Annotated in this window: 36 protein-coding genes (1 of these 36 only partly in view); 17 read left to right on the forward strand and 19 right to left on the reverse strand. The window is 54.0% G+C overall.

What is annotated here, in order from left to right:
* The 3 genes from uxaC to OGV77_RS05880 all read left to right on the forward strand — a co-directional run.
* Positions 1 to 1,102 carry the 3' portion of a glucuronate isomerase gene (gene uxaC / locus OGV77_RS05870; RefSeq protein ID WP_047408441.1) on the forward strand. The gene continues 311 nt to the left of window position 1, outside the view, so only the last 1,102 of its 1,413 coding nucleotides appear in the window; its start codon lies off the left edge, out of view; its stop codon occupies positions 1,100 to 1,102.
* Positions 1,103 to 1,263: 161 nt separating this feature from the next.
* Positions 1,264 to 2,751: a UxaA family hydrolase gene (locus tag OGV77_RS05875; RefSeq protein WP_087051143.1), complete on the forward strand. Its 1,488-nt coding sequence runs from the start codon at positions 1,264 to 1,266 to the stop codon at positions 2,749 to 2,751.
* 108 nt (positions 2,752 to 2,859) lie between these two features.
* The gene (locus OGV77_RS05880; protein ID WP_043017735.1) at positions 2,860 to 3,414 is read left to right on the forward strand and encodes a YgjV family protein; all 555 of its coding nucleotides are present in this window, start codon (positions 2,860 to 2,862) and stop codon (positions 3,412 to 3,414) included.
* A gap of 15 nt (positions 3,415 to 3,429) precedes the next feature.
* Here OGV77_RS05880 and sstT read toward each other — a convergent pair whose 3' ends face one another.
* The 4 genes from sstT to OGV77_RS05900 form a co-directional block, all read right to left on the reverse strand.
* Positions 3,430 to 4,674 (reverse strand): serine/threonine transporter SstT, encoded by a 1,245-nt coding sequence (gene sstT / locus OGV77_RS05885; RefSeq protein ID WP_043017734.1) that lies wholly within the window; start codon positions 4,672 to 4,674, stop codon positions 3,430 to 3,432.
* 240 nt (positions 4,675 to 4,914) lie between these two features.
* Complete coding sequence (locus OGV77_RS05890; RefSeq protein ID WP_043018010.1) at positions 4,915 to 5,883, reverse strand: TerC family protein; 969 nt, start codon at positions 5,881 to 5,883, stop codon at positions 4,915 to 4,917.
* Between the two features lie 271 nt (positions 5,884 to 6,154).
* On the reverse strand, positions 6,155 to 7,153 hold the full coding sequence (locus OGV77_RS05895; protein ID WP_087051144.1) for a Gfo/Idh/MocA family protein: 999 nt from the start codon (positions 7,151 to 7,153) through the stop codon (positions 6,155 to 6,157).
* A 72-nt stretch (positions 7,154 to 7,225) separates the two neighbouring features.
* Positions 7,226 to 7,726: a M48 metallopeptidase family protein gene (locus tag OGV77_RS05900; RefSeq protein WP_286502627.1), complete on the reverse strand. Its 501-nt coding sequence runs from the start codon at positions 7,724 to 7,726 to the stop codon at positions 7,226 to 7,228.
* 202 nt (positions 7,727 to 7,928) lie between these two features.
* Here OGV77_RS05900 and rlmG point away from each other — a divergent pair, with 202 nt between their 5' ends.
* On the forward strand, positions 7,929 to 9,065 hold the full coding sequence (gene rlmG / locus OGV77_RS05905) for a 23S rRNA (guanine(1835)-N(2))-methyltransferase RlmG (RefSeq protein WP_043017732.1): 1,137 nt from the start codon (positions 7,929 to 7,931) through the stop codon (positions 9,063 to 9,065).
* 53 nt (positions 9,066 to 9,118) lie between these two features.
* Here the strand turns inward: rlmG and OGV77_RS05910 are convergent, their stop codons facing one another.
* The 7 genes from OGV77_RS05910 to ebgR all read right to left on the reverse strand — a co-directional run bounded on the left by OGV77_RS05910 (position 9,119) and on the right by ebgR (position 21,233).
* A complete protein-coding gene (locus tag OGV77_RS05910) occupies positions 9,119 to 11,137 on the reverse strand; it encodes an oxidoreductase (protein WP_043017731.1) in 2,019 nt (672 codons plus the stop codon).
* A gap of 229 nt (positions 11,138 to 11,366) precedes the next feature.
* On the reverse strand, positions 11,367 to 13,718 hold the full coding sequence (gene ygjK, locus OGV77_RS05915; RefSeq protein WP_087051145.1) for an alpha-glucosidase: 2,352 nt from the start codon (positions 13,716 to 13,718) through the stop codon (positions 11,367 to 11,369).
* A gap of 16 nt (positions 13,719 to 13,734) precedes the next feature.
* Entirely contained in the window at positions 13,735 to 14,796 is a 1,062-nt protein-coding gene (gene ygjJ, locus OGV77_RS05920) for a protein YgjJ (RefSeq protein ID WP_087051146.1), read from the reverse strand.
* Positions 14,797 to 15,004: 208 nt separating this feature from the next.
* Complete coding sequence (locus OGV77_RS05925) at positions 15,005 to 16,438, reverse strand: amino acid permease (protein ID WP_043017728.1); 1,434 nt, start codon at positions 16,436 to 16,438, stop codon at positions 15,005 to 15,007.
* Positions 16,439 to 16,503: 65 nt separating this feature from the next.
* Positions 16,504 to 16,953: a beta-galactosidase subunit beta gene (locus tag OGV77_RS05930; protein ID WP_047408466.1), complete on the reverse strand. Its 450-nt coding sequence runs from the start codon at positions 16,951 to 16,953 to the stop codon at positions 16,504 to 16,506.
* Positions 16,950 to 20,042, reverse strand: coding sequence for a beta-galactosidase subunit alpha (gene ebgA, locus OGV77_RS05935; RefSeq protein ID WP_087051147.1), 3,093 nt, complete (start codon positions 20,040 to 20,042; stop codon positions 16,950 to 16,952). Before ebgA ends, OGV77_RS05930 begins: the two co-directional genes overlap by 4 nt.
* Positions 20,043 to 20,249: 207 nt before the next feature.
* Positions 20,250 to 21,233, reverse strand: a complete 984-nt coding sequence (ebgR, locus tag OGV77_RS05940) for a transcriptional regulator EbgR (protein WP_087051148.1) — start codon at positions 21,231 to 21,233, stop codon at positions 20,250 to 20,252.
* 209 nt (positions 21,234 to 21,442) lie between these two features.
* Here ebgR and OGV77_RS05945 point away from each other — a divergent pair, with 209 nt between their 5' ends.
* Positions 21,443 to 21,775 carry a tRNA-binding protein gene (locus OGV77_RS05945; protein WP_087051149.1) on the forward strand — a complete coding sequence of 111 codons (333 nt, stop codon included), beginning with the start codon at positions 21,443 to 21,445 and terminating at the stop codon, positions 21,773 to 21,775.
* Positions 21,776 to 21,852: 77 nt separating this feature from the next.
* Here OGV77_RS05945 and ygjG read toward each other — a convergent pair whose 3' ends face one another.
* Positions 21,853 to 23,232, reverse strand: a complete 1,380-nt coding sequence (gene ygjG, locus OGV77_RS05950) for a putrescine aminotransferase (protein WP_167373420.1) — start codon at positions 23,230 to 23,232, stop codon at positions 21,853 to 21,855.
* A 430-nt stretch (positions 23,233 to 23,662) separates the two neighbouring features.
* On the opposite strand from ygjG, the gene OGV77_RS05955 reads away from it, so the two are divergent.
* Positions 23,663 to 25,183: a methyl-accepting chemotaxis protein gene (locus tag OGV77_RS05955; protein ID WP_075145602.1), complete on the forward strand. Its 1,521-nt coding sequence runs from the start codon at positions 23,663 to 23,665 to the stop codon at positions 25,181 to 25,183.
* A gap of 53 nt (positions 25,184 to 25,236) precedes the next feature.
* On the opposite strand, the gene OGV77_RS05960 is transcribed toward OGV77_RS05955, so the two are convergent.
* Positions 25,237 to 25,908 carry a PadR family transcriptional regulator gene (locus OGV77_RS05960; protein ID WP_167373421.1) on the reverse strand — a complete coding sequence of 224 codons (672 nt, stop codon included), beginning with the start codon at positions 25,906 to 25,908 and terminating at the stop codon, positions 25,237 to 25,239.
* Between the two features lie 236 nt (positions 25,909 to 26,144).
* Between OGV77_RS05960 and OGV77_RS05965 the strand changes: the two genes are divergently transcribed.
* A complete protein-coding gene (locus OGV77_RS05965) occupies positions 26,145 to 26,918 on the forward strand; it encodes a siderophore-interacting protein (RefSeq protein WP_043017721.1) in 774 nt (257 codons plus the stop codon).
* Here OGV77_RS05965 and OGV77_RS05970 read toward each other — a convergent pair whose 3' ends face one another.
* Positions 26,919 to 27,767, reverse strand: a complete 849-nt coding sequence (locus tag OGV77_RS05970) for a helix-turn-helix domain-containing protein (RefSeq protein WP_043017720.1) — start codon at positions 27,765 to 27,767, stop codon at positions 26,919 to 26,921.
* A 67-nt stretch (positions 27,768 to 27,834) separates the two neighbouring features.
* Between OGV77_RS05970 and cfa the strand changes: the two genes are divergently transcribed.
* On the forward strand, positions 27,835 to 28,989 hold the full coding sequence (cfa, locus tag OGV77_RS05975; protein WP_087051150.1) for a cyclopropane fatty acyl phospholipid synthase: 1,155 nt from the start codon (positions 27,835 to 27,837) through the stop codon (positions 28,987 to 28,989).
* Between the two features lie 93 nt (positions 28,990 to 29,082).
* On the opposite strand, the gene OGV77_RS05980 is transcribed toward cfa, so the two are convergent.
* The gene (locus tag OGV77_RS05980) at positions 29,083 to 30,741 is read right to left on the reverse strand and encodes a glycerone kinase (protein ID WP_087051151.1); all 1,659 of its coding nucleotides are present in this window, start codon (positions 30,739 to 30,741) and stop codon (positions 29,083 to 29,085) included.
* Positions 30,742 to 31,303: 562 nt separating this feature from the next.
* Between OGV77_RS05980 and OGV77_RS05985 the strand changes: the two genes are divergently transcribed.
* Complete coding sequence (locus tag OGV77_RS05985) at positions 31,304 to 32,401, forward strand: glycerol dehydrogenase (protein ID WP_080626071.1); 1,098 nt, start codon at positions 31,304 to 31,306, stop codon at positions 32,399 to 32,401.
* Between the two features lie 91 nt (positions 32,402 to 32,492).
* A complete protein-coding gene (gene dhaR, locus OGV77_RS05990) occupies positions 32,493 to 34,418 on the forward strand; it encodes a dihydroxyacetone kinase operon transcriptional regulator DhaR (protein ID WP_043017717.1) in 1,926 nt (641 codons plus the stop codon).
* On the opposite strand, the gene OGV77_RS05995 is transcribed toward dhaR, so the two are convergent.
* From OGV77_RS05995 to OGV77_RS06010, 4 genes are read right to left on the reverse strand one after another with little or no spacing between them, the layout of a single operon-like run.
* Positions 34,396 to 34,926, reverse strand: a complete 531-nt coding sequence (locus tag OGV77_RS05995) for a cob(I)yrinic acid a,c-diamide adenosyltransferase (RefSeq protein ID WP_047408490.1) — start codon at positions 34,924 to 34,926, stop codon at positions 34,396 to 34,398. The two genes, dhaR and OGV77_RS05995, sit on opposite strands and share 23 nt — an antisense overlap.
* Complete coding sequence (locus OGV77_RS06000) at positions 34,927 to 35,280, reverse strand: glycerol dehydratase reactivase beta/small subunit family protein (protein WP_047408493.1); 354 nt, start codon at positions 35,278 to 35,280, stop codon at positions 34,927 to 34,929.
* A 16-nt stretch (positions 35,281 to 35,296) separates the two neighbouring features.
* The gene (gene dhaT, locus OGV77_RS06005) at positions 35,297 to 36,460 is read right to left on the reverse strand and encodes a 1,3-propanediol dehydrogenase (RefSeq protein WP_043017714.1); all 1,164 of its coding nucleotides are present in this window, start codon (positions 36,458 to 36,460) and stop codon (positions 35,297 to 35,299) included.
* Between the two features lie 22 nt (positions 36,461 to 36,482).
* Positions 36,483 to 36,911 carry a GlcG/HbpS family heme-binding protein gene (locus OGV77_RS06010; protein WP_075145607.1) on the reverse strand — a complete coding sequence of 143 codons (429 nt, stop codon included), beginning with the start codon at positions 36,909 to 36,911 and terminating at the stop codon, positions 36,483 to 36,485.
* A 392-nt stretch (positions 36,912 to 37,303) separates the two neighbouring features.
* Between OGV77_RS06010 and OGV77_RS06015 the strand changes: the two genes are divergently transcribed.
* From OGV77_RS06015 to OGV77_RS06045, 7 genes are all read left to right on the forward strand, one after another.
* Positions 37,304 to 38,971, forward strand: a complete 1,668-nt coding sequence (locus tag OGV77_RS06015) for a propanediol/glycerol family dehydratase large subunit (protein ID WP_286502628.1) — start codon at positions 37,304 to 37,306, stop codon at positions 38,969 to 38,971.
* 11 nt (positions 38,972 to 38,982) lie between these two features.
* A complete protein-coding gene (locus OGV77_RS06020; protein WP_043017711.1) occupies positions 38,983 to 39,567 on the forward strand; it encodes a propanediol/glycerol family dehydratase medium subunit in 585 nt (194 codons plus the stop codon).
* Positions 39,568 to 39,569: 2 nt separating this feature from the next.
* Positions 39,570 to 39,998 carry a diol dehydratase small subunit gene (locus tag OGV77_RS06025; RefSeq protein WP_043017710.1) on the forward strand — a complete coding sequence of 143 codons (429 nt, stop codon included), beginning with the start codon at positions 39,570 to 39,572 and terminating at the stop codon, positions 39,996 to 39,998.
* Between the two features lie 10 nt (positions 39,999 to 40,008).
* Complete coding sequence (locus OGV77_RS06030) at positions 40,009 to 41,820, forward strand: diol dehydratase reactivase subunit alpha (RefSeq protein WP_047408499.1); 1,812 nt, start codon at positions 40,009 to 40,011, stop codon at positions 41,818 to 41,820.
* Positions 41,821 to 41,933: 113 nt separating this feature from the next.
* Entirely contained in the window at positions 41,934 to 42,257 is a 324-nt protein-coding gene (locus OGV77_RS06035) for a DUF1889 family protein (RefSeq protein ID WP_071524484.1), read from the forward strand.
* 940 nt (positions 42,258 to 43,197) lie between these two features.
* Positions 43,198 to 44,478 (forward strand): TolC family outer membrane protein, encoded by a 1,281-nt coding sequence (locus OGV77_RS06040; RefSeq protein WP_051642772.1) that lies wholly within the window; start codon positions 43,198 to 43,200, stop codon positions 44,476 to 44,478.
* Positions 44,479 to 44,606: 128 nt separating this feature from the next.
* The coding region (locus OGV77_RS06045; RefSeq protein ID WP_286502629.1) for an Ig-like domain-containing protein at positions 44,607 to 53,683 on the forward strand (9,077 nt) is incomplete at its 3' end.

The raw sequence follows: 53,683 nt of genomic DNA on the forward strand, positions 1-53,683 counted from the left end.
CCACCTCGAACTACGTCGTCCGTTTGGTATTACAGGTAAGCTGCTGTCTCCTGCGACTGCCGACGAAATCTGGAACCAATGCAACGAACTGCTGGCGCAGGATAAATTCTCCGCGCGCGGCATCATGCAGCAGATGAACGTGAAAATGGTTGGTACCACCGATGACCCGATCGACTCTCTGGAGCATCACGCGGCCGTTGCTAAAGACGGAAGCTTTGATGTGAAAGTGCTGCCGAGCTGGCGTCCGGATAAAGCTTTCAACATCGAACTGGCAACCTTTAATGACTATATGGCGAAGCTGGGCGAAGTATCCGACACCGACATTCGTCGCTTCGTAGACCTGCAGACCGCGCTGACCAAACGTCTGGATCACTTCGCGGCTCACGGCTGTAAAGTCTCTGACCACGCGCTGGACGTGGTGCTGTTTGCTGAATCTAACGAATCTGAACTGGATAGTATTCTGGCGCGCCGCCTGGCGGGTGAAACCCTGAGCGAGCATGAAGTTGCCCAGTTTAAAACTGCCGTACTGGTGTTCCTCGGCGCAGAATACGCGCGTCGCGAATGGGTACAGCAGTACCACATCGGCGCGCTGCGTAATAACAACCTGCGTCAGTTCAAACTGCTGGGCGCGGATGTTGGCTTTGACTCCATCAACGACCGTCCGATGGCCGAAGAGCTGTCCAAACTGCTGAGCAAGCAGAACGAACAGAACCTGCTGCCGAAAACCATTCTGTACTGCCTGAACCCGCGCGATAACGAAGTGCTGGGCACCATGATCGGCAACTTCCAGGGCGAAGGTATGCCGGGCAAAATGCAGTTCGGTTCCGGCTGGTGGTTCAACGATCAGAAAGATGGGATGGAACGTCAGATGACGCAACTGGCCCAGCTTGGCCTGCTGAGCCGTTTCGTCGGCATGCTGACCGATAGCCGTAGCTTCCTGTCATACACGCGCCATGAATACTTCCGTCGTATCCTGTGCCAGATGATTGGCCGTTGGGTTGCTGCAGGTGAAGCACCGGCAGATATCCAGTTGCTGGGCGAAATGGTCAGAAATATTTGCTTTAACAATGCGCGTGATTATTTCGCCATTGAACTGAACTAAGAGCCTATCCATTAGGCTATTTTACTTGCCAGTTTGAACCTGGGCAGTGCTCAAAATCCTCACGTACTGCGTGTACGCTCCGGTTTTTGCGCGCTGTCCGTGTCCAAACGGGCTGCGACAATATACGCCTACTGAAATAGGCTCTAAGGTCCGGGATTGATATGCAATACATCAAGATCCATGCGCTGGATAACGTCGTGGTAGCGCTCGCTGATTTGGCTGAAGGAACCGAAGTCACCGTTGATGGGCAGGCGGTAACCCTGCGTCAGGCGGTCTCTCGTGGCCATAAATTCGCTTTGCGCGATATTGCAAAAGGCGAAAACGTCATTAAATACGGTTTGCCAATTGGCCATACGCTGGTGGACGTTGCGGCAGGTGAGCATATTCATGCCCACAACACGCGCACGAATCTGAGCGACCTGGACACGTATAGCTACCACCCTGATTTTCAGGCGGAAGTTGCCCAACCGGCGGATCGCGATGTACAGATTTATCGCCGCGCGAACGGTGATGTCGGGGTACGTAACGAACTGTGGATCCTACCGACGGTAGGCTGCGTCAACGCCATGGCGCGTCAGATGCAGAACCGTTTTCTGAAAGAGACCAACGACGCCGAAGGTATCGATGGCGTACATCTTTTCAGTCACACCTACGGCTGTTCGCAACTGGGCGACGACCACATTAACACCCGCACCATGCTGCAAAACATGGTGCGTCACCCGAATGCGGGTGCGGTGCTGGTGGTGGGCCTTGGTTGTGAAAATAACCAGGTTGATGCCTTCCGTGAAACCTTAGGTGAGTACGATCCTGAGCGCGTTCACTTCATGGTCTGCCAACATCAGGAAGACGAAGTGGAAGCGGGGATTGAACATCTTCATCAGTTGTACAACGTGATGCGTAACGACAAGCGTGAGCCAGGTAAACTGGGCGAGCTGAAGTTTGGTCTGGAATGCGGCGGCTCTGACGGCCTGTCCGGTATTACCGCCAACCCGATGCTGGGCCGTTTTTCGGACTACGTGATTGCCAACGGCGGTACCACCGTGCTGACCGAAGTGCCGGAAATGTTCGGCGCCGAGCAGTTGCTGATGGACCACTGCCGTGACGAAGAAACGTTTGGCAAGCTGGTTACCATGGTCAATGACTTCAAGCAGTACTTCATTGCCCACGACCAACCGATTTACGAGAATCCATCCCCGGGCAACAAAGCGGGCGGTATCACCACGCTGGAAGACAAATCTCTGGGCTGCACGCAAAAAGCGGGATCCAGCCAGGTGGTGGACGTACTGCGCTATGGCGAACGCCTGAAGACGCACGGCCTGAACCTGCTGAGCGCGCCGGGCAACGATGCTGTCGCGACCAGTGCCCTCGCGGGCGCGGGATGTCATATGGTGCTGTTCAGTACCGGTCGCGGTACGCCGTACGGCGGTTTTGTGCCGACGGTGAAAATTGCCACCAACAGCGAACTGGCAGCGAAGAAAAAGCACTGGATCGATTTTGACGCCGGACAACTGATCCACGGCAAAGCGATGCCTCAGTTGCTGAACGAGTTTGTCGATACGATCGTCGATTTCGCTAACGGCAAGCAAACCTGCAACGAGCGGAATGATTTTAGAGAGTTAGCGATATTTAAAAGCGGCGTAACTCTTTAATTGTAAAGACGTAGGCCTGATAAGCGCAGCGCCATCAGGCACAAACCGTTGCCGGATGGTGGCGAACTCGCCTTATCCGGCCTACGAGATAGAATTGGGGTTGCTTGCATGACCGCGTATTGGCTGGCCCAGGGCGTAGGTGTCATCGCCTTTCTGATCGGCATTACCACCTTTTTCAATCGCGATGAGCGCCGGTTCCGGCTGCAACTCGCCGTCTATAGCGCCACCATTGGCGTGCATTTTTTCCTGATGGGCGCCTGGCCTGCAGGAATGAGTGCCGAGCTTAACACCATCCGCACACTCGTCTCGATGCATACCCGCAAACTGTGGGTAATGACCGTTTTTATTATCCTCACCCTGGTTCTCGGGCTGGCGAAATTACAGCATGCGATGGAACTGTTGCCGATAATCGGCACGCTGGCCAGCACCTGGGCGCTGTTTCGCTGCCAGGGGTTAACTGTGCGCTGCGTAATGTGGTGCGCAACCGCCTGCTGGGTTATCCATAATTTTTGGTTAGGGTCGATTGGCGGGACGATGATCGAAGGTAGCTTTCTGGTGATGAACGGCCTGAACATTATTCGCTTCCGGCGGATGCAAAAACGCGGCATTGATCCATTCAAAATAGAAAAAAGCGTACAAGAAGAGAACCCCTCCGCCCGATGACGGAGGGTGCGGAGATTAGCCGCGCAGGGCGTTATTTGCCAGGCGCTCGTCTTCAGCCTGGCAGGCCGCAGCGGTAAACAGGACGTCTGTCGAAGAGTTCAGCGCCGTTTCACAGGAATCCTGCAATACGCCGATGATAAAGCCAACGGCAACAACCTGCATGGCGATGTCGTTCGGGATACCGAACATATTACACGCCAGTGGGATCAGCAGCAGAGAACCCCCCGCCACGCCCGATGCGCCACAGGCGCACAGCGAAGCCACCACGCTCAGTAACAGCGCCGTCGGTAAATCGACCGGAATACCCAGCGTATTCACCGCCGCCAGCGTCAGCACGGTAATGGTGATCGCCGCGCCTGCCATATTGATGGTGGCGCCCAACGGGATAGAGACCGAATAGGTATCACGATCCAGATTCAGCTTCTCACACAGCGCCATATTCACCGGAATATTTGCCGCGGAACTGCGGGTAAAGAAAGCGTACACGCCGCTTTCGCGCAGACAAGCCAGCACCAGCGGATACGGGTTACGGCGAATTTTCCAGAATACCAGCAGCGGGTTGATTACCAACGCCACCAGCAGCATACAACCTACCAGCACGGCCAGCAGTTGAGCGTAGCCCCAAAGCGTGGCAAAACCGGTGGTTGCCAGCGTGGAGGAGACCAGGCCGAAGATCCCGATCGGCGCGAAACGAATCACCAGCCTCACCATAAAGGTGACGGCGTTGGACATATCATTAACCAGGTTTTTGGTCGTTTCATTGCCGTGGCGCAGCGCAAAGCCCAAACCGACGGCCCATACCAGAATACCGATATAGTTGGCGTTAAGCAGGGCATCAATTGGGTTAGAAACCATGCTCATCAGCAGGCTGCGCATCACTTCGACGATACCAGACGGCGGCACAATATCACCGGCGCTGCTGGAAAGATGCAGTGTGGATGGGAAGGCGAAACTGAAGACAACGGCTGCTAACGCTGCGGAAAATGTTCCGAGCAGATAGAGGAACAGGATTGGGCGGATATTGGTTTTTTGCCCGTGCTGGTGGTTGGCGATAGAAGCCATCACCAGCATCAAAACCAGAATTGGCGCGACAGCTTTTAATGCGCCGACGAACAGCGTACCCAGCAGACCAACGGCTTCTGCCGCTGGTTTTGACACCAGTGCCAGTAAAATTCCCAGTACCAAACCGATCAGAATTTGTTTAACCAGGCTCCCTTGCGCCAAACGCGAGAATAGCCCCGATGAACGTTGCGTAGTCATGTAGTCATCCTTTGATTGTGTTGTTGCCTTACCTTTGTGCGTTCTGTTGACGCATCTTTCAGGGGGGCAAATGTTTGCATGGCTGAGTATAAGGAAAGAACGGGGGTCGGGAAGATAAATATCCTGGATTCCGCGTTGAGATCATATTTTATAACTTTGAATTAACATTATTTTGACATGATAAACAAAAAGCCCGACGCACGCAGTGTGCTGTCGGGCTTTTCAGCTAGCAGATGAAACTTACTGAATTTGCTGCTTTTTATCGTGCTGGTGGTTGACCCACGCGTTCACAATCAGCGTCACAAACAGAATGCCAAATACCACGCCTAACGAGATAGCGATCGGGATATGGTAGAAATCGACGATCAGCATCTTAATACCGATAAACACCAGAATGACCGACAAACCGTACTTCAGCATGGAGAAACGCTCCGCCACGCCTGCCAGCAGGAAGTACATCGCGCGCAGACCCAAAATAGCAAACAGGTTCGAGGTCAACACGATGAACGGGTCGGTGGTGACGGCAAAGATAGCCGGGATACTGTCGACGGCAAAAATAACGTCGCTCAGTTCAACCAGAATCAACACCAGCATCAGCGGCGTGACAAACAGCAGGCCGTTTTTACGCACAAAGAATTTTTCATCTTCGATGGTATCGGTCATGCGTAAATGGCCGCGCAGCCAGCGTACTAACGGTCTGTCGCCAATACCGGAGGCATCTTCTTTCGCCAGCGCCATCTTCACGCCGGTAAACAACAGGAATGCGCCGAACACGTACAACAACCACTCAAACTGGGTGATAAGCCAACTGCCGGCGAAGATCATGATCGTACGCAGAACAATCGCGCCCAACACGCCATACACCAGCACCCGACGCTGCAACGCAGGCGGTACGGAGAAGTAGCTGAACAGCATTAACCAGACAAAGACGTTATCTACCGCCAGCGATTTTTCGATCAAATAGCCGGTAAGGAATGCCAGCGCCTGCGGGTCGGCAACGGCGCGGCCCTGGGTTTGGGCCAGGTACCACCAGAAGGCGGCGTTAAACAGTAACGACAGCGTTACCCAGACGATTGACCAGGCCGCAGCCTGCTTCATCGACATCGTATGCGCGCCGCGACGACCCTGTAACAGCAGGTCGATGGCCAGCATAATAACCACCACGACAGCGAAGCCACCCCATAACAACGGTGTGCCGACAGTATTCATTGTATTTCCCCATGCATAAAAAAAACGGCCAACGCCGAATGGCATTAGCCGCTGCTTTTTATGCATAGACCTTGCCATTCGGCAAGGTCTCACTTACAACAACAAAGGAATACGATGGCGTATTCCTTTGTTATCGCCCGGCGACCGGATGTGGTTTTTCACACATCGTAATGACGATCAACCGACAACGAAGTTACTCCCCTTTGCGGGTTACAAAATATTACAGGCCATGCATTCAGTCAATGGCCTGCAACATTCGTTTTACATACCTTTACGCAGTCAGCGATGTTTCCGCTTCGTCTGCCGGGAAAACCACGCCGGTCTGGCGGCGAATCTCCGTTTGCAGTTTGGCGGTGATACGGCTGACGGCCAGTGCCGGGTGATCTACTTCGCCGGATTCAACCAAATGGGCAAAAGCCTCTGCCTCATACAGCATAGTATTGATGTGTTGAGGCGTCGTCAGATCCTGCGTTTTCCCCCCGCGAGGAACGAAGCACACTTTCTGACACTCGGAGATATGCTCGATGACCAACGATCCCGACTCGCCCTGAATTTCACTGGCTAATACCGAGTCGCTTACTTTTGAGTGCTGGAGCGTAACGCTGAAATCACCGTAATTCAGCACCACCACGCCGTGAGCGTCCACGCCGCTTTCCAGCAGGCTGGCGCTGGCCTGAACGCTCTGCGGCTCGCCCCATAGCGCAACCGCCGAGGCCAGGCAGTAAAAACCGATATCCATAATCGAGCCGTTGGAGAATGCCGGATTAAACGTGTTCGGATTTTCACCGTCCAGATAGCGCTGGTAACGCGAGGAGTACTGGCAGTAATTGATAAACGCTTTCCTGATTCTTCCAACTTTGGGGAGCGATTGCTGCAACAGCAGGAAGTTAGGCAGGCTGGCGGTCTTAAACGCTTCAAATAGTACAACCTGATTTTCGCGCGCGCAGGCGATAGCGGCTTCGGCTTGCGCCAGGTTTGAGGCCAGCGGCTTTTCGCAAATAACATGCTTTTTATGCCGCAAAAACAGTTCGGTCTGCGGGAAGTGCAGGGAGTTTGGGCTGGCGATGTAGACAGCGTCGATTGCCTCGCTTTGCGCCATCGCTTCCAGCGAAGTAAACAGATGTTCGACGGGGTAATCGTTGGCGAAGGTCTGCGCCTGCTCAAGGCTACGGGAATAAACTGCGGTTAACTTATATTTGCCGGTTTCATGGGCGGCATCGACAAACTGGCGAGTGATCCAGTTTGTGCCAATTACTGCAAAACGTATCATAAAGGCCTTCAGGCTGCGAAAAGGGATTCTTTCGTCAATTTAGCATGCCCTGAAGACAAAGCCAGTGCGCGACTACGCAGTTTGCTTTAACGATTGTTGCGTTAACCACAGGCGGGTATCGAACTCCAGTTGATGGTACTGAGGTTCCATATGACAGCACAGCTGGTAAAACGCTTTGTCGTGCTCTTTTTCTTTCAGATGCGCCAGTTCATGAACGACGATCATACGCAAAAAGGGTTCCGGGGCATTGCGAAAGACGGTGGCGACGCGGATCTCCGCTTTAGCTTTGAGTTTGCCGCCCTGCACGCGAGAAACGGCAGTGTGCAGTCCCAGCGCATTCTTCAGAACGTGGATTTTGCTGTCATACATGACTTTATTCAGCGGCGGGGCATTGCGCAGAAACTGATTTTTCAGATCCTGCGTATATTGCCAGAGCGCTTTGTCGGTGGCGAAATCGTGGGTGCCCGGATAGCGTTTTTCCTGCACTGCGCCCAGGCGCTGTTCAGCTATCAGCGTTCTCACCTGAGAAAGCAAATGTTCCGGATAGCCCTGGAGGTAAGTTAGTTGGTTCATTCATGTCCCATCCACTTCATCCTTCAAGCTGCCTCTGTGTTGGCTGCGTTCGCGCACCCCAGTCACGTACTAAATGTACGCTCCCGGGGATTCACTCACTTGCCGCCTTGATGCAACTTGAATGATTTTGTGTATTCAAAATGTTGTATACTCACGCACCCTTTTCAGGGATACGCCGAAATTTTACCATTCAGGAGGGCCGATGAGCCACACAGACAACGGTTTCCGTTCACTGACACTTAAACGTTTCCCGGAAACGGACGACGTTAACCCGCTGCTGGCGTGGGAAGCAGCCGATGAATATCTGCTGCAACAGCTGGACGATACCGAGATTAGCGGCCCGGTGCTGATCCTGAATGATACCTTCGGCGCGCTGGGCTGTGCGCTGGCGGAACATACGCCGTACAGCATTGGCGACTCCTATCTCAGCGAGCTTGCCACACGCGAGAACCTGCGCCACAACGATATTGCCGAGTCGAGCGTCAAATTCCTCGACAGCACCGCGGAGTATCCGCAGGCGCCGGGCGTGGTGCTGATAAAGCTGCCAAAAACCATGGCGCTGCTGGAGCAGCAGCTGCGCGCGCTGCGCGAAGTGGTAACGCCGCAAACGCGCATCATCGCTGGGGCAAAAGCGCGTGATGTGCATACCTCGACGCTGGAACTGTTTGAAAAAGTGCTGGGTCCAACCACCACGACGCTGGCGTGGAAAAAAGCGCGTCTAATCAACTGTACGTTTAGCAAACCTGAGCTGGCCGCAGCCTCGCAAACGCTGAGCTGGAAGCTGGAAGGTACCGACTGGACTATCCATAACCACGCTAACGTCTTCTCCCGTACCGGGCTGGATATCGGCGCGCGCTTTTTTATCGAGCATCTGCCGGAAAACCTCGAGGGGGAGATTGTGGATCTCGGCTGCGGTAACGGCGTTATCGGTATGACGCTGCTGGCGAAGAACCCGGAAGCCAGCGTGGTATTTGTTGATGAATCGCCGATGGCGGTGGCTTCAAGCCGTTTGAACGTGGAAAGTAACATGCCTGAAGCGCTGGATCGCTGCGAGTTTATGATCAACAACGCGCTGTCTGGCGTCGAACCGTTCCGCTTTAACGCCGTGCTGTGCAACCCTCCGTTCCATCAAAAGCACGCGCTGACGGATAACATTGCCTGGGAGATGTTCCACCACGCCCGCCGCTGCCTGAAAATCAACGGTGAGCTGTACATTGTGGCTAACCGTCACCTCGACTACTTCCACAAGCTGAAGAAGATTTTCGGCAACTGCGTAACCATTGCCACCAATAATAAATTTGTGGTGCTGAAGGCGGTTAAAACCGGTCGTCGTCGCTAACAGGGATGCCGGATGGCGGCTAACGCCTTATCCGGCCTACGAATTACATCCTGTTAAATTTCCAGCGCCAGTCGGGTGCCTTGCGCAATAGCACGTCGGGCATCCAGTTCCATCGCCACATCGCAGCCGCCGATCAGATGCACCGTTTTACCTGCCGCATGGAGCGGATCGACCAGCTCACGGCGCGGCTCTTGTCCGGCGCAAATCACCACGTTATCCACGTTAAAGATCACCGGTTCACCGTTCAGCACGACGTGTAACCCATCATCATCAATCTTCTGATAACTGACTGCAGGGATCATTTTTACGCCGCGTGAGAGCAGGGTGGTGCGATGGATCCACCCCGTCGTTTTACCTAAACCTTGTCCCGGTTTGCTGGCTTTGCGCTGCAGCATCACTATCTGGCGCGGGCTGCGGGATAAGTGCGGACCTTCCGGGCGTAAACCGCCAGGCTGTTGCAGGCTGGTGTCGATCCCCCATTCCACGCAGAACTCCGCAATGTTCTGGCTGGTGGGATCGCCGGGCTGGCTCAGATACATGGCAGTATCGAAACCGATCCCGCCGCAGCCAACGATTGCCACGCGTTTGCCCACTGGCGTTTTATCGCGCAGGACGTCGAGATAGCTCAGCACTTTAGGATGTTCGATCCCCTCGATCGGCGGCATGCGCGGCTCGATCCCGCTGGCAAGGATCACTTCGTCGAAGGTGTGCAGATCGCGTGCGCTGACAAAGTGATTCAGCTTTAGCGTCACGCCAGTCACGTCGATCATCCGGCGGTAGTAGCGCAGGGTTTCATAGAATTCTTCTTTGCCGGGGATCTGTTTGGCGATATTAAACTGCCCGCCAATCTCGCCATGCGCGTCAAACAGCGTGACGTGATGTCCGCGTGCAGCAGCATTAATAGCGAAGGCGAGGCCGGCAGGGCCTGCGCCGACAACCGCCAGATTTTTCTGCACAGTTGCCGCAACGATCGGCATTTTGGTTTCATGGCAGGCTCGCGGATTCACCAGACAAGAGGTGACTTTGCCAACGAAGATCTGATCGAGACAGGCCTGGTTACAGCCGATACAGGTGTTGATCTCATCTGCTCGTCCGGTCTGCGCTTTTGACAGCAGTTCGGCATCGGCGAGGAACGGACGGGCCATCGACACCATATCGGCGTCGCCACGGGCCAGAATGTCATCGGCGACCTGGGGGTCGTTAATGCGGTTGGTGGTGACCAGTGGGATCGTCACATGCCCTTTCAGCTTACGCGTCACCCAGCTAAACGCGCCGCGCGGTACCGGGGTAGCGATAGTGGGAATACGCGCCTCATGCCAGCCAATACCGGTGTTAATAATGGTGGCCCCGGCGGCTTCTATAGCCTGCGCCAACTGGACGGTTTCGTCGAAGGTTCCACCGTTTTCCACCAGATCGAGCATCGACAGGCGGAAGATAATAATAAAGTCATTCCCGGCACGCTGGCGTACCGCTCGCACCACCTCAACGGCAAAACGCATGCGGTTGGCATACTCACCGCCCCATTGGTCATCGCGCTGGTTGGTACGCAGAGTCAGGAATTCGTTGATGAGATACCCTTCCGAACCCATCACTTCTACGCCATCGTAGCCCGCTTCCCGTGCCAGCTGTGCGCAGTGGGCAAAATCTTCAATCAACTGCAGCACTTCATCGTGCGTCAGTTCATGCGGCGTAAAGCGGTTGATTGGCGCCTGAATGGCAGAAGGCGCCACCAGATGCGGCTGGTAGCTGTAACGCCCGGTATGCAGAATTTGCAGGGCGATTTTGCCGCCTTCATCATGCACGGCGTCGGTAATGACACGATGGTGTGCAAGCTGGCTGGTGTCGTTGAGCATCGCGCCACCTTCCATCCCTACGCCGGAAAGCGCAGGCGCAATACCTCCGCTCACAATCAGAGCCACACCGTGACGGGCGCGTTCGGCGTAGAACGCGGCCAGCCGTTGGGCACCGTCGGGATACTCCTCCAGCCCGGTATGCATTGAACCCATCAGCACGCGGTTTTTAAGCGTGGTGAAGCCTAAATCGAGCGGGGCGAACAGCGACGGATAGCTCATAAAGGTGTCCAGTATGTAAAATTATTGTTATGTGGTCGGATGAGTTAATAATTTAGCCGTCGCCGCGTAAAAGGGAAAAGGGGAATGCCGTGATTGTGATGGGATTCAAAAAAGGAGTGGGAGCAGAGAATGAATTTTCCGAATGTCGGTGCAAGCACCTAACCCGGCCGGTGAAAATGTGTCTTTGTGGGCCGGATGAGCGAAACGTCATCCGGCAAAATGCTACCGATTACTGTTTTTTAAGAAAATCGTTATACAGCATATAGAGATGCGCCGCGCTCCAGGAGAAGTTCGGTGCGCCCTGTTGGGCGCCGGTCAATGGGTTATAGTTTTCCTGAATCGGACCGTCTGCGGTCAGGCCTTTGGCGTGGCTGAAGAAGGTATCCGCCAGTTTTAACGCTTCATCGCGATAGCCGTAACGCTCCATCCCTTTTAGCCCGAACCAGAACTGATCCACCCAGACGCGCCCGCGCCAGTATATATCCGCGCCGAAAGCCGGGTTGGTCAACGCCGCCGTGCCAAGCGGGACAAAGGTGTTGAACTCTTTGGGGTCGAGCATCACCTTAACCACCGCGTCCGCATGGGTCTGCGTCGCCGCACCGTTAAACAGCGGCGACCAGCCTTCCGGCCCTTTGCCGCGTTCGACGATCGGTTTACCCGCACAGCCGTTTGCCAGCGGGGTATCTTCGATCCTGACGTCATAGAAGAATTGGGTGTCAGGGTCGAACATACAGGTATTGATGTAATCCGCGAGATTTTGCGCCAACTGGCGGTAGCGCTGCGCCTCCTGGTGTTTACCGAGCAGGGTCGCCATCTGCGCCAGATAATGGTTGTCGCTGTACATGTAGCTGGCCTGATCCACCGACTCCTGCATTAGCGAGTAACCCAGCAACTTACCGTCTTTACTGCGGTTTTCGGCAAATTTCACCACCCAGTCGCTGCGTTTTCCACCGCTCGCGACGTATTTATCCAGTTGATCTTTATCGATAAAACCGAATACTGCCGCATCATCACGACCGGACTCCCACGAGGCGGCAATCTGTGCCGGGATCTCCAGGCTGTCATACTGGCCTTTATCGATCACGGCGGCGTAGTTGTTCAGTCCAAAGAGGGTTTCTTCCTTGTCGCCTTTTTTCACCGTAAACAGCATTTCACCGCTGTCGGTATTGTGGGCTTTATCGCGCGTAGCGCCGTATTCCGGCACGCCGTTGCCGTTGTGATCGCGGTTACGCAGCCACCAGTCGTGATACGCCACCAGCTTTGGATACATCTCTTCGAGCCAGGCCTTGTCTTTGGTGACGTTGTAAACCTCCATCACCGACCAGGCCGCCAGGCTGGGTTTGGTGTTGCGCTCGTTCCAGTTACCGCCGTCGCCGCCGCGTTCCGGGCTGAGATTCCAGGCAATCAGGTCGGGAAGGAATCCGGCATCCTGCGCACGAACCGGATCGCCAGGTTTAACCTGCCATGAAAAGACGGCGCGAATGTTCTCTTTGGCGATATCCGGGTTAAAGTGCGCCATGGCGAAGGCCTGCTTCCAGGTGTCCCACGGCCAGGTTTGGTTGCCGGAGAACCAGCGGCCGGTGACCGAAGGCGTCACGGTATTGTGTTTTACCGCCCCGCCTGGCGAGCGCCAGTTGCCGTTCAGCGTTTCAATAGCTTTAACCGCGACCCGGGTTTGTTCCGTTGTGGCATCCGGGTTGGTTAAGCCTTTTTGCAGATAATCTGCCCAGCGCTTTTGCGATGCCGCAAGATACCAGGCCGGGCGCGCCAGAATATCGCGGATCTGCGGCTGCTCTTTCGCCACATCCTCGGCGGTAAGCAGATGAGAATAGGTGGTGTAGAAAGTGGTTGAACCTTTGATATGGGCCTTCCCCATGAAGCGATGACCGTTAACCGTCGTTTTCATGGCGACAGATTTATGCACCTGATACTCCGACTCACCGGAGGTGAGCAGATCCCAGGTTGAGCGCACTTTGCCGAAGGTGACTTTCAGGCCATCGTGTGTGGCGGTGATTTTGCGCTGATAGCCAGGGAATTCGCCATCAATGGTTTTATCTGACAGCGCTTTTCCCTCTTTGGCTTCCAGCTTCGATAGCAGGTCGCCGTCCCACACCAGATCCAGCGGCGTGTCGCTGGTGATTTTGGTTTCCAGCAGCGAGGTGCGGGGACTGGCAAAACGCAGCGTCATCTCTATTTGCACATGCTTAGATGACAGCTTTTGCACTAGCGCGCCCGGAATGCTGTAGGCCTCAAGTGCGAAATCGACCTTTTTACCGTGCTGGTACACCGTCAGACGGTCAAAATTATTGGCCATAAAATTGATGTATTCTTCGGTCAGCAATGCCACGCCCGGAAAGCCGCCCATCGTGGCGGGACCGTCCGGCAGCAAATGACCGTGCCAGGCGCCAAGATCGAAAAAGGGATTAAAGCGCTGGTGGTCGTCGTGATCGTAGTCATGCATGTAGCCCGGCGCACCGGTGCGATTAATGATGTTTTTAAAGTCGTCAGCACTGGCGGCATGCGCGGAGACGTTCATCAGCAGGATGCAGGCCAGCGGCGTAAGAAGAGGTTTCATGTTCATGGTGTTCCGGTCCTTGTTACCAATAGAAATATTGCATCAGGAAGATTTGGTCGCTCGGGTCGCCAGATGCATTCTGCATATAGAACCGGCTGTCGAAGGCGGTAGCGAAACGCCCGCCGCCGTATTCATACCAGATACCGAACTGCATAAAGGAAGTGGTTTCGTCCTCATAGCTATCCGGTCGGTGTTTGGCGTAACTATAAGCGGTGGAGAGGTAAACGCCTTTTAGTGCTTCATACATCGCGCTGACCATAAAGCCGGTCTCGGTGCCGGGCACATCCAGCCCGTCGGCGCGGCCCGTGTGGTGCCAGGCGCGGGCGGCGAAGTTGGGCGAGAGGATACCGGTCAGGAACAACTGTCCGGTACCATCCGTTATCTCCAGGCCGTTCATCCAGGTTACGCTTTCGATCAGATCGTACTGGATGTAGCCGTTCATCATGGCCGGATAGGTATATTTATCGTCGTAGCGATCGTATTTACCAAAGTGCAGCCAGGCTTTGCTCTCGTCGTGGTGTCCGGCGGGCGTCGCGGTCACGCTGTAGCGCAAAGGACCGGTCAGGTTTTGCACCTTAATGGCGGTCATGATGTCGCGGGTATTAGGAATGACGTAGCCCAGGTCTGGAGTGAAATCCCCCCACCATTGCAGGTCATCCAGCGAAGAGTCCTGGCGCAGGCTGAGCATCAGCTCCGTGCCATCATCGGTGCGGTAACCACCGTAAAAGCGGTTGATCCCGCCTTCGAATCCGCCCCAGCTATGGTCAGGAACCCAGGCATTGCCCTGATGGTCCGCTTGTACGGTCCAGCCCTCGCCGTAGATCAGACCAAACCACGAGCCGTGTTTTATCTCCAGGCCACCTTCTATATAGGTACCATCGCTGTATTTATGTTTGTCTTTTCCTTCTAAATCCATATATCCACCCATGCCCAATTCGCCATAAAAACGAAATGACGGGGAAGATATTTCGGGCGTTTTCGTGTCGTCGTGTTCTGCAGGGCGAACTTCTTCTGCACCCAGAGAGGAGACGCAGAAAAAGGGCAGGGCAAGAATTGCCCTGCAACAGAGGCTAATGTTTTTCATGCTTCGATCCTAAGCCAAATAAAAGATAATTTTTATTGTTATATACCCGTCATACTTCAAGCTGCATGTGCGTTAGCTACGTTCGTTCACCCCAGTCACATAGTTATCTATGCTCCTGGGAATTCACTCACTTGCCGCCTTCATGCAACTCGAATTATTTTGGTTATAGCCTTGGCGAATATTGTTTATTGTTATTCTGTTTTAGTCATTAATTGATATCTGAAGCAGGGGCCGCCTCAATAGCTTTTTCTTCTTTGGTCAGCCCTTTGATGTATTTACTGTATTTCCACCAGGCGAAGCCGAGGAAAATAACAATGCCACCAACGTTATAGAAAATAATGGTTATGATGTTACCGCCGGTCGGGAAGGTAGAGGCGATAAATCCGATGGTGAAAAGGACAATCAGCATCGAGACCACAATAATGCCGGTTTTTTGCGAACCCATACGGAAGTCACGCGGTAAGTGATCCAGTTTTGCGCGCAGATTCAGGTAAGCCAGCATAATAAACAGCGGCGGCAGCATCGATGCGGCGGCGGTCATGTTGATGATGGTGTTCATTAAATCCTGCACGGTATTGGAGCCGAGGGTTGGGATAATCATCAGCGGGATAACGATCAGGAACTGGATCCACGCTGCGCGGGCCGGAACGCCATTTTCATTCAGTTCGACGGTTTTTTTACCGAAAATACCCGCCGGAATTTCAGAGAAGAAGATCTTCACCGGCGTGGCGGTCCACATCAGCAGAGAGCCGAACATCGCGGTAAAGGAGACCAGGCCGACAAAGCGGTTCACGACCAGTTCCGGCAGGCCGAAATATGCCGCCAGGCCGTGGAATACCTGCACCGAACCACCGGTAAACTTCAGCTCTTTGCTGCTGACAAAGACGTTGATCAGCACCGAGGAGATGGAATAGAGCACGCCGATAAAAATCCCGGCAATGATTATGACCTTCACGAATGATTTGGAACCACCCTTGACGTCGTTGACGTACACCGCCACCGACTCTGCGCCGCCTGCCGCCATAAAGATCCAGGTGGTGATACCCAGGAAGGCCCAGTTAAAATTCGGGATCATTGCGTCTACGGTGATAGGGTCAGCAGGCTGTACGCCGCCAACCAGCGCAGTACCCGCCAGTAAGATATAGGATAGCGTCAGCAGCAGCATCAACGTGGAGGTGACTGAGGTAATTGGTCCTAACATTTTTGCGCCGTTGGTCGAAACCCAGGTGGAGAAGGCAAACAGCACCATACTTAACACGGTAGTCGCGAACGGCGTCAGAATGTATTCGTAGCCTAAAAAAGCATATGAGGCGTAGGCGATAACGCGGGGCAAAAGCGAGGTAAAAAAGAACAGATTAACGAACCAGTAGGTGTAGGCGGTAATAAATGCCCAACGTCCGCCCAGCGAACTTTTTACCCATGCGTAGACACCGGCTTCGGAGTTTTTATTCAGCGAAACAAATTCGGCGATGATTAAACAGAATGGAATAAAGTAGAAAATCGTCGCGAGGAAAAACATCGGTGCGGATGCCAGACCAAGCTCAATATTATTATTGATTACGTTATTAAAACTATAAACCGCGGCAAAAGTGAGTGAAAGTAAGCCGAACTTGCCGATGGTATTGCGTTTGGTATCAGACATAGCACATCTCCGATTCCTGATTATTATAGGGTACTGGCGGCGCAACGTCGGCGCCGCCTGTGTTTTTATTTATTATGAAAATAACCATCTTCGATGGTGACTTTGAGTACGACTTTTTTCACTGCGTTATTACAAATAAAACGATAGGCCTCATGGTTGTCACAAATAACCATTTGTCCTTCGTGCACTTCTACGGTTTTTCCACAACCTTTCAGATATTCGCGATCGGTTTCATCGCGATAGAATTCAACCACCTGGAGATCCTCTTTGGCGGCATACTCTATTTTTTGCTGTCCTTGCAGGTAGTAATGGATCTCAAAATAACGACGATGGCCGGTAAACAGCGCATCGGTCGCGGAGTCTGTTTCCACGCGGTAGCTCAGGGAATCACCGATCGAGTGGGCGACGCCTGGCTGAATATTGTCAATATTTTCAATAGCCTCGACGCAGCGTTGCCATTTCCGACCCGAAGCATAGCGTTGCTGGAACTGCTCTAAGTTGTCGATGATCCTCATTTTGTATTCTCGCTGTGCAAATTCGTGGAAAAGAATCCGGTGCCAAAGGCGCGGTTGGCGGTGGTTTGAGCGCCAGACTCGCTGCCGGAAAACGGCAACAACGTGAAGCCGTAGCTGAATGATGTAAACCAGACGCGCCAGGAATCGAGCACCTCACTTCCCCACGAATTGGAACCTAATCCCAACAACTGGTGGTCCAGATTCAGGGTGATGTCATCGCTACGCTGTAGCGCGTTGCAGTGCTGTGCGGCGAAGATATTTTCTGGCGTATAGCGCCAGGCGCTCAGGTTGACAGGGCGCTGCCCAACCACCAGAAGACCGTTGCCGTGGCGGTTGGTTAGCGTTGCCCAGCGCACGTCCTGACGATTGCCGTTGTTTTGCGGGAACGGATAATTTTCGAACATCTCATCCACGCTGCTGCGCCAGATGTCGATGATGTTGGCCTGCTGGCTATCGGCATAGTTTTCACCGGGACCACGTCCGTAATATGCCACCTGGCCCAAATCACCGTTGATGCCCATCGTGAAGCCGATGCAAGGAATGATGTCCCGGTACTCTCCGTAAGGCTGGCCGGAAAGCTCTACGTTCAACTGACCGTCCGCGGCAATGCGCCAGCGATAGGTGCAGCGCATACCGAAATCGAATACCGGCGGGGCGATAATGGTCTGGCTGGTTATCAGCAGCGCATCATCGGTTTGCTCAAGGGTAAACTCGCGCAGATGCTCCTGCATAATCTGTAAATGATTCGGCTGCCAGAGGCCTTCGAACTCTTGCTTGTGGTTATCAATGGTCGGTTTGAAGAAATTAATCTTCGGCTCGCGGGTAATCAGCTCTTCGCCATTGACGTTCCAGGCGATCGGCTTACCGGTCAGCTTTGAGAAGGTCAGATGGAAGTTATAACCGCGAACGGTGCAGCTCTGGCGGCTGTCTTCCAGCGTCAGAGGGGTGGAATTTTGCAGACTAAACGGTACGGTAGCCGCCGTTCTGGCTTTCAGTGGAAACTGATACGTCGCGATGTGATGCCCGGCTTCGCTGTATAGCGTGCGGGAATCTTTCGTCACACTGACGTTAAGGAACGCTTCGCGCGCATCCAGCTCCGGCAGTGCGCATTGCAGGAGCGCATCGCTGTTGGGAGGAACGTCACGTAGTTTTATCTGCTGAACAGAGAGCGTATCTCCTTCGGCGCGAACCTCAATATGCAAGGTGTAGTCGTCAAGCGTGGTGAACCACAGTTTGTTTTCTACCCGCAGTTCGCCGCGAGCCAGATCCTGTGCGCGTACTTTCACTGGCGCAATTACCTGCTTGTACTCTTGCAGTCCTGGTCCTGGGGTTTGATCGGAATAAATCAGGCCATCAAGGCAGAAGTTGTAGTTGTTCGGATAGTCGCCGTAGTCGCCGCCATAGTTGTACCAGACGTTGCCGTCGTCATCTTTGGCCTGAATCCCGTGATCGCACCACTCCCAGACATAGTGCCCCTGAATGCAATCATGCTGATAGAAGACGTTCTGATATTCCGTTAGCCCGCCGGGACCGTTACCCATGGCGTGCGCATACTCGCAGATGATGCGTGGCTTAGGATGCGGATATTCACCAAACTCATTCATCAGCGGCACGCGGGTGTACATGGTGGAGATGATATCCACCACTTCGGCGTCACGATCTTCTTCGTAATGGATCAAACGCGTGTCATCCAGCGCTTTTGCAGCGTGATACATGGCGCGGATGTTACAGCCGTATCCGGATTCGTTGCCGAGTGACCAGATGACGATCGACGGGTGGTTTTTCTGCGCATGGACGTGGCGCACGATGCGCTCAACGTAGACATTTTCCCATAGCGGATCGTCGGTTATCCGGCTGATATCGCCGATATTAGCGAAGCCGTGAGATTCAACGTCGGTTTCGGCCATCACGAACAGACCGTAGATATCGCACAATTCATAGAAGCGCGGATCGTTCGGGTAATGGGCGGTGCGTACGGAGTTGATATTGTGCTGCTTCATTAACAGCAGATCTTTTTCAACGCGATCCATACCGACCGCGCGACCCTTAAGATGATCGTTATCGTGGCGGTTAACGCCATGCAGCATCACGTAGCGATTATTGATGTAAAACAGACCGTCGCGAACTTTAATATCGCGGAATCCGACGCGCTGTGGCACGACTTCAAGGATGTTGCCGCTGGCATCTTTCAGCGTCATCACCAGATGGTAGAGATACGGCGATTCCGCCGACCACTGCTGCGGCGCGCTGACCTTGAAATTAAACGCGGTCTGCGTTTGTTTATCCACCTTCAGGGTATTAATCACGCCGCTATGCAGCGCCTGCTCAGCGTCAAACAAGGTGTATTCGAGCGACGCTATCGCCGGCGTGGCGGCCTGGTTTTCCAGCGCAATGTCGCAAGAGAGGGTGGCGTCGCGATAGTCATCATCGAACTCGGTGCGAACGGTAAAATCCTGAATATGGGTCGCCTGTTTGCCTACCAGATAGACGTCGCGGAAAATTCCCGCCGACCACCACATGTCCTGGTCTTCAACGTAGGTGGAATCAGCCCATTGCATTACGCGAACGCACAGCAGGTTGTCACCGGTGCGCACCATTGCGCTGATATCAAATTCGGCCGTCAGGCGGCTGCCTTTGCTGAAGCCAACGTACTGACCATTCACGTAAACTTCGAAGTAGGTTTCTACGCCATCAAACTTTATCAGCGTCTGTTTGCCCTGCCAGCCTTCGCTGAGGGAGAAAATGCGCTGGTAGGCTCCGGTGGGGTTATTGGTCGGAACGTAGGGGACATCAATCGGGAAAGGAAAACCTTCGTCGGTATACTGCAGCTTACCGTGTCCTTCCATCTGCCACATGCCTGGGACGGTGATGCTACCCCAGTCGTTCATAAACTGCGACGTAAAGGCTTCCGGCACCTGTAGCGGATGCTCAAAGAACTGAAAATTCCACTGACCGCTTAACAGTTGAAAGAGGCTGCTGGTTTCGCGGGCAAACGAGCGAGCCTGCGCAACGGAGTCATAAGAGAAAAAATATGCGCGTGGCGCCAGTCGATTTTCGTGGGTGAGCTGAATGTTTTCCCAGCGATTCATAAGGCCTCCCGGTGGAGAAAAATCGGAACCATTCATTGTAATGGTGAGTAAGTGTAATTGATGGTGATTTTAGTAAAAGTTTTACTAAAATATAGCGGATGAAGTGATTTACTTTAACTGGATCACGAAAATAATTCGGACGCAGAAAAGAATGCATGACAATGCGCGCCCGGCATCAGAAGAAACCGGGCGGGTTAACGGGGGATTTTAGCGGGTGGTGCCGCGCAGTTTCAGTTTGCTGGGAACAAAAACCAGCAGGGGAAGCGCACGCCCGTCGCGGGCTTTCTCGAACAGCAGGTTGACGCCCTGACTGCCCATCATTTCAGAATGAATGCGAACGGTGGAAAGCGGAGGAAAGGTGAAACGCGCCGTTGGAATATCATTAACGCTTATCAGCGAAATATCCTGTGGAATGTTCAGACCACGCTCGTGGATGGCGCGCAGAACGCCAATAGCAATCGAATCTGAAGCCACAAACAGGGCGCTGGGATAGTCGGGTTTTGCCAGCATTTCTTTAGCCAGTTCATAGCCTGATGAACTAGAGAAACCGCCGCGATAGATGTCCTGTTCAGAAACGACCTGCTGCAGACGACCGTATTCGACAAACGCGGCTTCGCGGATATCGGCCTTGCCCGGCTGGTCTTCACCACCGATGAAGCCAATGCGGGTGACGCCCTGGGCAATGAAAAAGTCGATGCTCTCTTTGCTGATGCGGGCCAGATCGATATCGACGGCGTCATATTCGCTGCCGGGTTCATGGAAATCGATAAAGCAGATGTTGTCGGTAAGCGCTGTTGCCGCCTCGCGCAGAGCGGGAAAAGGCTTGCCGACAATAAGAATGCCGGTAATGTGTTTGCTCTCCGGCAGTCCACTGTGCTCATAGCAGTTGGTCAGTTCGATCCCGAGTTTCTCACACTGGGTTTCAATCCCATGGCGGATCGCGAGGTAGTAAGGATCGTTGATTTCCAAATCCTGCTGATAGCTGTAGAGCGCCAGAATATGCTGGGGGCCGAGCGCATTGGTCTGGTTCTTACGGGCGCTGCTGGTTTTGTACTCCAGCTTTTCCGCGATCTCCAGAATGCGATGCTTAGTCTCTTCTTTTACATTCAGCGTGGGGTCATCGTTTAAAACCCGGGACACTGTCGCCAGGGACACGCCAGCTTCGATTGCGATGTCTTTAAGTGTTGCCATGTTTGCCTTTTCCCTGAGTTACCTGCGCATTGTAAATGAAGTGCTTATCTATTCATCTGTTTTCAGTAAAAAAAGCATGTTTAATTGACATGCTCGGGGTAAAACCGGGCTTTCAGAGTGTGATGAGTACGTCATTTTCCCGCTTTTGAGAACAATGCCTGGAAAATATTTTGCTAGTATTTAGTAAAATTTTACCAGAGGAGAAAACAATGGATATCGTCGCATTTGCTGATTTTGCCCGAATGGAAATACGTGTTGGAAAAATCGCACAGGTAAAGCGCCATGACAATGCCGATAAGCTGTATATCGTACAGGTAGATGTTGGAGAGCGTACGCTGCAAACCGTGACCAGCCTGGTTCCTTATTACAGCGAAGAGGAGCTAATGGGGAAAACGGTAGTGGTGCTGTGTAACCTGCAAAAGGCCAAAATGCGCGGTGAAACATCTGAGTGTATGCTGCTGTGCGCTGAGACGGATGATGGCGGCGAAAGCGTGCTGTTAACGCCAGAACGGGTGATGCCAGTGGGTGTGCGGATTGTTTGAGTTAGGCTAATTGCCGGATGGCGGCTACGCCTTATCCGGCCTACAAAAGGGTGTCTTTTATAGGCCGGGTAAGGTTGTTACACCTGCTCCACGCTCACCCGTAATGCTGCCAGGGCTTTGCGCGTTGCTCGCAATACCAGATCGCATTGCTCGATCGTTAACGTCAACGGCGGTTCGATACGGATCGTCTTGGCATTGTTCAGCGTGCCGGCTACCAGCACCCGCTGGCGGAACATCTCACTGGCAAAGTTGTAGCCGATTTCATTATCAACAAACTCAATCGCCATCAGCATGCCCTTACCGCGTACATCATGTACCAGGTCCGGGTATTCCCGCGCAAGCTGGCGGAAACCATCCAGCAACATATCGCCTTTCTGCTCCGCCTGAGCCGGTAAATTTTGCTCCAGCAGGACGTTAATGGTGGCCAGCGCAGCCGCGCAAGCAAGCGGGTTGCCGCCAAACGTGGTGGTATGCAGGAAAGGATTGTCGAACAGGACGGAGAATACCTCTTCGGTGGCAATGGTTGCGCCAATGGGCATCACGCCGCCGCCCAGCGCTTTAGCCAGGCACATAATGTCGGGCTGCACGTTTTCGTGTTCGCAGGCGAACATTTTGCCAGTACGACCCATGCCGGTCTGCACTTCGTCAAGGATCATTAGCGCGCCAAACTCATCGCAAAGTTTACGAACGGCGGTTAAATACCCTTGCGGCGGCAGGATCACGCCCCCTTCACCCTGGATCGGTTCGAGGATCACGGCAGCGACGTCGTCACCGGTTTTTTTACACTCGCTGAGCACGGTGCGCATCGCGTTAATATCGCCAAACGGTACATGGCGGAAACCCGGCAGCAGCGGCATAAAGGGTTTGCGGAAGGTGGATTTAGCCGTGGCGGACAGCGCGCCCAGCGATTTACCGTGGAATGCGCCGCTGGTGGCAATAAACGTAAATTTACCGCGCGGTGATTGATACGCTTTCGCCAGCTTCAGAGCGGCTTCAACCGACTCGGTCCCGCTGTTACAGAAAAAACTGTATTTCAGCTTACCTGGGGCCAGTGCGGCGAGGGTTTTTGCCAGCATGGCCCGCAGAGGGTCGAGTAGCTCCTGGCTATGCAGAGGTTGTTTCGCGAGTTGATTCTGTACGGCGGAAACCACGACTGGATTACGGTGCCCCACGTTGAAAATTCCAAAACCACCCAGGCAATCGACGAACTCCTGCCCCTGGGTGTCGACAAGCGTATTCAGGCTTCCCGCTTGCCACTCTACGGCTCCGTAATCCCCGCCTGCTGTTACAGATTTTCGATACTCTAAGAACCCCGGATTGACATGCTCCTTGAAGTATTCAATCACCTCTCGGTTTAGTGATTTCATTTCCTCATGATCAAGCGTGCGCTTTTCGATGAGATTCAGTGCGTGTGCGCTGCAGGCCAGGGCCGATGCGCTGGAAGGTAACCTGTTCAAAATATGCTCCCGGAGCTCGCGTATCACATGATACTGATTTAAGTATTGCAGGGATTGCGCCATTCCGGCGCGCTTAGCAAAAATCGGGATAAACACCAGGAAACATCTTATTTGCGCAACATTTAATGCCAGTCTTTAACATTTGCTGGCATTTTGCCCATGTTCAGACTGAGAAAACAGATCGGAAAACCCCTTTTCTGCGCTAAAAATGAGCAATATTCGCCCTGTGACGGTGCATTGGTAGAAGTGAAATTGAATAGTTTCTGATTGAAAGTATTTTAAATCAATGGATTAGAATGCGTACAAATTTTGAGGTTTAATCGCAAATTGCGATCTAAATCAAATTTAACAACTAAAGATAAAAAAATTATCGCCGAAATAACATAAGCCGAAAGAGTTAACAACCAGATAACCTGCACAGGACGCAATCATGTCTTCTCATCCCTACGTTAGTCAGCAAAATACACCGCTGGATGATGATATCACCCTCATGTCGACTACCGATTTACAAAGCTATATCACCCATGCGAACGATACCTTTGTCCAGGTCAGTGGCTATCAACTAAATGAATTGCTCGAAAAACCGCACAACCTGGTTCGTCATCCGGACATGCCAAAAGCGGCGTTTGCGGATATGTGGTACACCCTGAAGCAGGGTGAGCCATGGAGCGGGATTGTGAAAAACCGGCGTAAGAATGGCGATCACTACTGGGTAAGGGCCAATGCGGTGCCGATGGTGCGGGAAGGGCGTGTAACCGGGTATATGTCGATCCGTACCCGGGCAACTGACGAGGAGATTGCGGCGGTAGAGCCTTTATATAAAGCGCTGAATGAAGGGCGTTGCAATCGACGAATTCATAAAGGCCTGGTGGTACGCAAAGGCTGGTTGGGTAAATTCCCGGCGCTGCCGATTCGCTGGCGAGTGCGCAGCGTAATGGCGTTTATGTTTATTTTACTGGCGGCCGCATTGCAGCAAATGGGCGCCGAATGGCCATTACTGCTGACGAGCGTGTTGGTGATGCTTTTAGGAACGGCTATTTTCGAATGGCAGATTGTGCGTCCTATTGAGAATGTCGCCCGTCAGGCGCTTAAAGTGGCGACCGGTGAGCGGAACAGCGTGTCGCATCTTAACCGCAGTGATGAGCTGGGCCTGATGCTGCGAGCGGTCGGGCAACTGGGGCTAATGTGCCGTTGGCTCATCCATGATGTCTCCAGCCAGGTGAGTTGTGTACGCAGCGACAGTGAAACGCTGGCGAAAGGCAGTGATGATTTAAACAAGCATACGCAGCAGACCGTAGAGAATGTGCAGGAAACGGTGACCACCATGAATCAGATGGCGGCATCGGTAAAACAAAACTCTGAGACCGCCGCCGCAGCCGATAAACTCTCCATCGCCGCCAGCAGCGCGGCAACGCACGGCGGTGAGGCGATGGATACCGTCATCAAAACCATGGACGATATCGCCAACAGCACCCAGAGGATCGGCACCATTACGACGCTGATTAACGATATTGCTTTCCAGACCAACATTCTGGCTTTGAACGCCGCCGTTGAAGCTGCACGGGCAGGTGAGCAAGGGAAAGGGTTCGCCGTGGTGGCGGGAGAAGTGCGTCATCTTGCCAGTCGCAGCGCCAGTGCGGCCAATGATATCCGCAAGCTGATTGATGCCAGCGCCGATAAAGTGCAGTCCGGCTCCGATCAGGTTCACGCTGCAGGGCGCACGATGGACGATATTGTGGCGCAGGTGCAAAACGTCACTCAGCTGATCGCCCAAATCAGCCACTCAACGCTGGAGCAGTCAGATGGCCTTTCCAGCCTGACTCGGGCAGTGAATGAACTGAGCAATATTACGCAGAAAAACGCCGAACTGGTTGAAGAGAGCGCCCAGATTTCTGCGATGGTGAAGCATCGCGCTGGTCGACTGGAAGATGCTGTCACGGTGCTACATTAATATAAACCCTACAGGCGGAACGGCGGGCAAACGGGTCCCGCCTGCAGTGTAAATTAATCCAGCTGAGTAATATCCAGCGCAGCGCGATCGATAATACCGATGATTTTTTTGATCTGCGCATCGCTGGTATCACCATGATTAACCCGTAGGTCCAGCACGGCTTTGAAGTTTTCCAGCGCGCGTTTCATCTGCGGATTCTTGCGTAATTCAAAACCCACGCAGCGGGCTTTAATACGTTCGTGGATATGTTCCAGATGCTCACGGTTTTCATCCAGCCATTGCTGACCCTGAGTCGTGATCGCAATCTGTTTACGCCCACCTTCCTCGTCGCTGATGGTGATCAGTGCCTGATCCTGCAAGAAATCCAGCGTCGGATAGATAACGCCCGGGCTCGGGGTATAGTTACCCTGAGTCAGGGTTTCAATTGCTTTAATCAGCTCATAGCCGTGGCTGGCGTCGCGGGTCAGGATATCCAGAATGACCAGGCGTAATTCTCCGTGACCGAAGAAGCGTTGGCGACGACCACCGCCCCCGCGACGGTGCCCACAACCCTGTTCGTGGTGATGTTCTTTGTTACAGCCTTCATGGCGATGTTCTTCACCTTTGCAGCAACCTGCATGGTGCTCGTTGTGGCGGCCTTCGTGGTGATGTCCTTCACCCTTGCAGCAGCCTTCGTGTTGGTGCTCAGTATGTTTGCAGCAACCTTCATGATGGTTTTGCATCATCGTCTCCTGATGTTGTTTAGATATATCTAATTTATATCTAAAAATTGTCATCTTGCAAGTCTACAAATTATATTTTGTTTAATGTGATGATTATTAACAGTTTTTATTGGTTGGTGCTGTCAGTCTAATCTGACGATGACTATATCAAAAAAGTGCTTGCAATCCTCTTGATTAGCAATCATTATCATTTAAAAATGTATTTAGATATATCGTATTATCTTCACAAGGCGAAAAAAATGACAAAAAACACCTCACGCTACCCCCAGCGCGTTCGTAATGAACTGCGCTTTCGGGAACTTACCGTCCTGCGCGTAGAACGTATTAGCGCGGGCTTTCAGCGCATTGTACTGGGCGGGGACGCTCTGGACGGTTTTAGCTCACACGGGTTTGACGACCATACCAAGGTCTTTTTCCCTGAACCGGGCAGCCATTTTGTGCCGCCTGTCGTCACCGATGAAGGCATTGTCTGGGCTGACGGCGTACGTCCGTTATCCCGTGATTACACGCCGTTGTATGACGAAGCGCGCCATGAGCTGGCGCTGGATTTTTATATCCATGACGGTGGCGTGGCAAGTACGTGGGCGATGAATGCCCGTGAGGGGGACAAGCTGACAATTGGCGGACCGCGCGGTTCTTTGGTGGTGCCAGAGGATTATGCGTATCAGGTTTATGTGTGTGATGAATCGGGAATGCCCGCGCTGCGCCGACGCCTGGAGTCGCTCAGTCGTTTAGCGGTACGTCCGCACGTCACGGCGCTGGTCAGCGTGCAAGATGCAGCATACCAGGACTATTTTGCCCACCTCGACGGGTTTACTATTCAGTGGTTTATCGGTCATGACGAGCAGGCGGTGAATGAACACTTATCGCGGCTAAGCGTGCCAGCAGACGATTATTACATCTGGATCACCGGTGAAGGGAAGGTGGTCAAAAACCTGAGTGCTCGCTTTGAAACCGAGGCGTTCGATCAGCAACGGGTTCGCGCAGCGGCTTACTGGCATCAGCGCCGTTAATCAGTAATTAGACGGCGGAACGCCAAACGCCTGGCGGAATGCGTAGCTAAATGCCGCGGTGCTTGAATACCCCACGTCGAGCGCCACGGCGGTTACGCTTTTATTTTTCTTCAGCATTAATACGGATTCCAGAATACGCATTTTTTGCTTCCAGACGCTGAAAGGCAATCCGGTTTCTTTTTTGAAATGGCGTGAAAAGGTACGGGCAGACATACCCAGATGCTGCGACCAGTATTCAACCGAATGCTCCAGTGCGGGAGATTCTTGTATGGTTCGGCAAACTTTGTTTAATTCGCGATCCTGCGGCCAGGGTAATACAAAAGCGACTTCCGGGAGCTGCAGAATAATGTCGACCAGGACGCTGACCAGCTTGCCCTCTTTTGACTGGCTATCATAATGGCCTGAAATTGAATTCGTGGCGTAATGAATAAACTCTCTGGCGAAATCACTGATTGCCACCACTTTACATTCATTAATGCTCTCTTCAAGAAAGCCCGGATTAATATCCAGATTTTCTAAATACACATCATCCAGTGCCCAAACCGTATGCTCCGTATTATTCGGGATCCAGATGCCATAATGTGCCGGAATTATCCAGCACTTGCCGGCAACATCAATACGCATACTGCCTTTACGGGCGAAATGAAACTGTATAAAAGAGTGTGAATGCTGTGGAACATGATGGTTAGCTTCCAGGACATAAGAGCGAAAGTACACGTCCTGCGGCAGTTCCGTCATGGAGTTATCCGGGTAGAAGTTCCACTGCTTTTGCGCGAGAGTTTCCATAAATGAATCGTCAATGATCCCGATGATGTGTCTGCTACTCGATAGATCTTGTCCGCAGATCATAATACATACACCCTTTTTTCCATAATAATCTTGTGTAAGAATTTTTAGCCCACTTTTGGTAAATACCATGAATTCGCTTTGTTCAGATGCTGTGATCGTCAATGAAATAAATGATAACTGGACCCGAATGGGAAAAGAGCTGCTTTCGCAAGCGGATATCAGAATTAATGGCTCGCGAGCGTGGGACATTCAACTTCATCACACCGGTTTCTTTAAACGGGTATTGCAACAAGGCTCATTAGGACTTGGTGAAAGCTATATGGAAGGCTGGTGGGACTGTGAGCGGCTCGATATTCTGTTCTGCAAAATCCTCAAAGCAAAACTCGACCAGCAGATGCCGGGAAATCTGAAAGATATTTTACGCATTGCCTGTGCGCGCCTGTTTAATTTGCAGTCGCGGAGCCGGGCATGGATAGTCGGCAAAGAACATTATGATATTGGTAACGATCTCTTTGCGCTGATGCTTGATCCGCATATGCAATATTCCTGTGGTTACTGGAAAGATGCGACCACATTAGAAGATGCGCAAAATGCCAAATTAAAAATGATCTGCGAGAAGCTGCAGCTTAAACCGGGTATGCGTTTACTCGATATCGGTTGTGGCTGGGGCGGGCTGGCGGAGTATGCGGCACGTCATTATGGCGCGGTGGTAGAAGGCGTTACCATTTCCAAAGAGCAGCAGAAAATGGCGCAGCAGCGCTGTGAAGGTCTGGACGTTAACATTCTGCTGCAGGATTATCGCGACCTTGATAAACACTACGATCGCATTGTCTCCGTGGGGATGTTTGAACACGTCGGGCCGAAAAACTACGATACCTATTTCAGCATCGCAGACCGTTGTTTAAAACCGGACGGGCTCTTCCTGCTGCATACCATCGGTAGCAATAAAAAAGGGATGAGCGTCGATCCATGGATCAACAAATACATTTTCCCGAACGGTTGCTTACCGTCGATTTCCCATATTGCCGAGGCCAGCGAATCACGGTTTGTGATGGAGGACTGGCATAACTTTGGCAGCGATTACGATAAAACGCTGATGGCCTGGCACGAGCGCTTTAATCAGGCCTGGCCGGAGCTGTCGTCACGTTATTCCGCCACCTTCAGAAGAATGTTTAATTACTATTTATGCGCCTGCGCCGGGGCTTTCCGCGCCCGAGATATCGAGCTTTGGCAGGTACTGTTTAGCCGTGGCGTAGAGGGCGGGATCCGCGTTTATCGTTAACGTTCTGCCGGATGGCGGCGTAAGCGCCTTACCCGGCCTACATAGGTTTGTACTCGTAGGCCTGATAAGCGAAGCGCATCAGGCATTTATGGCTTAGCTCAATTCACTCTCTGCCAGCGCTTTAAATACCATTGCGACGGCATGCGCGCCGGGGTCCATATTACCCAACAAGCTTTCGCTGCTCAGATACGATGCGCGACCGGCATTGGCTTTACTCGACAAACAGGTTCGTTCGGCTCCCGCTTGCGCGGCGTCGAATGCGGCCTGCAAATTTTGCGGCTGCGCGAGCAGTGAAGTCAGGGCCGGTTGCAGCGCGTCAATCATGGTGCGATCGCCTTCGTCTGCGCCGCCGTAGAACTTCATCTGCGCCAGGCCCGTATTTAATGCTTCGACAATATTTGCTCCCTGTTCCAGTTTCTGTCCGGCTGAGGTAAAGAAGATCGACATCAGCACACCGCTGGAACCGCCCATCACCACGGTCAGGCGTTCGCCAATCAACGCGAACAGCGTAGCAAGGTTATCCAGCGGCAACTGCTGGCGATGCAGCAGGCTGGCAATTTCGCGTGCGCCAGCGGCAAAGGTTGAACCGGTATCGCCATCGCCGACTTTGGCATCCAGCGCATTAAGATCGGACTCCAGATCGGAAAGGGTTGCGGTGACAAGCTCCACAATCCCGGCCACCAGGGCGTTTGCCGAGGGATGGAATTCCACGCGTGCGCTACGCTGAGATGACGGAACACAACTGATTTCACGCGGTGGGACCGGCGTCGGCCAGTTGCTGGTTTCCACTTCGGTGAGCAGCGCTTTTTCGATGCTCTCTTCCAGCACGATGGCCGTGAGAGAAAAGCCTTTCATATCCAGCGCGGTGACCAGCGAGGCCGGGCCAATCAGCCAGTCGATACGCGAGTGCAGCGGGCTGCTGGCCAGCTCGCGGGTAATGATGGCCATTTCGGCAACAGAAACACCGCCAAGATTGTTAATCATCACCGCCAGACGGCCGGTTTCAGGCAGGGCGGCCAGCAGTTTATCCACCATCAGGTTCACCACCTGCGCACTGTTCTGAGTGTCGATAACCGAAGCACCTGGCTCGCCGTGAATGCCCATCCCTAGCTCCGCGTGACCCGGATGATGACGCGGGGTCGCGTCGGTTTCTTGCGGCAGATGACAACTGGAAAGCGCAACGCCCAGGCTGAAGGTGTTGTGGGCTGCGTACTGCGCTTCACGCAGAACGGTGGCGAGGTTGTAGCCGCGTTCGGCAAAGTAACCCGCGATTTTATGCACCAGGATGGTTCCCGCAATGCCGCGTGGGTGTTTGTTATCCGGCAGAGAGATGTCGTCGCCAACAATCAGCATTTCAACGTTATAGCCAAGGCGACGCGCTTTCTCGGCGGCGAGACCGAAATTAAGACGGTCACCGGTGTAATTTTTCACGATCAACAAACAGCCCGCTTCACCGGTTACCGCCTGAATGGCGGTCAGTACCGCATCCACGCTCGGGGAGGCGAAAACGTCGCCGCATACCGCAGCGGTTAGCATGCCTTTACCGATAAATCCAACGTGCGCGGGTTCGTGTCCCGAACCGCCGCCGGAAATGACCGCCACGTTATTTTTATCGAGATCACGACGGACTACGATACGAATGGCCGGATCGCTTTCCAGACGCGCCAGGTTATTCCACGGGCTGGCGATAATCGTACCGTCGATGACATCGCTCACGAGATGGGGGCGTTGATTAAAAAAGAATTGAGACATAACGGCTCCTCGAGGTTGAGTGAAAGACAAACCCCCGAATGCTTAGGTCATGGTGCGGAGGCGATGAAGAGATTCTGGCGAAGTCAGCGCGGAAAAAAACAACCTTAAAATGAGTTTCATTACGGAACGTGATTGTTGTTTTTTGTTCCGAAATGAAACTGAAAAAAGCAAGGAACGATCACAATGCGAGCTCGCTCGACTTTTTTCACCGGCGAACGGCGCTGGTTATCCGGCACCGTCAGCCTTTTTGTGCGGATTTTAAGACAAGCGAGTGGGTAAAAGAGAAAGTGAGATTCATGTGTGCTGGATATTTGGCGGTAAATGAACGGATCAGGATCGCAAACCTTATATTTTTTATGGATAAGCGTTCCAATATGAAACGTACTCCGTTTTTATCTGTTTCATATCAGAACAAAAAGACGAAAGATCTTTTTGTGCACGCCTCGCCATACAGTTATTGCATCGCTCCGGTACCTCCCGTTTTCGCCATCAGCATCAGGCCAAACAGGTTAACGCCAGGGCTCACCATGTAAAAACATGTACTTATTTGAGGATGAAAGGAATGCTAAAAGTTATTCAATCTCCAGCCAAATATCTCCAGGGTCCTGACGCTTCCACCTTGTTTGGTCAATACGCTAAAAATCTGGCGGACAGCTTTTTCGTGATCGCGGATGACTTCGTGATGAAGCTGGCGGGAGAGAAAGTACTCAACGGCCTGCACAACCACGACATTAGCTGCCACGCGGAACGCTTCAACGGCGAATGCAGCCATGCTGAAATTAATCGTCTGATTGCCATTTTGAAACAGCACGGTTGCCGCGGTGTGGTTGGGATTGGCGGCGGGAAAACGCTGGATACCGCCAAAGCGATTGGCTACTACCAGAAGCTGCCGGTGGTGGTGATCCCGACTATCGCGTCTACCGATGCGCCAACCAGTGCGCTGTCCGTAATCTATACCGAAGCCGGTGAGTTTGAAGAGTATCTGATCTACCCGAAAAACCCGGATATGGTGGTGATGGATACCGCAATCATTGCTAAAGCGCCGGTACGTCTGCTGGTGGCCGGGATGGGCGATGCGCTCTCGACCTGGTTTGAAGCGAAAGCCTGTTATGACGCCAGAGCGACCAGCATGGCGGGCGGACAGTCCACCGTGGCGGCGCTGAGCCTGGCGCGCCTGTGCTATGATACCCTGCTGGCGGAAGGCGAGAAGGCACGCTTTGCCGCGCAGGCTGGCGTGGTGACCGATGCGCTGGAGCGTATTGTCGAAGCTAACACTTACCTCAGCGGCATCGGCTTTGAAAGCAGCGGTCTGGCAGGGGCGCATGCGATCCACAACGGCTTTACGATTCTGGAAGAGTGCCACCATTTGTACCACGGTGAAAAAGTCGCCTTTGGTACGCTGGCGCAGCTGGTGTTGCAAAACAGCCCGATGGAAGAGATCGAAACCGTGCTGAATTTCTGTCAGAAAGTAGGCCTGCCGGTAACGTTAGCGGAAATGGGCGTGAAAGAAGACGTTGACGGCAAGATCATGGCCGTAGCAAAAGCGACCTGTGCAGAAGGTGAAACCATCCACAATATGCCGTTCCCGGTAACGCCTGAAAGCGTACATGCCGCTATTTTGACGGCAGACCTGCTGGGACAGCAGTGGCTGGCGCGTTAATCAGTCGTCGGTAGGTTTTTATCCGGCATCTTCTCCCCCTCTGACAGTCTCTGCCGGAGGGGTTGTCTATGGTTAAACAGCGGAAAGGGATATGACGGCGCACACGCATAGCATCGGGAAGGAAGTCTCTTCGGTCATTGCCCAGTCATGGCATCGTTGCAGCAAGTTTATGCAGCGGGAAACCTGGCAGGCGCCGCATCAGGCGCAAGGGCTGACCTTTGAGTCGATTTGTCGTCGTAAGACGGCGCTGCTGACGATTGCCCAGGCCGCGCTGGAAGATGCCTGGGAGTTTATGGATGGCCGTCCGTGCGCGCTGCTGATTCTGGATGAGTCAGCCTGTATTCTCAGCCGTTGCGGCGATCCGCAGACGGTTGAACAGCTGGCGGAGCTTGGGTTTCGCGACGGCAGTTACTGTGCCGAAAGCATTATTGGCAGCTGTGCGCTTTCTCTGGCGACGATGCCGGGGCAGCCGACAAAAACTTCTGGCGATCAGCACTTTAAACAGGCGCTGCATCCCTGGTCGTTCTGCTCGACGCCGGTCTTCGATAACCATGGTCGACTGTTCGGCTCCATCTCGCTGTGCTGTCTGGTGGAACATGAGTGCGTTTCTGATTTATCCCTGACGCTGGCGATTGCCAGAGAAGTCGGTAACTCTTTGCTGACCGACAGCCTGCTGGCTGAATCTAATCGACATTTGAACCAAATGTACGGCCTGCTGGAGAGCATGGATGATGGCGTAATGGCCTGGAACGAACAGGGCGTTTTGCAGTTCCTCAATGCGCGCGCGGCGCTGCTTTTGCATCTTGACGCGCAGGCCAGTCAGGGGAAAAACATTCACGACCTGCTCAATCTACCCATGCTGCTGCGCCGGGCGATCAAACATGCCCGCGGTCTGAACCACGTTGAAGTCACTTTTGAAAGCCAGCATCAATTTGTTGATGCCGTCATTACCCTGAAACCGATTGTTGAGGAGCAGGGCAACAGCTTTATCCTGCTGCTGCATCCGGTGGAGCAAATGCGCCAGTTGATGACCAGCCAGCTCGGCAAGGTGAGCCACACCTTTGAGCAGATGTCGACAGACGATCCTGAAACCCGCCGCTTGATCCATTTTGGGCGCCAGGCGGCGAGAGGAAGTTTCCCGATCCTGCTGTGTGGAGAAGAGGGTGTTGGTAAAGAGCTGCTGAGTCAGGCTATTCACAACGAAAGCGAGCGTGCCAGCGGACCATATATTGCCGTGAACTGTCAGTTGTATGCCAACAGCGTGCTGGGGCAGGATTTTATGGGCAGCGCGCCCACCGATGATGAAAACGGTCGGCTGAGCCGTCTTGAACTGGCGAACGGCGGCACGCTGTTTCTGGAAAAAATTGAATATCTGGCGCCGGAGCTGCAATCCGCGTTGTTACAGGTGATTAAGCAGGGGGTACTCACCCGCCTGGATGCCCGCCGGCTGATCCCGGTGGATGTCAAAGTGATCGCCACCACCACGGTTGATCTCGCCAATCTGGTGGAGCAAAACCGCTTTAGCCGCCAGCTGTATTATGCGCTGCACTCATTTGAGATAGTGATCCCGCCGCTGCGGGCGCGGCGTAACAGTATTCCCTCGCTGATTTACACGCGGCTGAACAGCCTGAAAAAACGCTTTTCATCCAGTCTGAAGATCGACGACGACGCGCTGGCACAGCTGGTGGCCTATTCGTGGCCGGGCAATGACTTTGAATTGAACAGTATTATCGAAAACATCGCCATCAGCAGTGATAACGGCCATATTCGGCTGAGCAATCTACCGGATTATCTGTTTGCCGAACGTCCGGGTCTGGAGACGGCGTCTTCACTGCTGCCTGCCAGCCTGACGTTTACCGCTATCGAAAAAGAGGCGATTATCCATGCCGCTCGCGTCACCAGTGGGCGCGTGCAGGAGATGTCGCAGTTGCTGAACATTGGTCGCACCACCCTGTGGCGCAAAATGAAGCAATACGACATTGATGCCAGCCAGTTTAAGCGCAAACATCTGGAGTAATTTCTTCAATTCTCGCCATCGAGAACAGCGCATCCGACAGTCGGTTGATATAACGCCTGGGTTCATCGCGTAACGTCAGCGTTCTGCTCATCGCGATGAGGACCCGCTCCAGCCGACGCGTCAGGGTTCGCGCAACGTGTAGCTGTGCCGATGCGAGATTTTTCCCCGGAATAACAAACTCTTTGAGCGGGCCGCTTTGCGCCATATTACGGTCAATTAGCTGCTCCAGCGCCTGAACATCCTCTTCGCCAATACGCTGTTTTAAGCGAGTCAGTCCTTTCTCATCGCTGGCGAGTTCCGCACCCAGTACAAACAGCATCTTCTGCATGGCGTGCAGCTCCTGGCGTAGTTCGGCCTGGTGCGTGCTGGCATAGCAGACGCCTAGCTGGGAAATCAGTTCATCCACCGTACCATAGGCCTCAACGCGGATGTCGTCTTTGTCGATACGACTGCCGCCAAATAGCGCGGTCGTGCCTTTATCGCCGGTTCGAGTATAGATGCGGTACATTTATTTTATCTCGCTGAAGGGAAGAACTTTAACCAGTTGACCGGCATTGGCACCGAGCGTGCGGAGCTGGGCAGCCCCGGCGTGAGTATGCCCACGGACCAGTGCCCGATCTTCGGGCAACTGAGCATGGGTTAAGGCAATATCGCCGCTGGCGTTGAGCCCAAGACCCACGCGTAGCGTTGAGCTTTTAGCCGCCAGCTTGCTGAGGGCCAGCGCGCAGTCATGCTCGTCGCAACAGATTGTCCGGCAAGGGACGCCTTGCTCTTCCAATCCCCAGCACAGCTCATCAAGCACGCGAGACTCCTGCCAGCGTGAGTGATAAAACAGATGTACGCCCGGTGATGAAAGTGACATTGCGCCCCCTGGGTTATCAGAATGCCTGACGGAAGATCTCGGCGATTTCTTTCTCGTTCCCTTTGCGCGGGTTAGAGAAGGCGTTGCCGTCTTTCAGCGCCATTTCCGCCATGTACGGGAAATCGGCTTCTTTGACGCCCAGGTCGCGCAGATGCTGCGGAATACCGATGTCGGCGGAGAGACGGGCAATGGCGTGAATGGCCAGTTCGGCGGCATCCATGGTGGAAAGGCCGTCAGTGTTTTCGCCCATAAATTCTGCGATATCGGCAAATTTTTCTGGGTTAGCGATCAGGTTATAGCGCGCCACGTGCGGCAGCAGTACGGCATTCGCCACGCCGTGCGGCATGTCGTACAGACCGCCAAGCTGATGCGCCATCGCGTGAACGTAGCCAAGGTTGGCGTTGTTAAAGGCCATGCCGGCCAACAAAGAGGCGTAGGCCATGTTTTCGCGTGCTTTCAGGTTGCTGCCCAGCGCTACGGCCTGGCGCAAGTTACGCGCGATGAGACGAATAGCCTGGATAGCGGCGGCGTCGGTAACCGGGTTGGCATCTTTGGAAATATAGGCTTCCACGGCGTGGGTCAGGGCGTCCATCCCGGTCGCTGCGGTCAGCGGGGCGGGTTTGCCGAGCATCAGCAGCGGATCGTTAATGGAGACCGACGGCAGGTTGCGCCAGCTGACAATCACAAACTTCACTTTGGTTTTGGTATTGGTCAGCACACAGTGGCGGGTGACCTCGCTGGCGGTACCGGCAGTGGTATTCACCGCGACGATCGGCGGCAGTGGATTGGTCAGAGTTTCAATCCCGGCATAGCTATAGAGATCGCCTTCGTGGGTCGCCGCGATACCGATGCCTTTACCGCAGTCATGTGGACTACCGCCGCCGACGGTAACGATGATATCGCAATGCTCTTTGCGAAAGACGTCCAGACCGTCACGCACGTTGGTGTCTTTGGGATTCGGTTCAACGCCGTCAAAAACCACCACGTCAATACCGGCCTCACGCAGATGGGCGAGGGTTTTATCTACTGCACCGTCTTTAATAGCCCGCAGACCTTTATCAGTAACCAGTAGCGCTTTTTTACCGCCTAACAGTTTGCAGCGTTCGCCAACAACGGAAATAGCATTGGGGCCAAAGAAGTTCACATTTGGCACCAGGTAATCAAACATACGATAGCTCATAATATACCTTCTTAGATTTGAATTATAATTCAGAGAAACAACTTAGCGCGGTTTCTGCTAATAATCTGTCTTGTTCGACAGTGCCGCCGCTAACGCCAATGGCTCCAATTAATTCCCCATTTAACATGACGGGTAAACCGCCACCGAAAATAACGATGCGCTGTTGGTTGGTAAGCTGCAAACCATATAGCGAAGCGCCAGGTTGTACCGCATCAGTAATTTCATGGGTGCCCTGGCGCAGGCAGCAGGCGGTATACGCTTTATTAAGAGAGATATCACAACTGGTGACAAACGCGTCGTCCATACGGTGCATCAGCAGCGTGTTTCCGCCGCGATCCACCACAGAAAAGACCACCGGAACGTTGATATCAAAAGCTTTAGCCTCGACGGCCTGCGCCATTTTCTTTGCAGCCGCCAGCGTAATGGTGGCGATTTGTTGGCTTTTATTCACAGTCTCTCCTGAAAATATTGTAGGGCTGAGGTCACGAAAAATATCGCGCGACAGCTATTTTTATCATTGGCTTTATCTTATTTTCTCGCCGCACGTTATTAAGTCAATAGGGCAAGCATTTCAGGAAATTTAAATCGATCTTCCCATTTTTACGTTTATTGATAATGATCATTTAACCTCGTCACAATTCACGGCGGATATTCCTGAGCTGCGTTTCAATATGAAACGATGCGTTTTTATTCGGTGCCAAATTGGAACGAAATTAATTTTATTTTTTTATTGTCCTGCTCATTTAGAGTTCGGCCATTGCTGATGAAAGGCGAATGCCGGGTGTTGTGTCCCCGGCAATGCGGCCCGGCGTCCCTATTTTTTATCTTTTGAGTCCATAAACTATGAGAAGATCAAAACGATTCGAAGTGCTTGCGAAGCGCCCTGTAAATCAGGATGGCCTGATTGGCGAATGGCCTGAAGAGGGGCTGATCGCCATGGAAAGCCCCTACGATCCGGCTTCGTCGGTGAAGGTGGAAAAGGGTCGTATTGTTGAGCTGGACGGCAAAAGTCGCGCCGAGTTCGACATGATTGACCGTTTCATTGCCGACTACGCCATTAACGTGGCCGAGGTCGAGCGCGCCATGCAGCTCGACGCGCTGGAGATCGCCAGAATGCTGGTGGATATCCACGTCAGCCGGGAAGAGATAATTGCCATTACCACTGCTATCACCCCAGCGAAAGCGGTGGAGGTAATGGCGCAAATGAACGTGGTGGAGATGATGATGGCGCTGCAAAAAATGCGCGCCAGACGAACGCCCTCTAATCAGTGCCACGTGACCAACCTGAAAGATAACCCGGTACAGATTGCCGCCGACGCGGCTGAAGCGGGGATCCGTGGCTTTTCCGAGCAGGAAACGACGGTCGGGATCGCCCGCTACGCGCCGTTTAACGCCCTGGCGCTGCTGGTGGGTTCCCAGTGTGGTCGCCCCGGTGTGCTGACGCAATGTTCTGTTGAAGAGGCCACTGAGCTGGAGCTGGGAATGCGCGGGCTAACCAGCTACGCCGAAACGGTGTCGGTCTATGGCACAGAATCGGTGTTTACCGATGGCGATGACACGCCGTGGTCCAAAGCGTTTCTCGCCTCGGCTTATGCGTCGCGTGGCCTGAAAATGCGCTACACCTCCGGCACCGGCTCGGAAGCGCTGATGGGCTACTCCGAAAGTAAATCGATGCTTTATCTGGAGTCGCGCTGCATTTTTATCACCAAAGGCGCGGGCGTACAGGGGCTGCAAAACGGCGCGGTCAGCTGTATCGGCATGACCGGCGCTGTGCCGTCGGGGATCCGCGCGGTGCTGGCGGAAAACCTGATTGCCTCAATGCTCGACCTTGAAGTGGCCTCCGCCAATGATCAGACCTTTTCCCACTCCGATATTCGCCGAACTGCCCGCACCCTGATGCAGATGCTGCCGGGCACCGACTTTATTTTCTCCGGTTACAGCGCGGTACCCAACTACGACAACATGTTTGCCGGGTCGAACTTCGACGCTGAAGATTTCGATGATTACAACATTCTGCAACGCGATCTGATGGTTGACGGCGGTCTGCGTCCGGTGACTGAAGAAGAAACCATCGCCATTCGCAATAAGGCCGCACGCGCCATTCAGGCGGTGTTCCGCGAACTGGGCCTGCCGCTGATTAGCGATGAGGAAGTGGAGGCCGCCACTTATGCTCACGGCAGCAAAGATATGCCCGCGCGCAATGTGGTGGAGGATCTGGCGGCCGTGGAAGAGATGATGAAGCGCAATATCACCGGGCTGGATATTGTCAGCGCGTTGAGTTGCAGCGGCTTCGAAGATATCGCCAGCAATATCCTCAACATGCTGAGGCAGCGCGTCACCGGGGATTATCTGCAAACGTCGGCGATTTTGGATCGCCAGTTCGATGTCGTCAGCGCCGTCAATGACATTAACGATTATCAGGGACCTGGTACCGGCTATCGCATCAGTGCCGAACGCTGGGCGGAAATTAAAAATATTGCGGGCGTGGTTCAGCCCGACTCGATCGAATAAGGCGGAACACAGTGGAATACACAACTGAACGTAAGCCGGTTTTCACCTTGCAGGTGAGCGAAGGCGAGGCGGCTAAAGCGGACGAACGCGTGGATGAGGTGGTGATTGGCGTCGGCCCGGCCTTTGATAAGTATCAGCATAAAACCCTGATTGATATGCCGCACAACGCGATTTTGAAAGAGCTGGTTGCCGGAATTGAAGAAGAGGGACTGCATGCGCGAGTGGTGAGAGTGCTGCGCACCTCGGATGTTTCTTTTATGGCATGGGATGCGGCAAATCTCAGCGGTTCAGGCATCGGGATTGGTATCCAGTCGAAAGGAACCACGGTGATTCATCAGCGTGATCTGCTGCCGCTGAGCAACCTCGAGCTGTTCTCTCAGGCTCCGCTGCTGACGCTGGAAACCTATCGCCAGATTGGTAAAAACGCCGCGCGCTATGCGCGTAAAGAGTCACCTTCGCCGGTGCCGGTGGTCAATGACCAGATGGTGCGGCCCAAATTTATGGCCAAGGCCGCGCTGTTTCATATCAAAGAAACCAAACACGTGGTGCAGGATGCTGCACCCGTCACGCTGCATATTGCACTGGTAAGGGAATGACCATGAACGACAACATCATGACCGCGCAGGATTACCCATTAGCGACCCGCTGCCCGGAGAAAATCCAGACTCCTGGCGGTAAGCCGCTAACCGACATTACCCTTGAGAATGTGCTGGCGGGCCGCGTAGGACCGCAGGATGTGCGGATTTCTCAGCAAACGCTGGAGTACCAGGCGCAGATTGCCGAACAGATGCAGCGTCATGCCGTGGCGCGCAATTTCCGACGTGCGGCAGAGCTGATTGCGATCCCGGATGCCCGCATTCTGGAGATCTACAACGCGCTACGTCCGTTTCGTTCTTCGTTCGCTGAGCTGCAGGCTATTGCCGATGAACTGGAGCATACCTGGCACGCTACGGTGAACGCCGGGTTTGTCCGCGAGTCGGCAGAGATATATCAGCAGAGAAACAAGCTGCGTAAAGGTAGCCAGTGACGGGGGCAACATGCCGTTAATTGCAGGGATCGATATCGGCAACGCCACCACCGAAGTGGCGTTGGCACAGCATGGGCATTTTATCGCCAGCGGGATTGTCGCCACCACGGGCATGAAAGGCACGCGGGACAATATTGCCGGGGTGGTGGCTTCTCTGCAGCAGGCTCTGAATAGCACCCCGTGGTCGCTTCAGGATGTGGCGAAAATCTGCATCAACGAGGCCGCGCCGGTGATTGGCGATGTGGCGATGGAAACCATCACTGAAACCATCATTACTGAATCGACAATGATTGGCCATAACCCGCAAACGCCCGGCGGCGTTGGCGTGGGAATGGGGACCACTATCGCCGTGGAGAAGCTGGCGGCGTTAAGCGAGGATCGGTTTGCCGAGGGCTGGATCCCGCTGGTAGGCGAGGAAATGGATTTTCTCGAGGCGGTCTGGCTTATCAATGCGGCGCTGGATCGCGGCATCAACGTTGTGGCGGCGATCCTGAAAAAGGATGATGGCGTGCTGGTGAACAATCGCCTGCGTCGGCCAATGCCGGTGGTTGATGAAGTCACCTTACTTGAGAAGGTGCCGGAAGGGGTGCTGGCGGCGGTGGAAGTGGCGGCCGCCGGGCAGGTGGTGCGGGTATTGTCGAATCCTTACGGCATCGCGACCTTCTTTGCCCTGACGCCCGAGGAAACGCAAACTATCGTCCCCATCGCCAGAGCGCTGATCGGCAACCGTTCCGCCGTGGTGCTGAAAACCCCGCAGGGTGATGTGCGATCAAGGGTGATCCCGGCGGGCAAGATCTTTATCCGTGGTGAAAAGCGTGGCGGCGAAGCCGACGTAGCGCAAGGCGCGCAGGCCATTATGCAGGCGATAAGCGCCTGTGCGCCCGTGTGCGATATTCGTGGTGAAGCAGGCACGCACGCAGGCGGCATGCTGGAGCGGGTGCGTAAGGTGATGGCCTCACTGACCGGTCATGACATGAACACGGTGCATATTCAGGATCTATTGGCGGTCGATACGTTTATTCCGCGCAAGGTGCAGGGCGGCATCGCTGGAGAGTGTTCAATGGAGAACGCCGTGGGCATTGCGGCAATGGTGAAATCCGATCGCTTACAGATGCAGGCCATCGCCAGTGAGCTGAGCGCCCGGTTAAACACGCCGGTTGAAGTTGGCGGCGTGGAGGCCAACATGGCCGTAGCGGGGGCGCTAACAACGCCCGGATGCGCCGCACCGCTGGCGATCCTCGATTTAGGCGCAGGATCTACCGATGCCGCCATTATCAATAGCGACGGCGTAGTGAGAGCGGTGCATCTGGCCGGTGCAGGAAATATGGTTAGCCTGTTAATTCAAACTGAGCTGGGCCTAAACGATGCGTTTCTGGCGGAGGAGATTAAAAAATACCCGCTGGCAAAAGTGGAAAGCCTGTTCAGTATTCGCCATGAGAACGGCGCGGTAGAGTTTTTCCGCGAACCGCTCAGCCCGACAGTCTTCGCCAAAGTGGTGTATCTGAAAGAGGGGGAGCTGATCCCGGTAGATAACCTCACCTCGCTGGAAAAAATTCGTCTGGTGCGCCGACAGGCCAAAGAGAAGGTTTTTGTGACCAACTGCCTGCGCGCATTGCTTCAGGTTTCACCCAGTGGCTCCATTCGCGATATTGCTTTTGTAGTGCTGGTGGGCGGCTCCTCGCTGGATTTCGAAATCCCGCAGATGATCACCGATGCGTTGGCGCACTACGGCGTTGTCGCCGGACAGGGCAACATCCGTGGTAGCGAAGGGCCGCGTAATGCGGTGGCAACCGGGCTGGTTTTGGCCGGAATCGCGAATTAATCGTGCAGAAAACAGCCACCGCAAGCGTTTAGCTGCGGGGTAAATCAAATAAAGGCGATGTTCTCTTTGATATCCCGACGAAGTTGGGTACATAGTATAAATGTGTCTCTCACGTGGTTAATTTTAAGGATAAGAGCATGCCAACAGCAATTGAGAAAGCATTGGATTTTATTGGTGGTATGAACACTTCGGCGTCAGTACCCCATTCAATGGACGAAAGTACCGCTAAGGGAATCTTAAAGTATTTGCATGACTTAGGTGTGCCAGCGAGTCCGGAAGCTGTAATGGCACGAGGTGAGCAGGAGGGATGGAATCCCGAGTTCACGAAAAAAGTGGCCGGATGGGCAGAAAAAGTCGCCTCCGGTAACCGCATCCTTATCAAGAATCCAGAGTATTTTTCAACCTATATGCAGGAGCAGCTCAAAGAGCTAGTGTGAGCTGACTATCGAATCAAACGCTAACGGACGTTTCCATCTCTGGATGGGGCGTCCAAAGGAGGGCTAGTGACATGCTTGTTGCCAGGCAGGCGTTTCGCACCGCAAAAGCGAGGTAATCTAATAGCTTTTCTTTAACTCCTGCACATAGAGATATTATCAACTTCTCAGTAGTACCTGGATTATCCGTGGCGACTCACCTCACAAAGAAGACTCAATAATCAGAATTATATTGCGTCAACCTCATTATATTTACTGAAATATTCTTTTATTACTAAATTTTCCACAGATTATTGATAGTCATTAGCAAGTCCGTTGCTGAATAATATTTGCATTCGCAGCCCGAGCAGCAGCATCCAGCACACCTGTTATTTTCAATCCAAAGCCCACAATTTTCCTTCACTTCAGCGATAGTGGCCCATGTGTATCAATCAAATCTACAACTATTTTTCTCTCCTGAGTAAAAGACCATTCAAAAAATATTTGTCAATAAATTCTATAGTCTTGGTACAAATTGACATTTGTTTGAAAATCTTTGTGTTAAGTACGCTGTGAAATTAACGCAAAAATGTTCATTTACTGGGAGGTAATAATCCTATTTATAACAAAGAGTTTTCATGTTTGTATAAAAAACAACCTTTCAGACTTTTATAAAGATCCCGCAATATTCTTTATTCTATTAACATCACATTAACATTGTGGGTATGGTTAGGGTGTACAGTATTTGTTATGCTCCAAGTCAATTAATAATATTCACTAGGGAAAATCCTATTTCACCATTTCTTGATAAATGAGCTCATTGTTGAGAAAGGAAATTTATTCCTTATTTGACAAATGGTTAAAAAACGAATCCTGGAGGAGAATCTACCCTATTCATATGGAGGCTCATGTGCGGATTTTTGTACCCCTAAGGCACACAATATTTTATTTTTTATTTGCAGGTATGATCGTATGTGGTACTGCGAAAGCCTATAACGGTACACCGAACACAGCCCGAGTTGCGTCTGTGACACTGAAGGAAAGTATTCTTTTTGCTTTTGACCGTGACCCATCAATAAGTCAGCAGGCCGCGCAAATGGGAATCGGCCAGGCGCAAATAGACGAAGCACGCAGTGGTTGGATGCCGCAAATATCACTTAATGGCAATACAGGGCATAGCCAGACGACAGACTCAAGCGGCTCACTAAAAAACTCAGCAGCATGGGGGCTAAGTCTGACGCAGCTTGTCTATGATTTTGGCAAAACGAACAGCGCAATCAGTCAGTCTGAAGCACAACGAGATAGTTACCGGTACCAGCTTATGGCTACATTGACTGGTGTCGCTGAGAAAACGGCTCTCAGCTACGTTGAAGTCAGACGCTATACCGAACTGACACAAGCAGCGAAAGAAAATATTACTGCGCTTAAAAATGTTCAGCATATGGCGCGATTGCGCGCAGAGGCTGGTTTGAGTTCTACGTCCGATGAGCTTCAGACGCAAGCGCGTGTCGCGGGAATGCAGGCAACGTTTGAACAATACAATGCAGCGCTGAGTAGCGCGCGGGCAAGACTGGCTGTTTTAAGCGGTATTGATGCAGAGCAGTTGCAACCCGTGCCTGAGGCATTAGTCGTTCGAGAGGATTCTCTTGATAATATTGATTATTCATTAATTCCATCTGTGCTCGCCGCAAGGACAATGGAAACGTCTGCTCAGTATGCCGTTGAAAAAGCAAAATCACAGCACTGGCCGACTCTAAGCCTTAAAGGTGGACGTACGCGTTATGAATCGGATAACCGAAGCTATTGGGACGATCAGATTCAGTTAAATATTGATGCCCCTATTTACCAGGGCGGTTCGGTTTCAGCGCGAGTTCACCAGGCTGAAGGCGCAAGAACAATGGCGATGTCGCAAGTCGATCAGGCTCGATTTGATGTACTACAAAAAGCGTCAGTTGCTATGGCGGACTGGTCTGGAGCACACGGTAGAATGAATGCCGGGAATATACAATTGCAGAGCGCTCTGCGTGCTCGCGAGGTTTATAAAAATGAATATACCCTTAGCAAAAGAAGTATTAATGACTTACTAAGCGTTGAACAAGACGTCTGGCAAGCAACGCTATCAAAAATAATGGCTGAATATGATAGCTGGAGTGCCGCAATTAATTATGCCACTGCCCTGGATAATTTATTGCCTGCTATAGGTGTTGAAAAAAATGCTGCGGCGAAATTACCTGATCTAAGTTAGTAACGAAAAGAAAACGCTGCAAAAATTGCTGAAAAAAAACTGAAGACAATGGGAGTCTTTCCCAGAGATTGCTACATCTGAATGTTGGCAATCTGTGAAAGATGGGGGCGCCTGTAAGGAGAAAAAATATGAGTTCAGTAAAAATTGTTGATGTCATTATCCGAAAGACGGCTGAAAAAACAGTTCTGACAGGTGAAGGGAACCTCTCTGTTTCTGTCTCTGCACCCAGCGTTATCGAAGTCCATGGTTCTGCACAGGATGTGGCACGCTACGTGCGACAGGGTAAGGATCTCTTGCTTTACATGAAAGATGGCAGCGTGATCCGCTGCAACAATTATTTCATGGAAGATCCTGAAGGTAAAAACCATTCAGAGTTGGTCTTCAACAATGAGGATCAACTTACCCATATATCGTTTGCTGAGACCGGAGAAGCGTCTGGGCTTGCGACTACTGAACTGACTTCTCATGCGACAACCATATCCAGTATCGAACCTTTTCTCGAGCAAGGCAGTGCCCTGAGCGATGCGCCTTGGGGCTGGATTGCAGGCGCGGCATTAGGCGGCGGCGCGATTGGCGCATTGCTGGCAAATGGTGGTGATGGCAAAACCAAAGTCATTGATAACACCAAAGAAGTTGAGAGCGCAACGCCGACCTTTTTGGTAACGGACAAAGCGGGTGACAAGCAGGGTGTGCTGAGTGCAAAAGAGGTCACGGATGATAACACCCCAACCTTCAGCGGTACCGGGCAACCTGGTGCGACCATTCAGATCAAAGATAGCAGCGGCAGCACCATTGCCAGCGCCATGGTCGGTACAGACGGGACCTGGACGGTAAAGCTTCCGACGCAGACGGACGGAGAACACACCTGGTCCGTGGTGCAGATCGACGGCAGTAAAACCACGACTGCAGGCAGCATTACCGTGACTGTCTCAACGGCTGACGCGGCCGTTACGCTCGCCACCACCGCAGGCGATAACATGATTAACGCCAGTGAGCAGTCCGCAGGCTTTACCCTCTCTGGTGCGAGCAAAAATCTCGCGCAGGGGACGGCGCTCACCGTCACGTTAAACGGTAAAACCTATACCGCAGAAGTGGGCGAAAACGGCGCATGGAGCGTGAAGGTGCCCGCAGCAGACGCACAGGCGCTGGGTGATGGAACCTGGACGGTCAACGTCAGCGGCAAAGATGCAGCGGGTAATACCGTAAGCGGTAGTCAGACGATTGGCGTGGATACCGTGCCGCCGACATTATCGGTCGATGCGATTTCCCAGGACAACATCGTCAATGCCGCAGAGCACAACCAGACCCTGACCCTTACCGGTAAAACGAACGCGGAAGCGGGCCAGATTTTAACCGTGACGCTGAACGGCAAAAACCACACAGCAACGGTAGGTAGCGACGGCACCTGGTCCGTTACGCTTCCTGCCAGTGAAGTACAAGAGCTGGCTGACGGCAACCATTCGTTGACCGTGAACGTCAGCGACAAGGCGGGTAACGGCTCTTCAACCACCTCTAATTTCACCGTTGATACCTCCGCACCCGTAGTTACGATCGATACCGTAGCGGGCGACGATGTTCTCAATACCAGCGAGCAGAGCCAGGCGCAAATTATCTCCGGTAAGGCGAGCGGCGCGGCAGCGGGCGATGTGGTCACGGTTACCCTGGGCGGCCAGACCTTTACCGGTGTCGTACAGGCCGACGGCAGTTGGAGCGTTGGCGTCCCTGCCTCCGTCATCGGCGCGCTGGGCGAGGGCAACCACAGCATTTCTGTCTCCGTTACCGATGCTGCGGGCAATACCGGCAGCGCGACGCACGGCGTGACGCTGAGCGGCAATCCGCCAGAATTCACGATTGACGCCATCAGCCAGGACAATGTTCTTAATGCTCAGGAGGCTATGCAGCCGCTGAGTCTGAGCGGTACCAGCAATCTGCCGAACGGCAGCGCCATCACCGTTACACTGAACAACGTCAACTATCAGGCCACCGTTGAAAACGGCATCTGGAGTGTCCAGGTGCCGGTTTCCGACGTTCTGAATCTGGCAAATACCCTCTACACCGTCAGCGTGAGCGGCACGGACAGCGTGGGTAATAGCGGTTCTGCAGACGCTAACCTGCTGGTCGATACGGTGCTGCCACAGGTGATTATCAATACCTTTGCGGGCGACAACCTGGTCAACAACGCCGAAGTGGCGGTGGACCAAACCCTGAGTGGGCGCGTCACTGGCGCGGCGGCGGGCGATACCGTTTCTATCTCCGTTGGTGGCAAGAGCTATACCGCCACAGTAGGGAGCGATCTGACCTGGAGCGTGACTATCCCGTCAGCGGATCTCAAGGCATTTGGCGACGGCGATTTGACCTTCAGCGCTTCGGTCACCAATGCGCACGGCAACACCGGCAGCGGCGAACGTGATATCAACGTCAACGCTGAGCTGCCTGGCCTGCGCGTGAACACGATTTCTGGCGATGACGTGATCAACGCCATCGAACAGCAGCAGGATCTGACCGTCACCGGCTCCAGTACCCATCTGGCTGCAGGCACGCAGATTACCGTTACCATCAACAACGTTGACTACGCTGCCGTGGTGAGCGCCAGCGGTAACTGGCAAATTGGTATTCCTGCGTCCGATCTTCAGGCATGGACGGCAGGAGATATTACGGTCAACGTTAGCGCGCAGGACGCGTGGGGCAATACCGTTTCTGCTGAGCACCCCATCGAACTGGATCTGAACGCCGTAGCGGTCACCATTGATATCATTAGCAGCGATGACATGCTGAACGCGGCCGAAAAAGGGGCTGAGGTGACGCTGTCAGGTCAGACGCAGGGTGTGGAAGCCGGTCAGACCGTGGTGGTTAAATTTGCCGACCAGACCTTTACTGCGCAGGTGCAGCAGGATGGTTCCTGGAGCCTGACCGTTCCGGCGAGTGCAATGGAAACCCTGATCGACGGACGTGCGCAGGTGAGCGTCAGTGTCACCAATGTGAACGGCAATAGCGCAGAAGCCTCGCGCGTCGTCACCGTGGATACGTTGCCACCGACTATCACGCTGGACAACCTGACGTCCGATAACATCATCAATGCGGCGGAAGCGCAGCAGGATCTGGCGGTCAGCGGCACCAGTAATGCCCAGGCGGGACAGACTGTTACCGTGACGCTGAACGGTAAATCTTACCAGACCACCGTCCAGATGGACGGAACCTGGACCCTCAATGTACCGGCCGCCGACGTAGGCGCGCTGGTAGATGGTACGGTGACGGTCACGGCTACTGTGAGCGATGTGGCGGGCAACAGCAGTAGCGCCGATCGCGTGGGGCTGGTGGATGCCACCGTGCCGCAGGTGACGATCAACGATTTTGTCACCGATACCAATACCGTTAACCAAATCGCCCATTCTCAGGCGCAGATCCTCAGCGGCTCCGTCACCGGCGCAGCAGCGGGTGATTTGGTCACCATCACCATCAATAACGTCGACTACACCACTGTGGTAGACGCGGTGGGCAACTGGAGTCTCGGTCTGCCAGCGTCTGTTGTTCAGGGGCTGGCCGACGGTACCCTGACGATTGATGTCTCCGTAACGGACCAATCCGGCAATACTGGCAGCAATTCGCTGGACGTTGTCGTTAACACCGTGACGCCGCAAATCGGCATCAATATCCTGGCAGCGGATGATGTGATCAATGCCACTGAGAAAGGCGAAGATCTGCTGCTCTCTGGCACCAGTAATCAGCCTGATGGCACCACTATCACGGTGACCCTGAACGGCATCAACTACACCGCCACCACCGATGCCAGCGGTAACTGGAGCGTTAGCGTACCTGCGTCTGCGGTGAGCGCGCTTGGCGAAGCGAACTACACCGTGACTGCCAGCGTCACCGACAGCGTTGGCAACAGTGCCTCGACCACCCACAACGTGCTGGTGGATAGCTCGCTGCCGGTAGTGACCATCAACACCCTCGCGGGCGATAACATTGTTAACGCCTCGGAAGTTACGGCAGGGCAAACCCTGACTGGTAAGGTGAGCAACGCGGCGGCGGGCGATACCGTTACGATTATCCTCGGCGGCCAGACGTACACCGTTACCGTGCAGGGCGATCTCACCTGGAGCCTGCCGTTAACCGAGAGCCAGTTAAGCGCGCTCGGCAACGGCGAACTGACCGTATCGGCAAGCGTAACCAACGCACACGGCAATACCGGTTCTTCTTCCCTGGACTTCACCATTGACGCCCAACTGCCGGGTCTGCGTATTGATACCGTCGCCGGTGACGACGTGATCAACGTGATTGAACACGCGCAGAATCTGATTGTGTCAGGCACCAGCACCGACCTTGCGGCGGGCAGCACCGTTACCGTGACCATCAATGGTAAAGACTACGCTGCAACGGTTCTGGCAGATGGCACCTGGCAGGCGTCGGTTCCGGCGGCGGACGTCTCCCAGTGGGCGGACGGTTCGCTCACCATCAGCGCCAGTGCGCAGGATACCTCCGGCAACCCGGTGAACATCGGCACCGTCGTGGATGTGGATCTCTCCGCGGTGGCAATCAGCATCAACAGCGTGACCGCTGACAACGTGCTGAACGCGGCGGAAAAAGGCCAGGACCTGGTGTTGAGCGGCACCTCAAGCAACGTTGAGGCAGGGCAGACCGTCACCGTCACCTTTGGCGGTAAAACCTATACCACCACGGTCGATGCCAGCGGCGACTGGTCCTACACGGTTCCAGCGGCAGACCTGAACGGCCTGAAAGATGGCGACGCCAGCGTGCAGGTCAGCGTGACCAACGTGAACGGCAATTCGGCCTCTTCCGCGCAGGAATATAGCGTCGATACCACCGCGCCGACGGTCACCATCAACACCATCAGCAGCGACAATATGCTGAATGCGGTTGAAGCGGCGCAGGATCTGACCCTGAGCGGTACCTCAAGCGCCGAAGCCGGTCAGACGGTCACTGTAACCTTCAATGGCAACCAGTACACCGCGCAGGTTCAGGCGAACGGTATCTGGACGCTGAACGTTCCGGCAGCCGACATGACAGGTATCGCCGACGGCAATGCGGCGGTAACGGCGACGGTGTCGGATAAAGCGGGCAACCCGGCGAGCGCGGGCGCATCCGTGCTGGTCGACACCACCGTGCCGCAGATCAGCTTTAACATCGTGGCAGGCGACGACATCATTAATGTCGCCGAGCACGGCCAGGCGCTGATCGTTTCCGGCAACGTGAGCGGCGCGCAGGCGGGTGACGTCATCACCGTAACCCTGAACGGCAAAGATTACACTGCAATGCTCGGTGGTTCAGGTAACTGGAGCATTGGCGTACCAGCCTCTGACGTTGGCGCGCTGGTGAACGGTGACCACACGATCTCCGCAACCCTCACCGACAAGGCGGGCAACAGCACCACAGCAACGCATGACGTTGACGTCTCCCTGACGGCACCGGTGATTGCCATTAATACCCTGGCGGGCGATGACGTGATCAACGCGACCGAGAAGGGCCAGGATCTTCAGCTCTCCGGAACCAGCAACCAGCCGGACGGCACCACTATCACGGTGACCCTGAACGGCATTAACTACACCGCCACCACTGACGCCAGCGGCAACTGGAGCGTGACCGTTCCGGCGGCAAATGTTTCCGCATTGGGCGAAGCGAACTACAGCGTCACGGCCAGCGTGACCGATACCGCAGGTAACAGCGCCAGTACCAGCCATGGCGTACTGGTGGACAGCGCGATCCCAGTGGTAACCATCAACGCTATCGCTACCGACGACGTGATCAACGCGGCAGAAGTAGCCACGGGGCAGACTCTGAGTGGTAAAGTCAGCGGCGCGGCGAGTGGTGATGTTGTCACGATTAATATTGGTGGTAATACGTACACGGCGAAGGTTCAGGATGACCTGAGCTGGTCGGTAAATGTTCCAGCGAACGTCTTAACCGCTATCGGTAACGGCTTACTGACTGTGTCAGCAAGCGTGACTAACGGCCACGGCAATAGCGGCTCTGGCGAGCGCGACATCACCATTGATGCCAATCTGCCTGGCCTGCGCGTTGATACCGTGGCGGGCGACGATGTGATCAACAGCATCGAACACGCGCAGAACCTGATCGTCACCGGCTCCAGTGAGGGCCTTGCAGCAGGCTCCGCGCTGACCGTAACCGTGAACGGCAAAACCTACTCCGCCACGGTGTTGGCAGACGGCACCTGGAGTGCAGCCATCCCGGCGGCAGACGTTAGCGCACTGGCGGCGGGTACCGTGTCGGTCACCGTTAAAGGCGAAAGCGCGGCGGGTAACCCTGTATCCATTACTCACAACGTCACGGTCGATCTGGCTACAGTCGCCATCAGCATCGATGCCATTGCCACGGACGACGTGATTAACGCAGTGGAAAAAGGGACGGACCTGGTGCTGTCTGGCTCAACGACCAATGTGGAAGAGAACCAGACCGTCTATATCACCTTTGGCGGCAAATCTTATACTGCAAGTGTAGATGCCAGTGGTAACTGGACGGCAACCGTGCCAACGGCAGATTTGGGCAGCCTGAAAGACGGTGATGCCAGCGTACACGTTAGCGTGACCAACGTGAACGGCAACAATGCTTCCGCCGGTCGTGAGTACAGTGTGGATGCGACCGCGCCGACGGTGTCTATCGAGATTGTGAGCGATAACAACATCATCAATGCGGCAGAAGCACAGGTCGATTTGGTTGTTAACGGCGTGACTAATGCCGAAGCCGGACAGACCGTGACCGTGACCCTGAACGGCCAGAATTACACCACCACCGTACAGGCCAACGGTAGCTGGAGCGTGACCGTACCTTCTGCGGATCTCGGCTCGATTGTTGACGGCGACTATACCATCACCGCAGCGGTGTCCGATAAAGCGGGCAACCCGGCCTCGGCGGATCGCGACGTGCTGGTCGATACCACGGTGCCGAAACTGACCATCAATACCGTTTCTGACGATGACGTTATCAACAGCGCTGAACATGCGCAGGCGCTGATTGTCACCGGTTCTGTGACCGGCGCGGCAGCGGGTGATGTAGTGACTGTCACCATCAACAACAAAAATTACACCGCGACCCTGGATGCTTCAGGCAACTGGAGTGTGGGGGTGCCTGCGGCAGACGTCAATGCGTTGACTGCCGGAGATTACACCATCAGAGCGGCGCTGACCGATAAAGCCGGTAACAGCAACAGCACCACACACGACGTGGAAGTGAATCTGACCGCGCCGGTGCTGACCATAGACGTAATTTCTGGTGACGACGTCATCAACAGTACCGAAAAAACGCAGGAACTGACCCTTTCGGGCACGGCATCCGGTCTGGCGGTTGGTACCGTCGTTACCGTGATGCTCAACGGTAAAGCCTACAGCGCCACCGTCGATATCAACGGACAGTGGACTACCACCGTTCCGGCGGACCAGGTGGGAGCGCTGGGTGAAGCCTTGTACACCGTCACCGCGTCGGCAACGGATAGCGTGGGCAACAGCACCAGCACGTCACACACAGTGAATGTGGAGTCTGTATTGCCTGGCGTGACCATCAACACCATTGCAGGCGACGATGTGATCAACGCCGCCGAGCTGGCGAACGGCCAGGCCATCAGCGGTAAAGTGGTGAATGCCGAAGCGGGCAACACTGTGACCGTAACGATTGGCGGCAACACCTATACCACGGTGGTAGAGAGCGATCTGAGCTGGTCCGTTAACGTCCCGGAATCCGTATTGACGGCGCTGGGTAACGGTGAACTGACTGTAACCGCCAGCGTAACCAACGGCATTGGCAACAGCAGTACCGGGGAGCGCGATATCACCATCGACGCGAACCTGCCAGGGCTGCGCGTTGACATGGTAGCAGGCGATGACGTAATCAACAGCATTGAGCATGCGCAGAATCTGATTATCACCGGCTCCAGCAATGGCCTGAGCACAGGTACAGTGCTGACCGTGACCGTCAACGGCAAAACCTACCCGGCAACCGTGCTGGCGGATGGCACCTGGAGCGCGGCGATCCCGTCAGCGGACGTGAGTGCCTTAGCTGCGGGAACTATCACTGTGACCGTTGAAGGCCAGAGCAGCGCCGGTAACCCGGTCTCTATCGACCACAACGTGACGGTGGATCTGGCGACCGTGGCCATCAGCATTGATGCTATCGCGACTGACGATGTGATTAACGCTGTCGAGAAGGGCGCGGATCTGGTGCTTTCGGGTACCACCTCCAACGTCGAAGAGAACCAGACCGTCAACATCACCTTCGGCGGTAAGAGCTACACCGCGACCGTGGATGCAGATGGAAAATGGACGGCGACCGTGCCATCGGCTGACCTGGCGGGCATAAAAGACGGCGATGCCAGCGTGCAGGTGAGCGTGACCAACGTCAACGGCAACAGCGCGTCTGCGGGCCGCGAGTACAGCGTGGATGCGACCGCACCGTCCGTGACCATAAGTACCCTTGCGGCTGACGATATCCTGAACGCCACGGAAGCGCAGTCAGACCTCGCCATCTCCGGCACCAGTACCGCCGAGGCGGGCCAGACGGTGACCGTGAGCCTGAACGGTAAAAACTACACCACCACCGTAGGCGCTAACGGCAACTGGACGCTGAACGTTCCGGCGGCGGACCTGGCGGGATTAACCGACGGCAGCGTGACCGTCACCGCGAGCGTCAGTGACAAGGCGGGGAACCCGGCGTCGGTTGACCACAACCTGACGGTGGACGTGACCGTGCCTGCGGTGACGATCAACACCATCGCGGGCGATGACGTCATTAACGTGGCTGAACACAATCAGGCACAGATTATCAGCGGCTCCGCCACCGGCGCGGCAGCGGGGGATAAAGTCACCGTCACCATTGGCGGCCAGACTTACACCACCGTGCTGGACGCGGCGGGCAACTGGAGCGTGGGCGTTCCGGCGAGCGTGATTGCCGGCCTCAGCGATGGCAGCGTGACCGTCACTGCGTCAGTGACCGACGCGGCGGGCAATACCGGCAGCGGTACGCACAATGTAACCGTTGATACCGGGCTGCCGTCAGTTGGCTTCGACACCCTCAGCGGCGATAACGTGCTGAATGCGGTGGAGAAAGGCCAGGATCTGAGCGTGAGCGGTACCAGCGCCAACCTGGCGGAAGGCACTCTGATCACAGTGACGCTGAACGGTAAACAATACACGGCGACAACCGCTGCAAATGGAAGCTGGAGCCTGACGGTACCGGC

Origin of the sequence: Citrobacter sp. Ce129, from assembly GCF_030334545.1 — a bacterium.
GTDB lineage: Bacteria > Pseudomonadota > Gammaproteobacteria > Enterobacterales > Enterobacteriaceae > Citrobacter > Citrobacter europaeus.

Excerpts from the sequence above, each read along its gene's own strand:
- OGV77_RS05875 (WP_087051143.1), top strand. The coding sequence starts at position 1,264 with ATGCAATACATCAAGATCCATGCGCTGGATAACGTCGTGGTAGCGCTC.
- OGV77_RS05880 (WP_043017735.1), top strand. The coding sequence starts at position 2,860 with ATGACCGCGTATTGGCTGGCCCAGGGCGTAGGTGTCATCGCCTTTCTG.
- sstT (WP_043017734.1), bottom strand. The coding sequence starts at position 4,674 with ATGACTACGCAACGTTCATCGGGGCTATTCTCGCGTTTGGCGCAAGGG.
- OGV77_RS05890 (WP_043018010.1), bottom strand. The coding sequence starts at position 5,883 with ATGAATACTGTCGGCACACCGTTGTTATGGGGTGGCTTCGCTGTCGTG.
- OGV77_RS05895 (WP_087051144.1), bottom strand. The coding sequence starts at position 7,153 with ATGATACGTTTTGCAGTAATTGGCACAAACTGGATCACTCGCCAGTTT.
- OGV77_RS05900 (WP_286502627.1), bottom strand. The coding sequence starts at position 7,726 with ATGAACCAACTAACTTACCTCCAGGGCTATCCGGAACATTTGCTTTCT.
- rlmG (WP_043017732.1), top strand. The coding sequence starts at position 7,929 with ATGAGCCACACAGACAACGGTTTCCGTTCACTGACACTTAAACGTTTC.
- OGV77_RS05910 (WP_043017731.1), bottom strand. The coding sequence starts at position 11,137 with ATGAGCTATCCGTCGCTGTTCGCCCCGCTCGATTTAGGCTTCACCACG.
- ygjK (WP_087051145.1), bottom strand. The coding sequence starts at position 13,718 with ATGAACATGAAACCTCTTCTTACGCCGCTGGCCTGCATCCTGCTGATG.
- ygjJ (WP_087051146.1), bottom strand. The coding sequence starts at position 14,796 with ATGAAAAACATTAGCCTCTGTTGCAGGGCAATTCTTGCCCTGCCCTTT.
- OGV77_RS05925 (WP_043017728.1), bottom strand. The coding sequence starts at position 16,438 with ATGTCTGATACCAAACGCAATACCATCGGCAAGTTCGGCTTACTTTCA.
- OGV77_RS05930 (WP_047408466.1), bottom strand. The coding sequence starts at position 16,953 with ATGAGGATCATCGACAACTTAGAGCAGTTCCAGCAACGCTATGCTTCG.
- ebgA (WP_087051147.1), bottom strand. The coding sequence starts at position 20,042 with ATGAATCGCTGGGAAAACATTCAGCTCACCCACGAAAATCGACTGGCG.
- ebgR (WP_087051148.1), bottom strand. The coding sequence starts at position 21,233 with ATGGCAACACTTAAAGACATCGCAATCGAAGCTGGCGTGTCCCTGGCG.
- OGV77_RS05945 (WP_087051149.1), top strand. The coding sequence starts at position 21,443 with ATGGATATCGTCGCATTTGCTGATTTTGCCCGAATGGAAATACGTGTT.
- OGV77_RS05955 (WP_075145602.1), top strand. The coding sequence starts at position 23,663 with ATGTCTTCTCATCCCTACGTTAGTCAGCAAAATACACCGCTGGATGAT.
- OGV77_RS05960 (WP_167373421.1), bottom strand. The coding sequence starts at position 25,908 with ATGATGCAAAACCATCATGAAGGTTGCTGCAAACATACTGAGCACCAA.
- OGV77_RS05965 (WP_043017721.1), top strand. The coding sequence starts at position 26,145 with ATGACAAAAAACACCTCACGCTACCCCCAGCGCGTTCGTAATGAACTG.
- OGV77_RS05970 (WP_043017720.1), bottom strand. The coding sequence starts at position 27,767 with ATGATCTGCGGACAAGATCTATCGAGTAGCAGACACATCATCGGGATC.
- cfa (WP_087051150.1), top strand. The coding sequence starts at position 27,835 with ATGAATTCGCTTTGTTCAGATGCTGTGATCGTCAATGAAATAAATGAT.
- OGV77_RS05980 (WP_087051151.1), bottom strand. The coding sequence starts at position 30,741 with ATGTCTCAATTCTTTTTTAATCAACGCCCCCATCTCGTGAGCGATGTC.
- OGV77_RS05985 (WP_080626071.1), top strand. The coding sequence starts at position 31,304 with ATGCTAAAAGTTATTCAATCTCCAGCCAAATATCTCCAGGGTCCTGAC.
- dhaR (WP_043017717.1), top strand. The coding sequence starts at position 32,493 with ATGACGGCGCACACGCATAGCATCGGGAAGGAAGTCTCTTCGGTCATT.
- OGV77_RS05995 (WP_047408490.1), bottom strand. The coding sequence starts at position 34,926 with ATGTACCGCATCTATACTCGAACCGGCGATAAAGGCACGACCGCGCTA.
- OGV77_RS06000 (WP_047408493.1), bottom strand. The coding sequence starts at position 35,280 with ATGTCACTTTCATCACCGGGCGTACATCTGTTTTATCACTCACGCTGG.
- dhaT (WP_043017714.1), bottom strand. The coding sequence starts at position 36,460 with ATGAGCTATCGTATGTTTGATTACCTGGTGCCAAATGTGAACTTCTTT.
- OGV77_RS06015 (WP_286502628.1), top strand. The coding sequence starts at position 37,304 with ATGAGAAGATCAAAACGATTCGAAGTGCTTGCGAAGCGCCCTGTAAAT.
- OGV77_RS06025 (WP_043017710.1), top strand. The coding sequence starts at position 39,570 with ATGAACGACAACATCATGACCGCGCAGGATTACCCATTAGCGACCCGC.
- OGV77_RS06030 (WP_047408499.1), top strand. The coding sequence starts at position 40,009 with ATGCCGTTAATTGCAGGGATCGATATCGGCAACGCCACCACCGAAGTG.
- OGV77_RS06040 (WP_051642772.1), top strand. The coding sequence starts at position 43,198 with ATGATCGTATGTGGTACTGCGAAAGCCTATAACGGTACACCGAACACA.